At 33.9% G+C, this 57,671-nt stretch carries 45 protein-coding genes and 1 riboswitch (2 of these 46 running past the window's edge); of the genes, 22 read left to right on the forward strand and 23 right to left on the reverse strand.

Features of this window, described 5'->3' with window-relative positions; genetic code table 11:
• The 5 genes from ITJ86_RS07790 to ITJ86_RS07810 all read left to right on the forward strand — a co-directional run.
• Positions 1-3,169 carry the 3' portion of a SusC/RagA family TonB-linked outer membrane protein gene (locus ITJ86_RS07790; RefSeq protein ID WP_195871074.1) on the forward strand. The gene continues 14 nt to the left of window position 1, outside the view, so 3,169 of the gene's 3,183 nt are visible here — the last part of the coding sequence; its start codon lies off the left edge, out of view; its stop codon occupies positions 3,167-3,169.
• A 10-nt stretch (positions 3,170-3,179) separates the two neighbouring features.
• A complete protein-coding gene (locus ITJ86_RS07795; protein ID WP_195871075.1) occupies positions 3,180-4,604 on the forward strand; it encodes a RagB/SusD family nutrient uptake outer membrane protein in 1,425 nt (474 codons plus the stop codon).
• Between the two features lie 297 nt (positions 4,605-4,901).
• The gene (locus tag ITJ86_RS07800) at positions 4,902-5,615 is read left to right on the forward strand and encodes a FadR/GntR family transcriptional regulator (RefSeq protein ID WP_195871076.1); all 714 of its coding nucleotides are present in this window, start codon (positions 4,902-4,904) and stop codon (positions 5,613-5,615) included.
• A 10-nt stretch (positions 5,616-5,625) separates the two neighbouring features.
• Positions 5,626-6,942 carry an MFS transporter gene (locus ITJ86_RS07805; protein ID WP_195871077.1) on the forward strand — a complete coding sequence of 439 codons (1,317 nt, stop codon included), beginning with the start codon at positions 5,626-5,628 and terminating at the stop codon, positions 6,940-6,942.
• 51 nt (positions 6,943-6,993) lie between these two features.
• Complete coding sequence (locus ITJ86_RS07810) at positions 6,994-7,755, forward strand: SDR family NAD(P)-dependent oxidoreductase (protein WP_195871078.1); 762 nt, start codon at positions 6,994-6,996, stop codon at positions 7,753-7,755.
• A gap of 200 nt (positions 7,756-7,955) precedes the next feature.
• Here the strand turns inward: ITJ86_RS07810 and ITJ86_RS07815 are convergent, their stop codons facing one another.
• Positions 7,956-8,975: a LacI family DNA-binding transcriptional regulator gene (locus ITJ86_RS07815; protein WP_195871079.1), complete on the reverse strand. Its 1,020-nt coding sequence runs from the start codon at positions 8,973-8,975 to the stop codon at positions 7,956-7,958.
• A 146-nt stretch (positions 8,976-9,121) separates the two neighbouring features.
• Here ITJ86_RS07815 and ITJ86_RS07820 point away from each other — a divergent pair, with 146 nt between their 5' ends.
• The 4 genes from ITJ86_RS07820 (at position 9,122) to ITJ86_RS07835 (ending at position 12,516) form a co-directional block, all read left to right on the forward strand.
• Entirely contained in the window at positions 9,122-10,168 is a 1,047-nt protein-coding gene (locus ITJ86_RS07820) for a sugar kinase (RefSeq protein WP_195871080.1), read from the forward strand.
• Positions 10,169-10,263: 95 nt separating this feature from the next.
• Positions 10,264-10,932 (forward strand): bifunctional 4-hydroxy-2-oxoglutarate aldolase/2-dehydro-3-deoxy-phosphogluconate aldolase, encoded by a 669-nt coding sequence (locus ITJ86_RS07825; RefSeq protein ID WP_195871081.1) that lies wholly within the window; start codon positions 10,264-10,266, stop codon positions 10,930-10,932.
• Between the two features lie 3 nt (positions 10,933-10,935).
• Positions 10,936-11,451 carry a LacI family DNA-binding transcriptional regulator gene (locus ITJ86_RS07830; RefSeq protein WP_195871082.1) on the forward strand — a complete coding sequence of 172 codons (516 nt, stop codon included), beginning with the start codon at positions 10,936-10,938 and terminating at the stop codon, positions 11,449-11,451.
• Between the two features lie 246 nt (positions 11,452-11,697).
• Positions 11,698-12,516 (forward strand): DMT family transporter, encoded by an 819-nt coding sequence (locus ITJ86_RS07835; RefSeq protein WP_195871083.1) that lies wholly within the window; start codon positions 11,698-11,700, stop codon positions 12,514-12,516.
• Here the strand turns inward: ITJ86_RS07835 and metF are convergent.
• The 4 genes from metF to ITJ86_RS07855 all read right to left on the reverse strand — a co-directional run bounded on the left by metF (position 12,513) and on the right by ITJ86_RS07855 (position 18,525).
• On the reverse strand, positions 12,513-13,466 hold the full coding sequence (gene metF, locus ITJ86_RS07840; protein ID WP_195871084.1) for a methylenetetrahydrofolate reductase [NAD(P)H]: 954 nt from the start codon (positions 13,464-13,466) through the stop codon (positions 12,513-12,515). The two genes, ITJ86_RS07835 and metF, sit on opposite strands and share 4 nt — an antisense overlap.
• Before the next feature lie 80 nt (positions 13,467-13,546).
• Positions 13,547-16,255 carry a methionine synthase gene (gene metH / locus ITJ86_RS07845; protein WP_195871085.1) on the reverse strand — a complete coding sequence of 903 codons (2,709 nt, stop codon included), beginning with the start codon at positions 16,253-16,255 and terminating at the stop codon, positions 13,547-13,549.
• Positions 16,256-16,281: 26 nt separating this feature from the next.
• Positions 16,282-17,283, reverse strand: a complete 1,002-nt coding sequence (locus ITJ86_RS07850; RefSeq protein ID WP_195871086.1) for a homocysteine S-methyltransferase family protein — start codon at positions 17,281-17,283, stop codon at positions 16,282-16,284.
• A gap of 72 nt (positions 17,284-17,355) precedes the next feature.
• Positions 17,356-18,525 (reverse strand): trans-sulfuration enzyme family protein, encoded by a 1,170-nt coding sequence (locus ITJ86_RS07855; protein ID WP_195871087.1) that lies wholly within the window; start codon positions 18,523-18,525, stop codon positions 17,356-17,358.
• Positions 18,526-18,627: 102 nt separating this feature from the next.
• Positions 18,628-18,751: riboswitch (SAM riboswitch) on the reverse strand.
• Between the two features lie 134 nt (positions 18,752-18,885).
• On the opposite strand from ITJ86_RS07855, the gene ITJ86_RS07860 reads away from it, so the two are divergent.
• From ITJ86_RS07860 to ITJ86_RS07870, 3 genes are all read left to right on the forward strand, one after another.
• Positions 18,886-19,476 carry a HupE/UreJ family protein gene (locus ITJ86_RS07860; protein WP_195871088.1) on the forward strand — a complete coding sequence of 197 codons (591 nt, stop codon included), beginning with the start codon at positions 18,886-18,888 and terminating at the stop codon, positions 19,474-19,476.
• Positions 19,477-19,581: 105 nt separating this feature from the next.
• Positions 19,582-20,034: a deoxycytidylate deaminase gene (locus ITJ86_RS07865; RefSeq protein ID WP_195871089.1), complete on the forward strand. Its 453-nt coding sequence runs from the start codon at positions 19,582-19,584 to the stop codon at positions 20,032-20,034.
• Position 20,035: 1 nt separating this feature from the next.
• Positions 20,036-21,643 carry a S41 family peptidase gene (locus tag ITJ86_RS07870; RefSeq protein ID WP_195871090.1) on the forward strand — a complete coding sequence of 536 codons (1,608 nt, stop codon included), beginning with the start codon at positions 20,036-20,038 and terminating at the stop codon, positions 21,641-21,643.
• On the opposite strand, the gene ITJ86_RS07875 is transcribed toward ITJ86_RS07870, so the two are convergent.
• Genes ITJ86_RS07875 through ITJ86_RS07885 form a run of 3 tightly spaced genes read right to left on the reverse strand, consistent with a single transcriptional unit; the run spans position 21,633 to position 23,036 of the window.
• Complete coding sequence (locus ITJ86_RS07875; RefSeq protein WP_195871091.1) at positions 21,633-22,244, reverse strand: FAD-dependent oxidoreductase; 612 nt, start codon at positions 22,242-22,244, stop codon at positions 21,633-21,635. The genes ITJ86_RS07870 and ITJ86_RS07875 overlap by 11 nt on opposite strands.
• Complete coding sequence (locus tag ITJ86_RS07880; RefSeq protein WP_195871092.1) at positions 22,244-22,444, reverse strand: hypothetical protein; 201 nt, start codon at positions 22,442-22,444, stop codon at positions 22,244-22,246. Before ITJ86_RS07880 ends, ITJ86_RS07875 begins: the two co-directional genes overlap by 1 nt.
• A gap of 10 nt (positions 22,445-22,454) precedes the next feature.
• Positions 22,455-23,036 carry a MarC family protein gene (locus ITJ86_RS07885; RefSeq protein ID WP_195871093.1) on the reverse strand — a complete coding sequence of 194 codons (582 nt, stop codon included), beginning with the start codon at positions 23,034-23,036 and terminating at the stop codon, positions 22,455-22,457.
• A 261-nt stretch (positions 23,037-23,297) separates the two neighbouring features.
• On the opposite strand from ITJ86_RS07885, the gene ITJ86_RS07890 reads away from it, so the two are divergent.
• Entirely contained in the window at positions 23,298-23,864 is a 567-nt protein-coding gene (locus tag ITJ86_RS07890; protein WP_195871094.1) for a DUF3109 family protein, read from the forward strand.
• 19 nt (positions 23,865-23,883) lie between these two features.
• Here ITJ86_RS07890 and ITJ86_RS07895 read toward each other — a convergent pair whose 3' ends face one another.
• Both ITJ86_RS07895 and ITJ86_RS07900 read right to left on the reverse strand, forming a co-directional pair.
• On the reverse strand, positions 23,884-25,815 hold the full coding sequence (locus ITJ86_RS07895; protein WP_195871095.1) for a tetratricopeptide repeat-containing sensor histidine kinase: 1,932 nt from the start codon (positions 25,813-25,815) through the stop codon (positions 23,884-23,886).
• A gap of 3 nt (positions 25,816-25,818) precedes the next feature.
• A complete protein-coding gene (locus ITJ86_RS07900; RefSeq protein ID WP_195871096.1) occupies positions 25,819-26,553 on the reverse strand; it encodes a LytR/AlgR family response regulator transcription factor in 735 nt (244 codons plus the stop codon).
• 808 nt (positions 26,554-27,361) lie between these two features.
• On the opposite strand from ITJ86_RS07900, the gene ITJ86_RS07905 reads away from it, so the two are divergent.
• The 3 genes from ITJ86_RS07905 (at position 27,362) to ITJ86_RS07915 (ending at position 31,750) form a co-directional block, all read left to right on the forward strand.
• On the forward strand, positions 27,362-28,636 hold the full coding sequence (locus ITJ86_RS07905; protein ID WP_195871097.1) for a ribonucleotide-diphosphate reductase subunit beta: 1,275 nt from the start codon (positions 27,362-27,364) through the stop codon (positions 28,634-28,636).
• A gap of 3 nt (positions 28,637-28,639) precedes the next feature.
• Positions 28,640-30,436 (forward strand): ribonucleoside-diphosphate reductase subunit alpha, encoded by a 1,797-nt coding sequence (locus ITJ86_RS07910; RefSeq protein WP_195871098.1) that lies wholly within the window; start codon positions 28,640-28,642, stop codon positions 30,434-30,436.
• A 543-nt stretch (positions 30,437-30,979) separates the two neighbouring features.
• Complete coding sequence (locus ITJ86_RS07915) at positions 30,980-31,750, forward strand: BRO-N domain-containing protein (protein WP_195871099.1); 771 nt, start codon at positions 30,980-30,982, stop codon at positions 31,748-31,750.
• Positions 31,751-31,827: 77 nt separating this feature from the next.
• On the opposite strand, the gene ITJ86_RS07920 is transcribed toward ITJ86_RS07915, so the two are convergent.
• From ITJ86_RS07920 to ITJ86_RS07930, 3 genes are all read right to left on the reverse strand, one after another.
• Positions 31,828-32,544, reverse strand: a complete 717-nt coding sequence (locus ITJ86_RS07920; protein WP_195871100.1) for a DUF6503 family protein — start codon at positions 32,542-32,544, stop codon at positions 31,828-31,830.
• A 109-nt stretch (positions 32,545-32,653) separates the two neighbouring features.
• Positions 32,654-33,505: an OmpA/MotB family protein gene (locus ITJ86_RS07925; protein ID WP_195871101.1), complete on the reverse strand. Its 852-nt coding sequence runs from the start codon at positions 33,503-33,505 to the stop codon at positions 32,654-32,656.
• Positions 33,506-33,770: 265 nt separating this feature from the next.
• Positions 33,771-36,074 (reverse strand): inorganic phosphate transporter, encoded by a 2,304-nt coding sequence (locus tag ITJ86_RS07930; protein ID WP_195871102.1) that lies wholly within the window; start codon positions 36,072-36,074, stop codon positions 33,771-33,773.
• Between the two features lie 391 nt (positions 36,075-36,465).
• On the opposite strand from ITJ86_RS07930, the gene ITJ86_RS07935 reads away from it, so the two are divergent.
• The gene (locus tag ITJ86_RS07935; protein ID WP_195871103.1) at positions 36,466-36,822 is read left to right on the forward strand and encodes a toxin-antitoxin system YwqK family antitoxin; all 357 of its coding nucleotides are present in this window, start codon (positions 36,466-36,468) and stop codon (positions 36,820-36,822) included.
• 74 nt (positions 36,823-36,896) lie between these two features.
• Here ITJ86_RS07935 and ITJ86_RS07940 read toward each other — a convergent pair whose 3' ends face one another.
• Together ITJ86_RS07940 and ITJ86_RS07945 are read right to left on the reverse strand one after the other, a co-directional pair.
• Positions 36,897-39,722 carry a TonB-dependent receptor gene (locus ITJ86_RS07940; RefSeq protein WP_195871104.1) on the reverse strand — a complete coding sequence of 942 codons (2,826 nt, stop codon included), beginning with the start codon at positions 39,720-39,722 and terminating at the stop codon, positions 36,897-36,899.
• A gap of 81 nt (positions 39,723-39,803) precedes the next feature.
• Entirely contained in the window at positions 39,804-41,027 is a 1,224-nt protein-coding gene (locus ITJ86_RS07945) for a hypothetical protein (RefSeq protein ID WP_195871105.1), read from the reverse strand.
• A 234-nt stretch (positions 41,028-41,261) separates the two neighbouring features.
• On the opposite strand from ITJ86_RS07945, the gene ITJ86_RS07950 reads away from it, so the two are divergent.
• Together ITJ86_RS07950 and ITJ86_RS07955 are read left to right on the forward strand one after the other, a co-directional pair.
• Positions 41,262-42,602 carry a deoxyguanosinetriphosphate triphosphohydrolase gene (locus tag ITJ86_RS07950; RefSeq protein ID WP_195871106.1) on the forward strand — a complete coding sequence of 447 codons (1,341 nt, stop codon included), beginning with the start codon at positions 41,262-41,264 and terminating at the stop codon, positions 42,600-42,602.
• 87 nt (positions 42,603-42,689) lie between these two features.
• Positions 42,690-42,860, forward strand: a complete 171-nt coding sequence (locus ITJ86_RS07955; RefSeq protein WP_195871107.1) for a hypothetical protein — start codon at positions 42,690-42,692, stop codon at positions 42,858-42,860.
• On the opposite strand, the gene ITJ86_RS07960 is transcribed toward ITJ86_RS07955, so the two are convergent.
• The gene (locus ITJ86_RS07960; RefSeq protein ID WP_195871179.1) at positions 42,834-44,618 is read right to left on the reverse strand and encodes a 1-deoxy-D-xylulose-5-phosphate synthase; all 1,785 of its coding nucleotides are present in this window, start codon (positions 44,616-44,618) and stop codon (positions 42,834-42,836) included. The two genes, ITJ86_RS07955 and ITJ86_RS07960, sit on opposite strands and share 27 nt — an antisense overlap.
• A 22-nt stretch (positions 44,619-44,640) precedes the next feature.
• Positions 44,641-45,576: an energy transducer TonB gene (locus ITJ86_RS07965; RefSeq protein ID WP_195871108.1), complete on the reverse strand. Its 936-nt coding sequence runs from the start codon at positions 45,574-45,576 to the stop codon at positions 44,641-44,643.
• A 161-nt stretch (positions 45,577-45,737) separates the two neighbouring features.
• Between ITJ86_RS07965 and ITJ86_RS07970 the strand changes: the two genes are divergently transcribed.
• From ITJ86_RS07970 to ITJ86_RS07980, 3 genes are read left to right on the forward strand one after another with little or no spacing between them, the layout of a single operon-like run.
• Complete coding sequence (locus ITJ86_RS07970; RefSeq protein WP_195871109.1) at positions 45,738-48,365, forward strand: T9SS-dependent M36 family metallopeptidase; 2,628 nt, start codon at positions 45,738-45,740, stop codon at positions 48,363-48,365.
• 17 nt (positions 48,366-48,382) lie between these two features.
• The gene (locus ITJ86_RS07975) at positions 48,383-48,832 is read left to right on the forward strand and encodes a nucleoside deaminase (protein WP_195871110.1); all 450 of its coding nucleotides are present in this window, start codon (positions 48,383-48,385) and stop codon (positions 48,830-48,832) included.
• 47 nt (positions 48,833-48,879) lie between these two features.
• Complete coding sequence (locus ITJ86_RS07980; protein ID WP_195871111.1) at positions 48,880-49,344, forward strand: protease complex subunit PrcB family protein; 465 nt, start codon at positions 48,880-48,882, stop codon at positions 49,342-49,344.
• 74 nt (positions 49,345-49,418) lie between these two features.
• Here ITJ86_RS07980 and ITJ86_RS07985 read toward each other — a convergent pair whose 3' ends face one another.
• The 6 genes from ITJ86_RS07985 to ITJ86_RS08010 all read right to left on the reverse strand — a co-directional run.
• Positions 49,419-49,610 (reverse strand): cold-shock protein, encoded by a 192-nt coding sequence (locus ITJ86_RS07985; protein WP_092446448.1) that lies wholly within the window; start codon positions 49,608-49,610, stop codon positions 49,419-49,421.
• A 111-nt stretch (positions 49,611-49,721) separates the two neighbouring features.
• Entirely contained in the window at positions 49,722-49,967 is a 246-nt protein-coding gene (locus ITJ86_RS07990; protein ID WP_195871112.1) for a hypothetical protein, read from the reverse strand.
• A 31-nt stretch (positions 49,968-49,998) separates the two neighbouring features.
• Positions 49,999-51,801, reverse strand: a complete 1,803-nt coding sequence (locus ITJ86_RS07995; RefSeq protein WP_195871113.1) for a chloride channel protein — start codon at positions 51,799-51,801, stop codon at positions 49,999-50,001.
• Between the two features lie 67 nt (positions 51,802-51,868).
• Entirely contained in the window at positions 51,869-53,659 is a 1,791-nt protein-coding gene (locus ITJ86_RS08000) for a chloride channel protein (protein WP_195871114.1), read from the reverse strand.
• Positions 53,660-53,704: 45 nt separating this feature from the next.
• Positions 53,705-55,459 carry an aspartate--tRNA ligase gene (gene aspS / locus ITJ86_RS08005; protein ID WP_195871115.1) on the reverse strand — a complete coding sequence of 585 codons (1,755 nt, stop codon included), beginning with the start codon at positions 55,457-55,459 and terminating at the stop codon, positions 53,705-53,707.
• A 77-nt stretch (positions 55,460-55,536) separates the two neighbouring features.
• Positions 55,537-57,671, reverse strand: the 3' portion of a protein-coding gene (locus ITJ86_RS08010) for an efflux RND transporter permease subunit (protein WP_195871116.1). 1,408 nt of this gene lie beyond the right edge of the window; 2,135 of the gene's 3,543 nt are visible here — the last part of the coding sequence; its start codon lies beyond the right edge, outside the window; it ends in the stop codon at positions 55,537-55,539.

The following is a 57,671-nucleotide window of genomic DNA, read 5'->3' on the forward strand; positions in this document are numbered from 1 at the left end:
TAAACTTACTACAGTCGTTGCGCTTCTCTTTAGTGTAATGATTTTTGCTCAAGATGGCTTCACTGTGTCAGGTGTAGTGACTTCGGCTGCTGATAATATGCCTATTCCTGGCGCTAATATTATCATTGCAGAAACAACCACAGGAGCAACAACAGATTTTGACGGTAATTATCAATTACAAGTCAAGAAGGGAGATGTTTTAAAATTCTCTTACGTAGGATATGTTACTCAAAGTATAATTATCGATTCTCAAACAACAATTAATGTGCAATTAGTTGAAGATACTAGTGCATTAGAAGAGGTTGTTGTTGTTGGGTATGGTACACGTAAAAAATCACACCTTACGGGATCGGTTTCGAGTGTCGGAGGTGAGGATGTTGCAGCTGTTCAGGTTGCTCGTGTAGACGAAGCGTTAGCAGGTAAGTTATCTGGTGTTTTAATTCAGAACCAAGATGGATCACCGGGTGCTGCCCCAAAAATTCAAATAAGAGCAGCTTCATCTATTTCAAGTGCGTCAAATCCATTAATAGTTGTTGATGGCTATCCGATTTCAGGTGGTTTAGAAACTGTAAACCCAAATGATATCGAAAGTTTAGAGGTATTGAAAGATGCGGCATCTGCTGCTATTTATGGTTCTAGAGGTGCAAATGGTGTTATCTTAGTGACCACTAAAAAAGGAAAATCAGGTAAGGCGACTTTTAGCTATAACGCGTACACCAGTGTTTCTAGCAAATACCGTGATAATATTCTTAAATCGTCTAATGAGTGGGGTGCATTTGCAAGATCAGAAATTGCTGCAGGGAATTGGCCTGGTACTGTTAATAGTACTGATCCTGCTTTTTTAGAATACAGATTAAGTGCTTTAGAGAATGCACCAGGAGCGATTAGTCCAGAAGATTGGCTTTTCAGAAGTGGTAGTGCTACAAGTCACGATTTTAGCATGAGTGGAGGTTCAGAAGATGTAAATTATTTTGCTTCAATTGGTTATCAAGATGCGACAGGTGTAATAATCACTGAAGGATTTCAAAGATTGAACGCACGTTTAAACGTAGATGCGAAATTAGGAGAAAAATTTAAAGCAGGAGTAAGCTTTAATGGGTATTCATCTGATAGAGATATTTTAGGTCATGATATGAGAGATTTATTGAGATCAACTCCAAACAGTCCTATCTATCATACTGAAGAATCTATTGCATTTGTTCAAGCCTTAGATGCTCAAGCTCAAAGCTTAGGATTAGATGCATTTGATGTTGGCTATAGAGGTTCGGGTTATGAGGCTAGTAGTATTTATGATTTAGAACCAGGAATGGCATCGCAAGATTGGCATTATGGAAGAAGCAACAATGGTATTGGTGGTTCTGGTGATGCAGGTCCTGCCGCAAAGCTCGACAATACAGAGCGTTGGGAAAAAACATATTTTGGTAATGTAAGCTCTTATTTACAATATGAGATTATAGATGGTTTAAATGTTAAGACTGTTTTAGGTGGTGACCTTAGAGATACTCAGTTTTATGAACACAGATTACTAGGTTTTGATTCTAGAGCAAGAACGTCTCAAACCTATATGGATCAAACAGATCTTAAAGTCTCTTCAGTATTGAGTGAAACGACTTTAAATTACGCAAAAGAAATTGGTAAACATGATATCTCAGCAGTAGCAGGTGTTGAATTTCAAACGACAACTTTGATAGGAACTCGTTTAGATGGAGCTAATGTTCCAGATAGTAATGTTCTTAATTATAACTTGTTTGATCCTGCTGATATAACAGTAACAGAAAGAGATGAGACAAGAGCAAGAGAGAGTGTTTTTGGAAGAGTGAACTACGCTTACGATGATCGTTTCTTACTATCAGCATCTGTGCGTAGAGATGGTGATTCTCGTTTCGGATCTAATGAGCAATACGCCACATTTCCGGCGGTTTCTTTAGGATGGAATGTGCATAATGAATCCTTTTTAGAAAATAATAATACATTAAGCAGATTAAAATTAAGATTTAGCACAGGGTCTTTAGGAACGACTTCGTTTTTAGGATCATATGATGCTTTAAGTCTATTAGATCCTTCTGCAACGATCTATGGAACAGGATTCTTGATACCGTCAAATAGTGCCAATGATAATTTAACGTGGCAAACAAACACAGAGACGAATTATGGTGTTGATTTTGGAGTGTTAAACAACCGATTTACAATAGGTATAGATTATTATACATCAGATATTGAAGATATTTTAATTAATCAAGCTCAGTCTGAAGTATTAGGTAATCCATCTGCAATACTAAATGTTGGTGATGTTAGAAGTTCAGGATGGGAATTTGAATTAGTTGCTAGATTAATCAATAATGATAATTTTTCATGGAGCATGAGTGGTAACTTATCTACAGTTGATACGGAAATTACTAATTTAGGTGGTTTAGATGAATTACCTCAAGTAATTTATGGTATAAGTGGTAGAGGTCCTGTATTTAGAAATTATGTAGGTGGTAGCATTGGTGAAATGTGGGGATTAGAAACTACAGGAGAGGTTGAAATGGAATATGTAGCAGATGGAACAAGATATCCGAATGGTCGGTCTGGAGAGTCTTATGTTGTAGATCAAAATGGCGATGGTATTATTGATGCAACAAGAAGTGTTGCTGACGGTGGTGATTTAGTTAAAATTGGACAAAACACACCCGATTTTTACTGGGGAATGTCGCATAATATGAAATATAAAGATTTCGATATGTCACTTCAATTTCAAGGGTCACATGGTGCAGAAGTTTATAATGTAGATCCACTATACTACGGCTCTCAATGGGGAGGATTGTTAGCGGATAGTTTCGATGCTAATGACGATGGTATTGCTGATCACAATGGCGAATTTTATGTACCAAACAGAAATCAAACAGATGCTACAGTTCAGGATGCTTCTTTTATCGCTTTGAGAAATATAACTATAGGTTATACATTAAAAAATGATCTTACAAGTAAGATTGGCTTAAGCTCTGTTAGAGCATATATTGCTGCAACTAACTTATTATACATATGGGCAGATGATTATACATCATATAACCCAGAGGGTATTGCAACGTCTGGTAGCGATTATTTAGGACCAACAACATATGGTGCTCAATTTGGAGCTAGTCCAATTGTAAGAAGTTTTACTTTAGGTTTAAATGTTAATTTTTAAATAAAAAAAAATGAAAAAAATATATATACTATTAGGTTCATTACTGTTTATTACAGCATGTTCTACGGATTTAGATCAATCGCCCCCTAATATCGCTAGTTCCGATTCATTAACTGATTACGAAGGTGTTTTAAATGCAGCATATTATTACCAATTGGGAAGTGTTACTCCAATGGCAGTAATGGGAGAGTTTAGAGCAGACAACGCTGTAATGGATGAAGCTCCATATACAGAGTTCGATGAATATGATAATGGTCTAACAGCCATGGAAGATCAATTTTTTGGCCCTTTTTATACGGCTTTATATAAGTCTATTTTAAGTACAAATTCTGTTATCGAAAATTCCACGAATGAAACGCATATTGGAGAAGCAAAATTTTTAAGAGCTTTATCTTATTTTAAATTAGTTCAGGTTTTTGGTGATACTACAGTGAACTTATCGTCTTCACCAAGTCTTGAAGATACGTCTATCCTTGTAAGAACGCCTGCAAATGAGGTGTACAATGATGTTATTATACCAGATCTATTGGATGCAATAGCTGCTTTAGATGCTTCTATTGTAGATGGTAGAGCGTCAAAATATGCTGCGCAAGGCTTATTAGGTAAGGTTTATGTTACTATGGGTGATTTTATCAGTGCAGAACCACATTTAGAAGCTGTTGTTAACGGAGCTGCTGGTGCAGGCATTAGTTTAAAAGCTAATTACAATGAGATTTTTGGTGCTGTAAATGAGGTAGAAAATTCAGAAATTATTTTCGCTACTCAAATTTCAAGTTCTATTATAGATGAATATTCACCAGCTACCGATTTTTGGAACTGGTATGTGGGAGATGATCCAAAAGCCGACCTTCCTGTTGATCCCGATTTAATTGCTGCTTTTGAAGCTGTTGCAGGAGAGATTACAAATCCTACTTCAGATCCTTTACGACCAGATGGTGGTGATTTAAGAAGGAGAACTATTATTAAGACTAATGAAGTATTAGGTATTGACCCTGTTACAGAAGAAGAAATCGTTGTTGCAGAAGAAGAAGTTTTAACCATTTCAAAATTTCCGAAAGAAGGTGGCCTAGGTGCTGAGCACGATTGGATAGAATTAAGATTAGCAGATATTATATTATTATATGCAGAGACATTAAATGAAAATGGTGCTCCTGCTTCAACAGTATTGCCATTATTAGACGATATTAGAACAAGGGCTGGCTTAAATAGTTTAACAGGAACACAAACGACACAGGCCGGAGTAAGACAAGCTATTTTAGATGAAAGAAGATTAGAGTTAGCTTTCGAAGGACAGAGATGGTTTGATTTAGTGAGAACAGGAACCGTAGATGCTGAAATGGGATTAACAATTAATAGTGATTACTATTTATTTCCTGTGCCAGTTTCAGAAGTATTGGCTACTCGTGGAGTTATTACTCAGAATTCAGGATATTAATATATAATAGATTTCTTTCTTTGTAGATAATTTGAGTCATTCAAAATTTACAAGTTGGTTTTACAAAGAAAGAAATTAGCTCTAGGAATTAAGTTTTTCTAAAATATAAAGAAGTCAATTATAATTGAGGGATTATTAGGCTTATTTGAGTTAGTCGCTTATTGAATTCTATTGGTATTTAGTTGTATAAGTAGAATTCTTTAAGCACTAATATTTGTCTCATATAAACTGGTATTTGTATATTATTTATATAACTTTAGCGCTTTAAATCTGGTTAACCAATTTTAAGTTTAAGATATGAAATTAGAAGTAGCAACAAAAATAGATAGTATTGAGACGCAAAAAACGATTATTTCTAAAATAGGAGAGCTTATTAATTTAAAAAATCTCGAACCTGGTGATAAGTTACCTTCAGAGCGAATGTTATCTGAAAAATTTGAAGTCACAAGAAGTAACGTTAGAAGAGCTATTCAAAAATTAGAGTTTTACGGATTATTAGAATCTATTCCACAAAGTGGAACTTTTGTAGCTAATATTGGTGTGATCGCCATGAATGGAATGATAGAGGATATTCTAAAATTAGAGGATCCTAATTTTAAATCTTTAGTTGAGACTAGAATATTATTAGAACTAAAAACGGTCAGACTCGCGTCCCTCAGAAGAACGGATGAAGATTTAGAACGCATAAAGGAAGCTTTAGATGCCTATGAAAAAAAGGTATTAAAAGGTGAAGACGCAGTTCAAGAAGATTTGTTATTTCACTTAGCTATAGCTAAAGCTAGTGGAAATAGTTCGCTAAATAATTTTATGTTAATCATTACTCCTGAAATTATTACAAATTTTGAAAAATACCACGTTTGTGATAAAAGTTTATCACATCAAGGTATAGAGGAGCATAATTTAATTTTCGATGCCATTAAGAAACAAGATCCTAAATTGGCAAAACAAAAAATGAAAGATCACTTTAAAGTGTTATATCAATATTGCTATAACATTAAAAAATCACCTTAATTCAATTTAAATGAAAGAAATAGGTAAAAAAATTAAAAGTTTAAGATGGTGGGTTATCGGCTTAATTGCATTAGCTACCGTAATCAATTATATTGATAGACAAGCACTGCCTGTGCTTTGGCCTGACATTGCTGAGGATTTATATCCAGAGAAGTCAACATTTGAACGAAAAGAAATATATGGATTAATTTCAGTAATTTTTATTTTTTCCTATGCTTTTGGCCAAGCTATTTTTGGTAAGATTTTCGATAAATTAGGAACAAGGATAGGGTTCGCACTTTCCATTGGTTTTTGGTCTATAGCCACAGCATTACATGCCTTCGCTAAGGGAGTGGTAAGTCTTAGTATTTTTCGTACGTTATTAGGTGTTTCTGAAGCGGGTAACTGGCCAGGTGCTGCAAAAGCAAACGCTGAATGGTTTCCAACAAAAGAACGAGCATTTGCACAAGGACTTTTTAATTCGGGGGCTGCCATCGGTGGTATTGTTGCCTTTCCTACAATAGGGCTTCTATCGGTTTACTTTCATTGGACATGGATTTTTATATTAATAGGAGCATTAGGGGTATTATGGCTTATTCCTTGGTGGATTCTAGTAAAGTCACCACCTAAAAATCATCCATGGATAACTGATGAAGAACGTGAGTATATTTTAACAGGTCAAAAGAATCAAGATTTAGATAACGATGGTGAATTTGATGAAGGCTATAATCCGGATACGGGTAAAATGCTTAAGCATAAAGAAAGTTGGGGGGTAATTATTGCATCTGCAGCTTTAGACCCAATTTGGTGGCTATTTATCTTCTGGATTCCTATTTACTTAAATGAAGTATATGGAATGGATGTGAAATCTATTGGTTTCTATGCTTGGGTACCTTATGTTGGAGCAATGCTAGGAGCTTGGTTTGGTGGGCTGTTGGCTCAGAATCGCATCAAAGTCGGTTGGTCAGTAAACAAAACACGTAAGTTTGTAATTACACTTGGTTGTGTAATTATGTTACCTATGTTGTTTGCTATGGCAGACCCAGGAGGACCTACAACAGCGGTGTTATTTATGGCGGTAATTTTGTTTGGTTTTCAAACCGCTATTGGAAATGTTCAAACCTTACCAAGTGATTTGTTTGGAAGCAAATCCGTAGGTACACTTTCAGGGTTTGCCGGTACTGCCGCTAAATTAGGAGCAGCTGGATTAACATCACTAGTGCCTTGGTTAACGATGGGTGGTAATTATGCACCAGCATTTATTATTGGCGCAACACTAGCGGTAGTAACTGTGTTAAGTGTCTGGGTATTGATACCAAATATTGCACCACTAAAAAAATCAAAATAAATTCAATTGAATACATTATAAAAACAAGTATAATTTTAAGATTAAAAACAAATGAGTAACAAAGGAAAAGTAGCAGTTGTAACAGGAGCTACAGGAGGAATAGGTTTTGAAGTAGCAAAACGATTAGGTAAAGATGGCTATACTGTATTTTTAAATGGTATTAACGATAAAGCAGGTGAAGAAAGAATTAAAGAACTTGCTGCCGAAGGTATTACAGCAGAGTATTATGGCTTTGATGTTACCAAAGAAGACGACGTAGCGGCGAACATCAAAAAAATTGGTGATAAGCACGGTAAAATTGATGTGCTAGTAAATAACGCAGGTGGTTTAGGTGGTAGATCTAGGTTTGAAGATATGACGACTGAATTTTACAGAAATGTAATGGCGCTTAATCTTGATTCAGTATTTTTTGCGTCAAGAGCAGCAATACCTTACTTAAAGAACGGTGAGCATCCTTCTATAATTAATTATACATCTAACGCGGGTTGGACAGCAGGAGGACCAGGAGCTGGAATCTATGGTACGTCAAAAGCTGGTGTTCATGCAATTACTAGGGCATTGGCAAAAGATTTAGCTGAATATGGCATTAGAGTAAATGCAGTATCACCGGGTACTATTGATACACCTTTCCATGCACAAATCAAGTCAACAAAACCTGAGGTGTTTAAATCTTGGGCAAATAATATTATGCTTGGTAGATTAGGTCAGCCAGAAGATGTAGCTGGTGTTATTTCTTTTTTAGCAAGTAAGGATGCATCGTTTATTACGGCAGAGACCATTCAAATTGGAGGTGGACAAGCATTGGGAATTTAATTTCAATTAAGGTTTAGTTTAAGTTAAACTTTTGATTTGAATTTTAGCTGAGAAAGTGATTAAGCAATGTCTTAATCACTTTTTTTTTGCTCTAATTGTTATCGGTTTGTTCGTTATTTAGAATGAAATTTCCACTATAAGCTTTAGGGTTGAATTGAAACGCGAAGTGGTTTATTAACTTTTAGGGAAGTTCAATTTAATTATTTCGAGGAATCTCTAACAATCAATTCTGCATCTAAGATGATTTTATTCAAACTTTGTTTTACGTCATCTTTAGCCGCATAATCTAGAAATGTGTTTGCTGCAATACGACCAATATCTTTACTATGTTGATCTATACTAGTCATAGACGGGCTTACTAAAGATGTAAAAGGTTCGTTACCAAAACCGACCAACCGTATGTCGTTAGGAACATTTATTCTATTCTCATTTAACACTTGTAATGCACCCAGAGCAGCATAATCACTTGCGGCATAAATTGCATCAGGTCTATCTTTCAATTTTAGAAGTTTTTCCATTTTTAATCTGCCATCCTCAAGCGTAAGAGCACTTTCTACAATAAGACTATCATCAATAGGAAGTTTATTTTTCTTCAAAGCATCAACATATCCTCTAATTCTGTTGTTAAAGATTCGCGTTCGCCTATAGCCTCCAATATGCGCAATGCGCTTACAGCCTTTTTCAACCAAATGTTCAACGATAACATGACTACTGTCATAATCATTAATACCAACGTAATCTACATTAAGATCATTTTCACCACGATCAAATAGTATAAGCGGGATGCCGTTTGATTTTATTTTCTCGTAATGTGATAAATCAACAGTTTCATTTGCCATTGAAGCTATAATGCCATCCACTTGAGTGTATAAAAGCGTATCAATATTCTTACATTCTTTTTCAAAAGATTCATTAGATTGTGTAATGATAATGTTGTAGCCAGCTTTATTAAGAACAGCCTCCATATTTTCGAGAACGGAAGAAAAGAAATTACTATTAGTCCGTGGTACAATAACCCCAACCAAATTGCTTTTCCCTTTTCTTAAAGCGCTGGCCAAATGATTGGGTTGATAATTAAGTTCTTTTGCAACACGTTTAACGGCCTCTTTTGTTCTGTCACTAATGCGGGAATCATCATGCATTGCTTTAGAAACTGCTGCAGGAGAAATATTTAGCTTTACAGCAATGTCTTTTAGTGTTGTTCTTTTTTTATTCGCCAAGTTTTTATATATTTGCTTAATCGATTAAGCAAATATAGCATTTTAACAATAAAAATCAAATCATGTACGTTTTGATTTATTTTTAAACCAATTGCTTAATCGATTAACTAAAAATGATAATTTAACTAAATAAACAAATATTCAGGATGAAAAAAGTGGTCACTTTTGGAGAAATTATGCTAAGATTAGCACCTCAAGGTTTTTTAAGATTTTCGCAAGCTAATAATTTTGACGCCATCTATGGAGGTGGAGAATCTAACGTAGCTGTATCATTGGCAAATTACGGTGTACCAGTTGATTTCGTAACGCGTTTACCTAAAAATGATATTGGTGAATGTGCTATGATGGAAATGCGAAAAAGAGGAGTAGGCGTTGATAAAATTATCTATGGTGGAGACCGTTTAGGAATTTATTTCTTAGAAACAGGTGCCGTAAGTAGAGGTTCTAAAGTAGTTTATGATAGAGCACATTCTGCTATTTCTGAAATTGAACCAGGCATGGTAAATTGGAAAGACGTTTTTAAAGATGTTGCTTGGTTTCATTGGACTGGTATTACTCCTGCAATTTCTCAAGGTGCAGCAGACGCCTGTTTAGAAGCTGTAAAAGTAGCTAGTGAAATGGGTGTTACTATCTCTACAGATCTTAATTATAGAGCTAAACTTTGGACGTTTTGTGATGATGCACATAGAGAAAAAATAATGAGTGAATTAACATCGTATTGTGATGTTGTTTTAGGAAATGAAGAAGATGCTGAAAAACATTTTGGAATTCATCCTGAAGGTTTAGACGTTCATAAACATGGACACGATGTAAAAGCGGAAGCATTTTTATCGGTGTGTAAGCAAATGATGGAAAAATTCCCTAGAGCTAAAAAAGTGATTACAACACTAAGAGGATCTATTTCTGCATCTCATAATACCTGGGCAGGAGTTTTATATGATGGTAAAAAAATGTATGAAACACGTCAGTACCAAATTACAGATATCGTAGATCGTGTTGGTGGAGGTGATTCATTTATGGGTGGATTAATCTACGGATTATTAAAATATCCTGAAGATGATCAAAATGCATTAGATTTTGCCGTTGCAGCATCTTGTTTAAAACACACTATAAAAGGTGATGCTAACTTAGTTACCGTTTCTGAAGTAGAAAAATTAATGGGAGGCGATGCCTCTGGTAGAGTAGCAAGGTAAATTCATGAAAAGTTTACGGTCGTAATACACAGTACCAAAACGTTACTGAAAAAGTAGCTGAATACATACACTACAAAACGAATAAACATATAAAAATGGCAAATTATACAAGAATAGAAGTAGCAAATGTTATGAAACAAACCGGAATGGTTCCATTGTTTTATAACGCGGATATAGAGATAAGTAAAAAAGTAATTAAAGCAACTTACGATGGTGGAGCGCGTTTGTTAGAGTTTACAGCACGTGGAGATTTCGCTCACGAAGTTTTCGGAGAGCTAAACAAATGGGTTCTTAAAGAATTACCAGGAATGATTATGGGAGTTGGTTCTGTAACAGATGCTGCGTCTGCTTCACGTTTTATGGCTTTAGGGGCTAACTTTATCGTAACTCCAGTGTTAAGAGAAGACATCGCCATTGTTTGTAATAGACGTAAAGTAGCTTGGTCTCCAGGATGTGGCTCATTGACTGAAATATGTAGAGCAGAGGAATTGGGTTGTGAGGTTGTTAAGTTGTTTCCAGGTGGAATTTACGGACCAGATTTTGTAAAAGCAATCAAAGGTCCTCAGCCATGGACAAGTGTAATGCCTACAGGTGGTGTGTCTCCAACTAAAGAAAATTTAGAAGGTTGGTTTAAAGCCGGTGTAACTTGCGTAGGCATGGGCTCTAAATTAATTGCAAAAGGTGCAGACGGTAACTATGATTTAGCAAAAATTGAATCGGATACTAGAAATGCATTAAGTATAATTAGTACTTTAAAATCATAACTATTGAAATCGTCAGCTGTAACTATAAAAGAATTGTCTTCTTTATCTGGATATTCGATATCCACAGTGTCTAAAGCCTTAAATAATAAGCTTGAGATTAGTAAAGCTACACGCGAAACAATTAAAACTATAGCAAAGCAACATGACTATGTACCAAATAGTTATGCTGTTTCACTTAGAATGCGAAAAACGGGTTCTATTGCTGTAATTGTTCCTAAGGTTACCGAGGCTTGCTATGGTCAGACGCTTTGTCATTTGCAAAAATCGGCAGAAAAATTTGGTTATAGAATTCTATTTTATCAATCATTTAATTCTACGACTAAAGAGTTAAATTATATTAAAAGTCTTAGCGATGGCTCTATTGATGGAATTATTGTTGTTTCGGCAGAACATAGAGAAAAGTCACAATTTTCAAATCATTCATTTCCTGTTGAGCTACTTCATATTGACTGTAGTCAAACTCTCGAAGATATAAAACAACTTACCTACACGAGTTTAATAAATGTTTTAAAAGGTTAGCTTTTTCTGAGAAACCGTATTTTCAATCTTACATTGTAATAGTGTAATAAAATACAATCTTGTAGCGATACAAAACGATCACATATTTTTCATAATCTTTGGGATCTTTTTTTGAACTTAATCAATTCAAATAACGGATAAGAAGTTATTCAATAGAGTAGTTTTTTTCACGTAAATGGCTACTTTGGACTCAATACATTATTTACTTTTAAAAAATCTTAAATTCTGAAAAGAGCAATACAGTACATGATAATTAGTGCATTAGCATTTACATTTTTAAATGTATTTGTAAAGTCACTTAATAGCTTTAGTGTTTATCAGATTGTATTTTTTAGGTCTATCGGTACGTTGTTTTTTACAATACCATTTTTACTGAAAAATAAAATCTCTTTATTGGGACATAAAAGAGGTTTAATGATAGGAAGGAGTGTTTTTGGTTTAATTTCTATGACGTTATTCTTTTTGTCACTAAAGTATATAGCTATGGGAACTGCCGTTTCTATTCGCTATATAGCACCTATTTTTGCGGCATTTTTTGCATTGTTCATCTTAAAAGAGAAAATAAAACCATTGCAATGGTTATATTTTGCTATTGCATTTGCAGGAGTTTTATTATTAAAAGGTTTTGATTCACAAGAAGAAATAACCGGTATTTTATTAGCCATATCATCCGCTATATTTGCAGGTTTAGTGTATATCATGATTCGTAAAATAGGCACAGCTGATCATCCTGTGGTTATTGTAAACTATTTTATGATCATTTCGGCTGCGATTGGTGGCCTATTATCAATAAAAGGATGGATAAATCCATCTGGAAAAGAATGGCTTATCTTTTTAAGTTTAGGTGTTTTCGGCTATTTTGCACAATTGTATATGACTAAAGCCATGCAGGTTGGTGAAACCAATGAAGTCGCTCCTTTAAAATATTTGGAAGTTATTTTTACCATGATTATTGGCCTAGTTTGGTTTGGAGAAGTCTATTCCTTTTGGTCTTTAATGGGAATTTTACTCATTATTTTAGGTTTAACTTTAAATGTTGTTTCTAAGAGAAAACCTAAATCTTAAAACAAGGCTGAAGCTATAGCTTTTACATTATCACTTTTTCCCATGGAGTAATAATGAAGTACTGGTACACCCGCATTTTGTAATTCTTTAGATTGGTTTATAGCCCAGTCAATTCCAACTTGTCTAACATCCTTATTGCTTTTACAACTGTCTACAGCTTCTATTAACTCTTCTGGTAAATCTATTTTAAAAACTTGCGGTAACAATTGTAAATGACGCTTAACAGCAATAGGTTTTATACCTGGTATAATGGGTACATTAATGCCTTCTGCTTTGGCTGCTTCAACAAATTCAAAATACTTTTGGTTATCAAAAAACATTTGAGTGACAATATAATCTGCACCAGCATCTACTTTTTGCTTTAGACGTTTTAAGTCTGTTTTTAATGAAGGAGCTTCTAAGTGTTTTTCGGGATAACCAGCGACTCCAATACAAAAATCAGATTTGTCATCAGCTTCAAGAACATCGTGTAAATAGTGTCCCTTATTAAGATTTTGAATCTGACTTACTAAATCTTTTGCATATTGATGTCCACCTTCACATGCTTCAAAATATTGTTGATGTTTCATAGCGTCACCACGTAAAGCCATCACATTATTAATGCCTAAATAATGACAATCTACAAGTAAATATTCGGTTTCTTCTTTAGTGAATCCTCCGCATAGTACATGTGGTACCGTATCAACGTCATATTTGTGTTTTATAGCTGCGCATATACCAACGGTTCCTGGTCGCATACGTGTAATTTTTCGGTCTAAAAGCCCATCTTTTTTAATGTATAGATATTCCTCTCTAGACGTTGTAACATCTATAAATGGTGGTTTAAACTCCATTAAAGGATCTATATTATTATATAATTGCTGAATGCTATTTCCTTTTTTCGGTGGAATAATTTCGAAGGAAAATAATGTCTTTCCGTTAGCTTTTTTTATGTGATCTGTAACTTTCATGTTTACTTCCCTCGAAGGTGGGAATCTTTTTAATTAATAATTTATTTATCAATAGATTCCTGTTTTCACAGGAATGACAGTTAATCAGCAATATTTGGACTTAACCATTTTGTTGCCTCTTCATTTGAAATATTTCGACGTTTACTATAGTCTTCTATTTGGTCTTCTTTAATTTTTCCTAAGCCAAAATATCGCGCTTCTGGATTCGCAAAATAATAGCCACTCACACTTGCTGCTGGCCACATCGCTAAACTTTCTGTAAGTTTTACTCCAATGTTTTCTTCAACATTTAACAGCTTCCAAATGGTGGTCTTTTCTAAGTGATCTGGACAAGCAGGATAACCAGGTGCAGGTCTTATTCCTTTATAACTTTCTTTTATAAGTTCTTCATTGGTTAAATGTTCATTTTGATCATAATTCCAATGTTTGGTTCGCACTTCTTTGTGTAAATACTCTGCGAATGCTTCGGCTAATCGGTCTGCTAAGGCTTTTATCATAATCGAATTATAGTCATCATGGTTGGCTTCAAATTGAGCTGCCAATTCTTGAGTTCCAAATCCTGTTGACACACAAAAACAACCCATATAGTCTTGTTTTCCTGTTGCTTTTGGTGCAATAAAATCAGCTAAGGCTATGTTTGGTTTACCTTTTGCTTTTTTAGATTGCTGACGAAGAGTTAGGAATTTGTATGTCTCTTCACCTGTGAGATCTCTCGACTGCGCTCGAGATGACATTTCGATCTCAATATCATCGTCATTAACTGAATTAGCTTCAAACAATCCAAAAATAGCTTTTGCTTTTAAAAGCTTCTCTTTAAAAATACGCTGTAATAAAAGTTGCGCTTCTTTAAATAATATGGTTGCTTGTTCGCCAACCACATCATCAGTTAAAATGGCTGGATATTTTCCGTGTAAATCCCAACTTCTAAAAAATGGTGTCCAATCAATAAATTCTTCGAGTTTGGTGATATCAAAATCTTCTAAAATTTGAATGCCCAATTGATTTGGTTTTACAATCTCAGAGGTATTCCAATTTATTTTGAATTTGTTTTTACGAGCATCAGCTATCGTTAAATATTCTTTTTTCTTGGTGCGTTTTAAGAACTGCTCTCGGAAGGCATCGTACTCTTCACGAATTTGGTTTTTATAAAGCATACTGTCTTTCTTAAGTAAATCGCCAACAACGGTTACAGCTCTAGAGGCATCATTAATATACACAACAGTATTGCTATAATGTGGTGCAATTTTTACAGCAGAATGCGCTCTTGAGGTTGTTGCACCTCCAATAATTAAGGGAATTTCAATGTTTTCTTTTTCAAGGGCTTTAGAAACGTAAACCATTTCATCTAATGAAGGTGTAATTAGTCCACTTAGCCCAATGATATCAACCTTTTCTTTGATAGCGGTTTCCACAATTTTTTCTGGTGGAACCATAACACCAAGGTCAATAATTTCATAATTATTACAGCCTAAAACAACGCTAACAATATTCTTTCCGATATCGTGAACATCCCCTTTTACGGTTGCCATTAAAATACGACCTGCAAATTCTTGTTTTCCATCTTTTTCGGCTTCAATAAAGGGTTGTAGGTAAGCAACAGCTTTTTTCATAACTCGTGCCGATTTTACCACTTGAGGCAAAAACATTTTACCACTACCAAATAAATCTCCAACCACATTCATTCCAATCATAAGATGCCCTTCAATAACTTCAATGGGTTTATCTGAGGCTAAACGTGCTTCTTCAACATCTTCAATAATAAATTTATCTATGCCTTTAACTAAACCGTGCGTGATTCTATCTTGCAATGGATCATTTCGCCATTCGAGAATATTTGCAGATTGTGCGGACGAGTCGCGACTTGTACCAACAAGTGATTCCGCGATTTCCATCAAACGTTCTGTGGCATCGTCGCGTCTATCGAAAAACACATCTTCAACACGTTCTAATAAATCTTTATCTATTTCGTCATAAATCTCGAGCATTGTTGGGTTAACAATTCCTAAATTCATTCCATTTTTAATGGCATGGTATAAAAATGACGAATGCATTGCTTCACGCACAACATTGTTTCCTCTAAATGAAAAAGACACATTACTTACCCCTCCAGAAACGTTAGCATGTGGTAAATTTTCTCTAATCCATTTGGTGGCTTCAAAGAAATCGAGTGCATTTCTGCGGTGTTCATCCATTCCTGTTGCAACCGGAAAAATGTTAGGATCGAAAATAATATCTTGGGCAGGAAACTTTAGTTCATTAACCAAAATGTGATATGAACGTTTACATATTTCAATACGTCTATTGTAATTGTCGGCTTGTCCTTCTTCGTCAAAAGCCATAACCACAACAGCAGCTCCGTAACGTTTAATGAGTTTTGCATGGTGTTTAAATTCGGCTTCACCTTCTTTTAAGCTAATTGAATTAACAACACATTTCCCTTGTGCCACCTGTAAACCAGCTTCGATAATTTCCCATTTAGAACTATCGATCATTATTGGGATTTTAGAAATGTCAGGTTCTGAAGCTATGAGATTTAAAAAGGTAGTCATGGCATAAACACCATCTAGCATACCTTCGTCCATGTTAACATCTAAAATCTGAGCACCTCCATCAACTTGGTCTCTAGCAACTTCTAAAGCTTCATCGTATTTTTCTTCTTTTATTAAACGAAGGAATTTTCGAGAGCCTGTTACGTTGGTACGTTCTCCTATATTTATAAAATTACTTTCTGGTGTTACAACCAAAGGTTCTAAGCCTGAAAGTGTGAGATATTTTTTTATTTGAGTCATGTTAGTATTTTCAAAATGGATTCCGTCTACGCAGGAATAACAGTTTTTCTAGGTTCATACTTCTGCGCCACTTCTGCAATTGCTTCTATATGTGCAGGACTTGTGCCACAACATCCTCCTATTATATTAATGAGATGGTCTTTGAGGTAGCTTTCAATAAATTGCTGCATTTGTTTTGGTGATTCTTCATATTCACCAAAAGCATTTGGTAGTCCTGCGTTAGGATGAGCTGAAGTAAAAAATTCAGTTGCGTTAGATAACCTTTGTAAATAGGGCTTTAATTGTTCTGCTCCAAGTGCGCAGTTAAAGCCAACACTTAAAAGTGGAATATGAGATATAGAAGTTAAAAAAGCTTCAACTGTTTGTCCTGATAAGGTTCTGCCAGAAGCATCAGTAATTGTTCCAGAGACCATAATTGGAATATCGATATGGCGTTCTTCTTTAACTTCTTCAATGGCAAATAAGGCAGCTTTAGCATTTAATGTGTCAAAAATAGTTTCTACTAAAAGCAAATCTACACCACCATCAATTAAGGCTTCTACTTGTTGTTTGTAGGCAATTCGTAATTCATCAAACGTAATAGCTCTATATTCTGGTCGGCTAACGTCTGGCGATAAACTTGCCGTTTTATTTGTTGGCCCTATGCTTCCAGCAATGAATCGAGGCTTTTCAGGATTTTCTTTCGTAAATTTTTCTGCGACTTCTTTGGCTATGCGTGCAGATTCGTAATTAAGCTCGTAAACTAAGTCTTCCATATCGTAATCTGCCATGGCTATTGTGGTGCCCGAAAACGTATTGGTTTCTACAATATCTGCTCCAGATTCAAAATATTTGGCGTGCACTTCGGCAATAGCTTTAGGCTGTGTTAACGACAATAAATCGTTGTTTCCTTTTAAAGGAGATGGATAATCTTTGAAGCGTTCGCCTCTAAAATCTTCTTCCGAGAAATTATATTGTTGCAGCATAGTTCCCATGGCTCCATCGAGAACTAAGATTCGTTTTTGTAATTCTTGTTTTATTTTGCTCATAATGTTTATGTGTTCTCGATACCATTTTATTCTCCCGAAAGCTTTCGGGATCTAAAATCACTCGACCTGACGCTAGTTTTCTAGGGCTTGTTTTAAATCGTTAATAATATCTTCAGGATGTTCTAAACCTACAGAAACGCGTATCAATCCGCCTGTAATTCCTGTTTGTAGTCGCACATCTTCTGGTATTTTAGCATGTGTTGTAGATGCAGGATGTGTTACAATACTTCGTGTATCTCCTAAGTTTGCAGACAGTGATAATAATTGAATTGTATTTAGAAATTTTCTACCAGCTTCTATACCTCCTTTGATTTCAAAAGCGACTACATTTCCTCCTAGTTTCATCTGCTTTTTTGCTAATTCGTATTGTGGATGTGATTTTAAGAATGGATATTTTACAAAATTCACGTTGTGATGAGATTCTAAAAACGTCGCAATTTTTAAGGCATTTTCACAATGTCTATCAACTCTAACCGGTAATGTTTCTAAACTTTTTGAAAGAATCCAGGCATTAAATGGTGATAATGATGGGCCTGTATTTCGAGAAAATAAATATATTTTTTGAATTAATTCTGAGCTACCAACCGTTATACCACCTAAAACTCTGCCTTGTCCGTCTATTAATTTGGTTGCCGAGTGAATGACCAAATCCGCACCAAATTTAATGGGTTGTTGTAGGTAAGGCGTCGCAAAACAATTGTCTATAATAAAAATGAGATTGTGCTTTTTTGCGATGTCTCCCAAACGTTGTAAATCTAAAATATCGACAGCAGGATTTGTTGGGCTTTCTGCATAAATTACTTTAGTATTGGGTTGAATAAGATTTTCGATCTTGTCTAACTCATCAACTTTAAAATAACTATTTGAAATATTCCATTTAGGTAATATGTTATTGAGTAAGGTTTGGGTTGACCCAAAAATACTACGACACGATACAATATGATCTCCTGCATTAAGGATAGCTGCAAATGTTGAAAATACGGCAGACATACCAGATGCAAAGGCATAACCACGTTCTGCACCTTCCATTAAACAGATTTTTTCTACAAATTCTGATGTATTTGGATTAGAGTATCGGCTGTAAATATTACGTTGTTTTTCGTCTGCGAAAGAAGCACGCATATCTTCTGCATCTTCAAAAACATAACTCGATGTTAGATATAATGGATTAGAATGCTCTAAAAATTGTGAGCGTTCCATTTGCGTTCGTATGGCTTGTGTTTCAATATGTTTTGAACTCATTTTTCTACGGTTTAATTAGTACAAAAAAAAACGAAATACGTCTCAGACGTATGTATAGAAAAATGTTATAAAGAGTTGTAATTACAGGTGTGTAATTATGTTGGGTTATCTATCCAATTGTGCGATAAATGAATCGACAATTACGTAGAAGTTAGCACCTTCTTAATAAGTTTAAGGGTTGCTAAGGTTTCAAAGGGTCTAATCCCTCCACCTTTCTTGATAACATTTCAATACGTTGTTTGAACTTTGAAATACAATATTCCGAAAGAAAATAGTATAATACAAATTTTATTCACTTTATTTTAATAGAAACATGTTGCATTTTAATTGTAACTTTGATTTTCTCAAATAAAGTTGATTATGTTAGAAAATTTCTGGTTTAATGTGCAATATGGCATGAACCATGTTTTAGATATCAATGGTTACGACCATGTCTTATTCTTAATGGTATTAGCTGTGCCTTACGTTTTTAAAGATTGGAAGCGTGTGCTTATTTTGGTTACAACATTTACCTTAGGACACACACTATCTTTAATTATGGCGGCTTATGGTATTGTAAGTGTTAATGGAAAATTAGTAGAATTTTTAATTCCAATTACTATTTTAATCGCTGCACTTTACAATGTATTTACAGCAAGTAAGACATCTAAATCTAATAAAATTAGTGTACTGTTTTTAGTAACGTTATTTTTTGGACTTATACACGGTTTGGGTTTTGCAAGAGAATTTAAAATGTTTGCAGGTCAGAACGAAGGTAAATTAGGACTTCTTATAGAATTTGCTTTGGGCATTGAGTTGGCTCAAGTTATCGTTGTATTTGTTGTGCTATTTCTTGGATTTTTAGGTCAGACGATCTTTAGATTTTCACGTCGCGATTGGATGATGGTAATTTCTGCTGTTGTGATAGGGTTAGTGATTCCGATGATTATAGGAAGCGATTTACTTAATTAAGCTAAAAAAGATTGGTAAAACTTTAACGCGATGTAAATGGGTTATAAAATACTATCCGTTTATCTTCGTTACTAACATGATAGCTTTGTATAACACTTATTATTAATGCCAAAGACAAAACAATTACGTTACGATAAAGCCTATTTGCGCATTGCAAAAGAATGGGGAAAATTATCGCATTGTAAACGGAAACAAGTAGGAGCCCTTATTGTAAAGGATAGAATGATCATTTCAGACGGTTACAATGGTACACCAACTGGTTTTGAAAACTATTGTGAAGACGATGAAGGCTATACTAAATGGTATGTGTTACATGCCGAAGCTAATGCGATTTTAAAAGTAGCATCGTCTACACAATCTTGTCAAGGAGCAACGTTATATATTACGCTTTCACCTTGTAAAGAGTGTAGCAAGTTAATTCATCAAGCAGGAATAGTAAGGGTTGTTTACCATCAAGATTATAAAGATTGTTCAGGAATTGATTTTCTAAAAAAAGCAGGTATAGAATTAGAGCTTATTGAAGATCTAAATGAAGATTCTCGTTTTCACGAGAAATAATATGGCAACAAAAAATAAATACATACCACTTATTGTTGGTGTTGCAGTTGCAGCAGGTGTTATTATAGGTGGAAAATTAAGTTTTTCAGATACATCAGATAATCTCTTCAGTACAAATAGTAAAAAAAACAAACTCAATCGGTTAATAGACTATATAGATTACGAGTATGTAGAAGATGTAAATACAGACAGTATTGTAGATGTTACTGTTAATGGTATTTTACACAATTTAGATCCACACTCTACGTATATACCCAAGGAAGATTTAGAGCGAATCACTGAAAATATGAAAGGTGATTTTGTTGGTGTTGGTATTAATTTCTATCCGTATAAAGATAGTATTGCAGTAATTAGACCAACCGAAAATGGTCCAAGCGAACGTGCAGGTATTATGAGTGGTGATCGTATTCTTTTAGCAGATGGAGACACACTTTACGGTCCAAATATATCTAGTGACTTTATTAGTAAAAAACTTAAAGGAGATAAAAACACGTCTGTAAAACTAACGGTTTTTAGAAAAGGCGAAGATGAATTATTAGAGTTCGATGTTAAACGTAAAGCCATTCCTATTAAGAGTATAGAGGCTGCATATATGCTTACAGATGATTTGGGCTATATGAAAATGAATCGTTTTGCAGAATCTACTTTTAACGAGTTTAAGTTAGCACTTAGTGAGTTAAAGGAATTAGGAGCTACTAAATTAGCATTAGATTTGAGAGATAATCCTGGTGGATTTTTAGGAATAGCGGAACAAATTGCAGATGAATTTTTAGAAGATGGTAAGCTTATTCTGTTCACTAAAGATAAAAGAGGAAAGGAAGAGCGCGTCTATGCCACAAAAAGAGGAGAATTTGAAGATGGAGAACTTTATATTCTTATCAATGAAAATTCAGCATCGGCAAGTGAGGTAATCGCAGGTGCACTTCAGGATAATGATAAAAGTATTATTGTAGGTCGACGCTCCTATGGTAAAGGCTTAGTACAACGCGAAATGGCATTAGGAGATGGAAGTGCTGTACGTTTAACCGTATCTAGATATTACACTCCAACAGGGCGTTCTATTCAAAAACCATATACTAATGGTGATAGCGAAAGTTATTTCAATGATTATTACAAACGCTTAAGAACAGGGGAATTAGCACACGAAGAAAGTATAGAAGTAGATGATTCTTTAAAGTTTACCACGCCAAAAGGAAAAGTAGTGTATGGAGGTGGAGGAATCATTCCAGATATATTTGTGCCTGTAGACCGATTATTTGATAATGAAACCATCAATTATTTAAGACGACGAGGGCATTTTGGATATTTCGTGTTTGAAGAATTAGATAAGGATCGCACCATATATCGTGGTGTTTCTAAGTACGATTTTATTAATAATTTTGAAGTCAGTGATGATATTGTTATGAATTTTCAAGATTATGTCAATCAAAGAGAGCGTACCAATATTTCTTTTGTAGCCTATAATGCTGAAATCAGACGACTGATAAAAGCAACATTAGCGCGTCAATTATTTGATGATAATGCGTTTGAAGAAATTATAAACAAAGAAGACATTATGGTGCAAGAAGTTATTCTACTAAGCACTGAGTATCCTAACTTTAAACAGTAACTTTATCGTGGATTTTGGTCTGATTTCCGTCATTCCAAAGGGTTAAAATATCGGTTGCTACATGCGATCCGCTACCACATGCCATAGCAAATTGACTACGCCAACCTGCTAAAGTACCAGCGACATAAAGGTTGTTTTCAATGAGGTGATCCGTGTTTTTTAACCAAATTCTATCCTTCTTTATCGCAGCTCTTGGATGAGGTTCAATGTAAGTTTCTAAACCTGTTATAGTCATAAAACTTGTGTATCCAACTGCTATAACAACGATTTTAGAATTGTATTCGTTTTTATTGGTTGTTATTTTAAAGCCACCTTCTTCTTTTTGAATGGCACTTACTTTTTCATTTTCTATTTGTGCAATATGAGGATAAAGCTCTGCCAATTGATCTATTCCACTGTTTAGAATATCAGAACCTAAAGTACCAGGTTGTAGTCCCAATACATTATTAAATAATGCGTCTTGAAGATGTGATGTTTTTTGGTGTGCAATAATGCCAATGGATTTGTTTTCTGCAAACGGCTTGTTTTTGGCCGAACCTAAAACTAAAGCACAAGATAAACCTGCGGCACCACCTCCAATAATTAAAGCATCAAAAGACATTAGCGCCGATTATTTAATTTTTCAATTTTTTTAGAAATTCTAAATACTTGTAATAAAACAATTGCGCAAAGTGCAGCCAAAATAGTTATTAAAGCTGTTTGACTTTCTCCTTCAAAGAGGGCATCAAAATTTAGTTTTGTCGCATTAAAAATAATTAATGCTACTGCAATAATAGATAAGATGAGTGTAATTACTTTCATGTTAACGAATTTAAACCAATAACGCTTTTATGTTGTGAGCAAATAACTTTACGGCTATGGCTAACAAAATTACGCCAAATATTTTTCTTATAATGTTAATTCCATTAGATCCTAAAACACGCTCAATTTTTGCAGATGTTTTTAGGACAATATATATAACTATGACGTTGCTAATTACAGCGACGATAATATTTTCAATGGCAAATTCTGCACGTAAGGATAATAGCGTGGTTAAGGTTCCTGGTCCTGCCATAAGGGGAAATGCCAATGGAAAAACAGATGCTGTAACAGAACTATTTTCATCATCTTTATAAAGCGTAATGCCTAAAACCATTTCTAGAGCAATAAAAAAGATAACAAATGCGCCAGCAACAGCAAATGAATTAACGTCGATACCAATGAGGCTTAATAAACTTTTTCCGACAAATAGGAAAATTACCATGATCACACCAGCGATTATAGACGCTTTTCCACTTTGTATATGACCAACTTTTTTACGTAGATCTATAATAATTGGAATGTTTCCAATGATATCAATAACCGCAAAAAGGACCATGAACGCTGTAAATATTTCTTTTAAATTAAGATGCATTTTTATAGGGTTTTAAAATCTATTATAAGTTATACAAATTTAGGTCTTAAGTAATTGTTCTTCAACTATATAAAATCAAAATTTGATTGTATTTTTTGAAATTTTTTGCAAAGGTGCGATATTATAACAGATTTACAATAGTAAATGTGAATAAGTTTTAAAATAGGTATTTCTAAAGGGAACTACAACTTAAGTCTGTAAAGTTTAGTTGCACTTGAAACTTAAACTGTTATTTTTGCGACGTATTAGAACTAATTATATATGTTTCAACTCGGAAAAACTATAGTTTCAGAAGACATCATTGAAAAAGATTTTGTCTGTAACCTCTCAGCTTGTAAAGGAGCGTGTTGTATCGATGGAGATGCAGGTGCTCCGTTAGATAAAGAGGAGGTAAAAATTTTAGAAGATATTTACCCAAAAGTGAAACCTTTTTTGCGAAAAGAAGGCATAGAGGCTATTGAGGCACAAGGTACGTCTATAGCGACAGATTTTGGGGATTTAGAAACGCCATTAATTAACGGAGCAGATTGTGCTTATGTCATTTTTGATGATAAGAAAACAGCACTTTGTGGTATCGAAGAAGCTTATAATCAAGGTGAAATTTCATGGAAAAAACCAGTGTCTTGTCATTTATATCCTGTAAGAGTAAAGGAATACTCTGAGTTTTCGGGAGTGAATTACGAGAAATGGGATATTTGTGATGATGCTTGTTCTTTGGGTAAGGAATTGCAAGTGCCAATTTACAAATTTGTAAAGGAGGCGCTTATTAGAAAATTTGGTGAAGATTGGTATGCTGAATTAGAAAAAGTAGCAGAAAATTACAAGTAATAAACCTTTCTAATCATTTTTAATGAATAGGTATTTGTAAAATTATCTTGGTGCCAGAAGGACTTTCATTGTCATATAAATCTTCAATTTCTAAAGAATAGGAGTTTTTAAATTGTTCTGAAAAGTTAGCCAAACGTGCTTTGGTTATATCTATCCCAACAGAGTTACGATCTAGCCGTTTTCTGTCATTTATTTTTTTAGAAGCAAGTCTACCAATTCCGTTATCTATAATTTCTACAGTTATATGTTTTGATGAGTTTTTGCTCACATTTAAGTCTATTTTTTTGTTATTCGCTTTAGATGATAAACCATGCCATAACGAATTTTCTAAAAATGGTTGAAGTACAAGCGATGGAATTTTAGTGACTTCGGTATTTATTAATGGATCTACCTTAATTTTAAAATCTATTTCGTTTGAAAACCTTATGTTTTCAATATTTATATATAATTTCATGGTTTCAAGCTCATCATGAAGCGATGTCTCCTTTTCTTTTGAAGCCATTAATATTTTCCGGATTAATTTTGAAAACTTATTTAGGTAATATACCGCATTGGTTTTGTCATTATTAATAATATATAACTTAATGGAATTTAACGAGTTAAAAATAAAATGAGGATTCATTTGGCTTCTCAACATATCTTGCTCTAAGGTTAAAATATGTTTATCTCGTTTTAATGCTTTTGTTCTGTGTATAATATAAAGGGCGATGCCAATACCGCATAGTAAGAATGATGTATAAAGTAAGATTTGTTTATTTCGTTCTAAACGTAAGCGTTGGGCTTCGTTTTCTATAGCTAAAGCTTTTATTTGGTTGGTTTTGTTTTCGTTTTCATAGGCTATTACAATATCATTTACATACTGTAGGTTTTGCTCGGTTAAGATGGTGTTTTCAATTTCAACAGCATCTTGATAATACTTTAAAGCATCTTTAAAATTCTCTTTTGTTTGACTAATCTTAGACAACAACTTGCTGGTTTCGGCAATAGTTGATTTTAAATTATAAGAATTGGCTATGTTAAGTGCTTTTTTTAGGTGTTTCTCAGCATCTTCAATTTGATTGGTTTCAGTTTGTAATTGTCCTAGGTTGAGATATGAAGCAGAAATATAATACTGATCATCAAGGTTTAGAGATTTTTCTAAAGCTTCTAAAATAATAGGTTTTGCATCTTTGTAATTATATTGTTTTAGATATACGCGTCCTATGCTGTTATAGCAAATAACGCGACCTATCTCTGAATCAATACTATTATTGTAGTCTAATGAGAGGTTGTAATTTGAGAGGGCAATATCTAAGTTGCCTTTTGCTTCTTCAGCATAACCTATATTATGATAGTTAATAGCAAGACCCAGTTTGTTGTCTGCCTGTTTTTCAATTTTAAGCGATTTGTTAAATTGTAAAAGTGCTAAATCATATTGTTTTAAGGCGAGGTAAATATTTCCAATACTGTTTTGAGAGATGGCAATACTGTGGGTTATCGACGTCGTTTTATCAATAACAGAATAAGCAATCTTCAAAGCTTCTGTATGATAGTCTAATGCTAGTTTAACAACGTCCATGCGTCTGTATACCACACCAATCATATTGAGGCTTATAATTTTTAGCTCGTCACTTTTTGCCTTTTCTGCATAAGTGTCCGCTTCTTGGTGAAGTTCTAAGGCCTCGTCGTACTGAGAACGGTCTCTTTGTATAACACCTAAAGCATTAAGTGCAAAGCTAGATCCTTCATGCCAAGAAATTTCCTTGGACATGTTGAGCAAACGTGTCATTCTTGTACTATCGCGTTCAAATGGTTTGAGAACAGAATCTAGTATACGAAGTTGTGAAGGTGTATTTTCTTTTACATACTCTAAGGTGTGTTCAAAATTTGTTGGTTGCGCATAACCAAGAAAAACGATAAAGAAAAAGAGAATACAGAGACGTATAGGTTTGTCTGCACAAAAATATCTCATAGACTATAGTTTTTCTAGAAAATCTGACTTTCGCTGTCTCGCTACCGGAATTTTATGATCACTGTCCATAATAACATAACCTTCGTTTTTGATAAATGCTTTTATCTTATTTAGGTTAATAATGTAGGAGTTATGAATCCGAAAGAAATAGTGCTCTGGTAAAATGGCATCAACTTCTTTTAATTTTTTGGTCATAACTATTTTTTTTTCGTTTTGTAAGTATAGTGTACTGTAATTGCCGTCAGATTCTATATAAATAATTTCATCAATATCTAAAAAGAGTAATTTTCCATCTGTGTTAATGGTGATCTTTTTTTTGTCGAATTGCGAATTAAAGTTAATGAGCATGCGCTCTAATTTTGATGAGTTAAATGTGCGTTCATTGTGTTTCTTAATTTTAGAAATACAGTTTCTTAAATCATCTGAGTCTATAGGTTTTAATAAATAGTCAGTAGCTTCAAATTTTAAAGCTTTAATGGCATATTCGTCATAGGCTGTGGTGATTACAACAGCAAAATCAATGCTGCGCAGTTGTTCTAAAAACTGAAATCCTCCAATAGTTGGCATTTGCACGTCTAGAAATAAACAGTCTGGTGTGTGCGAATTTAAATAGGTTAATGCGTCATCAGGATTAGTAAACGACTCCATCACTTCAATCTCGTCACTAAAATTACTGATTTCCCAAATTAAACTTTGGATAGCTTTAGGTTCATCATCTACAATTACGGCTTTTAACATGCTTTAAAATTATTGAATATAAATATAGGAATATATTGATTGCTAAGAGTGTAAAAATGTGTGTATTGCATAGTTTTGTGTATAGAATGCAAAAATTAGTATGACCGTTTATACACTTTTTTTTACCATTCATACAAAACAATGTAAAAAAGTGGATTAATATGGTGATATTTGAATAATTAAAAGAGCCAGAAATTACGGCAAATTAGGGGTTTGCTTTTTGGCTTTTATGCTATTAATGATTTATAATTAGGATCTAAAAATTCTAATCTTTCATTACTGTGTTAATTTATAATAAATGATTTTATAATTATTTATTATTAGTTTTAGTTAGTTATTAGGGAAAAAAGAGCGTTATGTAAACGCTCTTTTTTGTTGCTTTATACTAATGAGATTTAGAGACCTTAATTACCAATAAACTCGGTTGCTAGCCTTAGATTTAACACGATTAAACTTACAAATTTTTTCGTGTTAAAATTACAGTAAAACACTGAAAATCAAAGAGGTGGCGTGTCTTCGGGCGATTGTCTTTTTTTTTTGACTCGAAACTAATTTGTTAAGAACTTGTTGACAATGTTTATAAAATTACCTTTCTTTTTTAATGACAATTGTCAATCTTTGTTGAGTGTAAAATAAAATGGATTTTTCTAGTCTTTAGATTTCAAAAAGCTGAAGAAAATTTTATTTTTTTTAAAATTCGCCCCTTTATTATAAAGGAAAAACATAGAACGTTTTACGGATTCATTAATACTTTTTAGAGTGGTTTAAAATCACTCTAATGACTAAATAGGCTTTAAATTAAAGAGATATGGAGATTACTCAAATTATTAAAAGAGATTATGAAACAAGTCCGTTTGTTTTAAATAAAATTTCTAATGCGATTGAAAAAGCAATGCTTTCTGTTGGAAATGGCTCTAAAGAAGATGCCAACACAATTTCTGTAGATGTGTTGCAGACTTTACTTGATAGAAAAGGAAAAGATCATAACTATTTACCTACTGTAGAAGAAGTACAGGATTTAGTTGAGGAAAAATTAATGCAAAGTGCTTTTCATGATGTAGCAAAAGCCTACATATTATATAGAGACGAACAAGCACGACTTAGAAAAACAAATATTTTTGAGAAGCGTATTAATTTAAAACCTTATGAGTATCCAGAACTTAATGAATATGTAGATGCGATAAGACACTCGTATTGGATTCATTCAGAATTTAACTTTACAAGTGATATTCAGGATTTTAAGACAAGATTGACCATTGTAGAGCAAAATGCGATTAAAAACACAATGCTTGCAATTTCACAGATTGAAGTTGCTGTGAAATCATTTTGGGGAGACATTTACCATAAAATGCCAAAACCAGAAATTGGGTCTGTTGGAGCCACATTTGCAGAAAGTGAAGTGCGCCACCAAGATGCATACTCTCACTTATTAGAGATTTTAGGTCTTAATAACGAGTTTAAAAACTTAAAGAAAAAGCCTGTAATAATGAGACGTGTTCATTATTTAGAAACAGCTTTGAAAAACGCAAAAAGTGAAGATAATAAAGAGTATGCAGAGTCTATTTTACTGTTTTCTCTTTTTATAGAACACGTGTCGCTTTTCTCTCAGTTTTTAATCATTATGGCTTTCAATAAGCATAAAAATATGCTAAAAGGTGTGTCTAATGTGGTTGAAGCAACCTCTAAAGAAGAGCAAATTCATGGTGATTTTGGAATTGATGTCATTAGAATTATTAAAAAAGAAAATCCAACATGGTTTGATGACGAGCATAGTACTTTAGTTAAAGAATTATGTAAAGAAGCTTTTATTTCAGAAAGTAAACTTATTGACTGGATTTTTGAAGCCGGAGAATTAGACTTCTTACCAAAAGATGTGATAAATGAATTTATAAAGAACAGATTTAATAATTCATTAGAGAGTATTGGTATTGAAAAAGTATTTGATATCAACGAAGAATTAGTAGCACAAACCGAATGGTTTGATGACGAAATTATTGGAACAAAGCACGGAGATTTCTTCGTAAAGCGTTCTATCAACTATAGCAAAAGAACAAAAAGTATAACCAGCGACGACCTATTTTAAACTATGAGCAACCACACTAACACAGATCTTGAGAACAAATTGAACACAGAAGCAACAAAGACGTCTCAACACGACGACTTAATCAAAGCGAGAAAAGAAGCTATTAAAGAAGCTAAGGCTGAACCAGAAATAAAATGGTTAACAGAGCATAGTCGTCAGTTTTTAGCCTCTGGTTACCTTACAGGAGATACTACTCCTGAGGAAAGAATTAGAGAAATTGCTAATAACGCAGAAAGAATTTTAGGCATTGAGGGTTATGCAGATAAGTTCTATGGCTATATGGCCGAAGGCTATTACTCATTAGCGTCTCCAGTGTGGTCTAACTTTGGAAAAAGACGTGGCTTACCAATTAGTTGTTTTGGTTCGCACATTTCTGATGATATGGGAGATATCCTTTATACACAATCGGAAGTTGGTATGATGTCTAAATTAGGTGGTGGAACGTCTGGTTATTTTGGTAAATTACGTCATAGAGGTGCGCCTGTAAAAAATAATGGTGAATCTTCTGGGGCTGTACACATTATGCAATTGTTTGAGAAAATGGTTGATGTAGTAAGTCAAGGTTCTGTAAGAAGAGGTCGTTTTTCGCCATATTTACCAATAGATCATGCTGATATTCACGAGTTTTTAGAAATCGGTACGGAAGGTAATCCAATTCAAGAATTAACGCATGGTGTTACTGTAGGTAACGAGTGGATGCAAGAAATGATCGATGGTGATGCTGATAAAAGAGCCATTTGGGCAAAAGTGTTACAACGTAGAGGAGAAATAGGGTATCCTTATATCTTCTTTAGAGATAATGCTAACCATAATGCTCCAGATGTATATAGAGATAATAAGCACGAAATTTACGCGAGTAATTTGTGTTCAGAAATTATGTTACCAACTAACGACAAGTGGTCGTTTGTATGTGTATTGTCATCTATAAACTTATTACATTATGATAAGTGGAAAGATACAGATGCGGTTGAAACTATGGTTTATTTCTTAGATGCCGTTTTGGAAGAATTCATTACTAAATTAGAAGTGTACCGAGATTCTGAAGATAGAGATAATAGGCAAACTTTCATGTTTATGGAAAAAGCTTATAATTTCGCTAAAGAAAATAGAGCTTTAGGTTTAGGTGCTCTAGGATGGCACTCATTATTACAATCTAAAATGGTAGGTTTTGATAGTAAAGAAGCATTTGACTTAAACAGTGAAATCTTTAAAACTATAAAAGATAAGTCGGTTAAGGCGTCTGAAGAATTAGCTAAATTATTTGGTGAGCCAGAAGTATTAAAAGGCTACGGAAGACGTAATACAACCTTAAATGCTGTTGCGCCAACAACCTCTTCGGCATTTATTTTAGGACAAGTATCTCAAGGTATTGAGCCAATTTGGTCTAACAGTTATGTAAAAGATATTGCCAAAATTAAAACGACAATTAAGAACCCTTATTTAGTTGCGCTTTTAGAAGAAAAAGGCATGAACACTAATGAGGTATGGAGAAGTATTAGAGATTACGATGGATCTGTTCAGCATTTAGAAGGACTTACAGAGCATGAAAAAGAGGTGTTTAAAACCTATTCTGAAATTGACCAAATGTCTATTATCTATCAGGCCGCAAACAGACAAAACCATATAGATCAAGCACAGTCGTTAAACATTATGGTACATCCAGATATGCCAGTTAAAGATATTAATAAGCTTTATGTTACGGCTTGGCAATTGGGTGTAAAATCATTGTACTACCAACACAGTATGAATGCTGCACAGAAGTTTAAGCAAAAGAAAGAATGTACCAGTTGTGAAGGGTAAATAAAATTCCTGCGAAAGCAGGAATCTTATAAAATTAAGTGTTAATTAAAGAGCCGCTCGTGTCAGTATGGGCGGTTTTTTAAGGCGTAATTTTGAAGTGTTAAAAAACATTTAGTTTATTAATAATGAGTTTTTTAGGTGTTTTATTTTGGAAACAGACCAAAATGTATTTCTAAATAGGTTGAACTATAAATAATTTGAAAAGTTAAATAAAAAAATATAAAATGAAGAGTTAGATGAAGACATAAAAAAAAGAGACATCGCGAAATATCTCTCTTGGTTTTTTGATTACAATATTCGGGGTCGGATCCAAATAAAAATGTAATTAATAAGAAACGAGATTAACTCATCTCACATTTTGTTCTGCAAAGAAACAAAATTTGAATACTTCTACCAAGTTAAATATTTCCACAAATGAGTTAGTGGCTTAAACTCGTAATGTTTTCAGGCTTTATGAACCTGAATTATTTATGAACCACTTTTTGTTAATAATTGTGTAAACGTTAAATATAGAGTTTATACATAAAATAAATAGTATAAATTATGCAAGTAGAAATATTCAAGTTTGAATCAGAAGAAGAACAAATGTTTAATGAAATTAGAACAGTAGAGATTGAAGGTGAAATTTGGTTTGTAGCAGCTAATGTTACTAACATATTAGGCTATTCAAACGGAAGAGATGCTGTTGATAGTTACTGTAGAAAAAAAGGTGTCGTGAAACACGAGATCCCGACTCAAAACGGAAACCAAATCGTTACATTAATTAAAGAATCAAACGTTTATAGGTTAATATTTGAGTCAAAATTAGAATCGGCTGAAAAATTTCAAGACTGGTTATTTGATGAAGTTATTCCTTCAATCAGAAAAAAAGGATTTTACGGAAAGATTAAAAGAAGTAAATCTCCTAATTTTTACTTAAGATATAAAGACAATCTTCATAAAATAGATAGAAATTACTTTTCTGTTATAAGTGAATTATTCGTAACACTAAATGCTGAATTGGAAAAAGTAGGTTATGAAATTCCAGACAGAGGAGAAACAGGTAAACAAATAATGCCAGATATTTCAGTTGGCATAATGTTTTCAAACTATCTAAAAAAAAATAATTCCGAATTTAATGGCTCTCATAAATATTATGACCATTCATTTCCTGATGAGAGACCAGATGTTGAGGCTAGAATATATCCTGTAGAAGCTTTACCAATATTTAGAAGATTTGTATTTGATAAATGGATACCTGAAAATGCTCAAAAGTATTTCAAAGATCGTGATCCGATAGCATTAGATTATTTGCCAAAACTCTTAGTAGGTTAAAAGGGTTATTATCTGAACTTAAAAAAGCATCTCAGAAATGAGATGCTTTTTTATTTAAATATAGATTAAGAGACCTATTATTCAACCAAAGTATCAGTCCCTAAATATTTATCTGCTTTATTGTAATACCAAGCTCTTACTTTAGGCATTTTAATACCATTTACGTTAGCTTCTTCTGAAAGCAATATGTATTCACCTGAATCTGGTTTTTCTTTACCATGCTCATCTGTTTTAAAGAACTGATAGATTTCCATAGCAAAGGTTTCAGGATTAAAATAGAAATACCATACATCGCTTCCTACTGCTTCGTCATAGGTGACTTTTAAAACTAAGTATTCCTTTCCTTTAAAGGTTTTTCGTTCAACAGTATCACTAAGATTAGTGCCTGGATCTTTCAATTTCATAGGTAAACCATATAAATACGAATAGTAGTTTTTATATAGTGTGGCTCTATCGCAAGTCATGTTTTTTTCTTTAGCAGAAATGCTGTCTAAAACTTGCCCGTTATAACGCATTTTACACTGTCCTTTATCTAAAGTGTAAGTTGTGGTAACAGTGTCTTTAGTAGCTGTAACACTAAAGTATTCTGCAGGTAAATTAATAGATATGACACTGGTGCGTTTGGGAGATTTGGGTGTTGTCATTACTACGGTAAACGTATTATTAAACTGACTCCAATTGTTGTTTGGATCATGGTAATCTATCGCGTTTTTTAAGACCTCTTGTGAGGTTATATCTTGACTATAACCCGAAATAGATATAACGAGTGCCATCAGCATTAAAATAAACTTCATATTAAATATTTTTCTACAAAGTACAATTTAACAAATAAAAAAAAGCATCCAATGCCGAATTGTTCGGGAGGATGCTTTTTTAAATGTACCCATAAATAGGTTAATGGAATTATTTTTCCTCCATAAGAGCAAAGAACTTATCAATGTTTGGCATTAAAATAATACGTGTTCTACGGTTTTTAGCACGATTATCTCTAGAATCGTTTTCAACTAAAGGTTGGTAGCTACTACGTCCAGATGCAATTAATTGTTCTGGTGCCACATTAAATTGTTTTTGTAATTTTCTCACTACAGAGGTTGCACGTAATACACTTAAATCCCAGTTATCTGCAATTTTATCTGTGTTAATACTTCTAGAATCTGTATGGCCTTCTACCATAACATCTAAGCTTGGCTCTGAGTTAATAACGTCAGCTAATTTCTTTAAGATTTTATCAGCTTTGTTTCCAACTCTGTAACTCGCCGTGTTAAATAACATATCATCATCTATAGAAATCATCACTACAGTTTCGTTGATGTCTACAACAATATCGTCGTCTTCATCTAGATCGCTAGTGTCCATAGCTTTGCTAAGGTTGTGCTGTATCGCTAAGTTCATAGAATCTTTTAACGTTTTTGCACCTGCTAATTTTTCTGGATCTACGTTTTGAAGCGTTGCGCGCATTTTTTCTTTACTTTCCCCAGAGGCTACTGTACCATCTTCAGAAACTTGAAATTTTGCTTTGTTATCAATTGTTAAGCCTTCAACATCTTCATTTAAAGATTGAATTTTAGCATTGTATTGGCTAACACGCGCTTCAATTGCTGCGAACTTATTTTCTAAATCTTCTTTTTCTACTCTTGTCTTCGTAAGCTCACTTACGGTTTCACCGTGTTGTTGCTCTAACGCAACGTATTTTTTCTTAGATACACATGAACTTAATACGACAGCGGTTACTAATAGGATTGAAATTTTCTTCATTTTATAATTTTTGGTTATTATAGTTTTAAAGTTATATATACGATTAAAGGTCGACTTTGGATGTTGAACGTCAAAATTATTTAACATTTTTGAGAATTTATTGCGATGTATTTGGCTTCGAATTATGATGACAAATACTTAAGGTTGTAGTCTAACTTATTAAAATTGATGACGTTGATTGGTTGTTCTTAGTTCGTTTTTCTACACAAAAAAAGCTTCAAATCGAATTTAGACTTGAAGCTTTTATTATAATGTTTAAAAAGATTTACGACTCTTCTTCTGTCGTTTGGATCGTTGCAGGCTCTACTGAACTATCATGAGAGTTGTAATATTCTTCTAACAGATTCATCACTGCCGTTAGTAAATCTTTTGTTTCTAGTAATAAACTAAAATATAAAGTTGTGTTCTTTGGGCTAGACTCTTCAGTCCTCGTCCTTGAAACTTGTTTATTAATTTTATCGGTTACCAAATCAAATAATTCTTTCTTTTGCTCAATTATAGTTCCTATTTGTTCAAAAGAATGGGAATCGAAAGCTGCTTTTGTATTATTGAATAACTCTTCGAGTGTTTGATCAATTTCTTTTAATTCCTTAATCTGGCTAAATTTAAGCTTCTTATGATTGTTATGAATATGCTTATGACTTGTTTTAGAGATGTACTCTAAAGATTGTGTCATATCCTGTAAATAACCTAAAATATTAATGTAGAAACTACTAGCACGTAAGCTGGTTTCATCTAGATTTTTAATAAAATAGAAGATATTATCTCTTAGAATATCAACCTCGTTAGAGAGTTTATTGACTTGCTTTTTGTTCTTTTTAAGTAAAGACAGATCTTGTTTTGCTAAGCCTTCAATAGCATTAGTGTAAATTCTATTTCCACGTTTTACAACATTCGAAATGTTTCCTGCACTTTCTATAATTACACCTTGTACTGATCTGCTTCCTGTTTTTGTTAAGCTATCTTCAGCGATGGTTGCTTTAGATTTTCTGTTATGAACAATAGAGCTTCGTATTAATAAACCAATAGCTACAAGTAACAAAATTGGGAACATAACCTCTAAGTTAAGGTTCAATAAATAAGCAACTAATGCTGCCGCAGAAAAGGCACTAAAAGCTGTAAAAAACCATCCTCCAATAACGTTGATAACTCCAGCAACTCTATAAACAGCACTTTCTGCTCCCCAAGCTCTATCGGCTAAAGAGGTACCCATGGCTACCATAAACGTAACATACGTTGTAGATAATGGTAGTTTTTCAGACGTTGCAATTGAAATTAAGACTGCTGCAACCATTAAGTTTACGGCTGCTCTAACCATATCAAAAGCGGGTAAATCTTCAGTTTTAACATGCTTAGGAGCAGTTGGCTCTTCAAATTGCTTATCTATCTTTTGTTGCCAAGAGTCTGGTAAGATATAAGCAGACATTTGAGACATTGCCATAGCACTTCTTACAAAAGAACGTGATAAAAAATTGGGTTGAAATCGCTCTTCTGTTTCTCCTTGGCTAGAGAGATCGAGTGATGTTTTTACAACCGATTTAGCCTTACTAGAAAACCATAAGGTTAATACCATTATCATTCCTGCTGCAAATAATAACCAGTTGTTTGCTGGTACCTTTTCTGCAAGAACTCCCATTGGGAATTGATCTGCCGATAGTCCTGAAGCTACCCACAACTCAAAAGCGTTATAGGCTGCCATTGGGACACCAATAAAATTCACTAAATCATTTCCTGCAAAGGCTAATGCTAAAGCAAAGGTTCCTACGATAATTATTAATTTATAAATATTAATCTTAAAAAATAAAATTAATACATAAGATAGTGCTGACCAGATTACCGAACTTGCAGCCAATATAGATAAGACATTGTTTTCTAAGAATTCCTTCATGGTTAATCCACCAAAAAGGTCATAGTTAGTACTTGCATAAGACGTCCCTTTTAAACCTTTTATAAAAATAAAATAGGTTAAAGCTGTTAATGCTATACCACCAAAAATGGCACCAACCCAAATCGCTTTTTCTTCAAAATTATATGAAAGTAAAAGCCTTGAAAACCATTGAACAATAGCACCTATAGTGAAAGCAACGACGACTGAGAGCAATATTCCTAAAATGATTTTAGTGGCCTCAGATGTATTAATGTATTTTGTAATTTCAAAAAAACCACCACCATCATGACCAATTTTTATCAATGATATAGCGACTGATGCTCCTAATAACTCAAAAACGATTGAAACTGTAGTAGAAGTCGGTAATCCAATAGTATTAAAAAAGTCTAGGAGTAAAATATCTGTAATCATTACTGCCATGAAAATAATCATGATTTCATTAAACATAAACTCCCCAGGATTGAATATCCCTTTTCGGGCGACCTCCATCATTCCACTAGAAAAAATAGCTCCAATAGCAACACCGACACTTGCGATGATTACCACTGTTTTAAAGGAAATAGCCTTAGACCCAATAGCTGAGTTTAAGAAATTAACTGCATCATTACTTACACCTACAACCAAATCAGCAACGGCTAAAATGACTAAAGCAATGATCATTAATAAATAAATATTATCCATAAATTCTTAATTAAAAAGAAACGTGCAAATATCTTTATATGCTTTTAGGTGAATGTTACCTTAATGTTATTATTAAACTGAGGACGCTGCAGTAGGTAGAAAATGAGTTCAGACAATTTTTACGGTAATGCATTAAAATGTGTAAATGTATTAACGCTAAATGCACTAAAGTTTTAACACCATTAAAGCCTCCTTATTTAAACTGAAAATGAGTGGCTTAATTTTAAATGGTACGGACTGGTTTTTCTATGTTAACTATTTTGAAATATGTAAAGGGTTAGAAAACAGTTAAATACATTTCTAATGTTAACTAAATGTTATGTAAATGTTGTTTAAATGTAAATTATATGTTATATTCGTAAGGCAAATACAAATTAAAACCCAAATAGATATGAAAAAGATAGCAATGATATTAGTACTATTTTGTGTAGGGTTTACTTACGCTCAAGATAAAAATCAACCAAAATTAGAGAAGAAAGGTGATGTAACTACAGCGACCTATTATCATGATAACGGTGAAGTAGCACAAAAAGGTACTTTTAATGCCGATGGTAAATTACAAGGCGAATGGACGAGTTATGATTTTGAAGGAAATAAAACAGCTTCTGCAACGTATAACGCAGGAAAAAAAGTTGGTAAATGGTTCTTTTGGGAAGGTGATTCTTTAAAAGAAGTAGATTATAAAAACAATGCTATTGTAAGTGTTGTTGAGTGGTCTAATGATAGAGCGTTAGTTTCTAATAATTAGACTTATAAGGTTTAATAAAAAGAGGTCGTCTATTTAGACGACCTCTTTTTGTTTATACTAAAATATTAGGATATCTACAGATTCATACTATAACCAAGGCTAAAAGTAGTTCCTGGATTTCTTGATGAAAAGTCAGCGCTGATATCTCCATAAGATTCATACTGGCTTAGACGATCATCGTTAAGTATGTTATCTATCTTTAAGCTAATCTTTGAGCGGTTATCTTCACCAAAGCTTTTAGATAGATTAAAGTTTAAACTATTAAAAGGCTGTGTATACACATCTGGGTTTTTACCAAATCCTACAACTTCTAAAGTTTTACCTTGTACGTTATAAAACAATCCGGTTTCAAAACCAGAGTCTGTATTGTTATAATTAAGGCCTACATTTACCAAATATGGTGATTGTCCTTGTAACTCACGTGTGTCATCTATTGTTTCTCCATCTCTAGCAAATTGTTGCCTCGATTCGTATTCTTGACCTTCACCTTTTGCCATTTCAATTTCAGATTTAATTACTGATACATTTACATTAAAGCTTAAATCAGTTAAACTTTCAGAGATGAAGCCAAAGTTTTTACGCCCTTCAAATTCAATACCATAGACTTGTGCTTCTGGTGAGTTTCTAGGTGTAAATTGGTTTGGTGCCACAAATGAATAGGCCACTAATTCAATAGGGTCTTTAAATCGTTTGTAAAATCCACTAACAGCAAACATTTGTGCTTTTTCTCCAAAAAACTCATAGCGTAAATCAAAGTTATTGATATAAGAGGGCTGTAAATCAATATTACCTAAAAATATAAGACCTGTTAATAAATCTGGAATCTGTACCACAGATAATTCTTTAAAGCTAGGTCTGGCTACCGTACGAAAGTAAGACAATCGCAAATTAGAAGCATCATTCACTTCGTAGATAAAGTTAGCCGAAGGAAATAAATCGAGTTCTTCAATGGTTTGTTCATTATCATACATTTCAGAACCAGAATTGTTCTGACCAGTAAATAATGTGGTGAAGTACTCTGCACGTAAACCAACGATGGTTTTTAACTTGTCTATAATTTTAAATTCATTTGATACATAAGCTGCGGCTGTATTTTGAGAAGCGTCGTAGGTGTTAGCGGGCTCAAAATTACCACGAATGTACGAACCAGAATTAGTTTCAGGCGTCCAAATATTACTCGGGTCTAAAATCGCATCTGCATCCCCATTAAAGCTAGAGGTGCTGATATCTCTAAAAGCAACTTCATATTTATAGATACCATAATCTCTTTGTTTATAGCTCGCTAAAGCACCAAACTTTAAAGCGGCTTGGTTATTAAATAGATTGTATTTTTTTGTAAAGTCTAATTTTCCTGTGAGATTCACTTCTTCTAAATCTCTCCATAAACGTTGAGGAAAACCAGCATCAGAACTAATATTAGTAGAGCCATCTGAGTTTAAAATAAACGTCGTTAATCGTACATCTTTATCGTAAACACGGCTAAAACTTGGTGATACTTTCCATTCTGTTATAAAATCGCTATCCACACTATTGTGTTGACCACCAATTAAAAAATTAGTTAAGGAACGTTGCGTATACTCTAAGTTGTCTTTAGCAACTGTAATTGCATTAGAAATTTCAGTCACTTGATCAAATAAGGCCGCTCTGCTTTCTCCACTTTGTAGGTGTAATACATTAAAGTTGTATTTTGAGTTATCTGTTTTAAAAGACAATCCTGCAAGACCACTTAATAAGACATTATTTTCTCCTAAATCACCTCTTTGTCGTCTATCAAATCTTAATTCATTAACATCACGATCTTCATCTTTTTGATACACCCCATTTTCAAAACCTTCATAAAATTTAGTTTCGTTTTTATAATTTATAGAGGCAATTACACCTAAACGATTATCACCTACTTTAAATTGGTTTCCGTAATTAAATCCTAAACTTAAGTTTGGTAAGCTTGTATTACGTTCTGTGGCTAAAGTGCTGTTAAATGAACGGGTAATACTTTCTAAGCTCGAATTATTTGCTGAAGCCGGATTTGGAATTGTTGCTGTTGATGAAATTGGTAATGCTCTAGAACCATCGTCAAAACCTAGGAAATCCGTACCACTACCTTCGTAACTTAAATAATTAGAGTTAAATGTCATATCTGGATTGTAGCTTCCAGAGACAGAAAAACTCATGGTTTTTTTAGAGGGGAAATCTTTAGTAATAATATCAACAACACCACCTGTGAAATCTGCAGGTAAATCAGCTGACCCTGATTTTATGACTATAATGTTTTCTAAAATATTCGTAGGAAAAACATCCATTTGAATGGTGTTCTTGTCGGGGTCAAGACCAGGAATATCCATATGGTTTAAAATAGATTTGGTGTAACGATCACCTAAACCTCTTACATATACATACTTTCCGCCTTGTACAGACACACCTGGGACGCTTTTTATCGCGGAAGCAATATCACCAGCACCTGCTTTTTTTATGCTTTCAATGGAAAGCCCATCTAGTAATACAGTTGAGTTACGTTGCATGTTTAATACAGATTCTTCTGTGTTTCGTCTAGTAGAGGTTGTAATTACGACTTCGCTTAACGCAGAAGACGAAGGGTTTAAAGTTACATTGACTTCGGTAACATTATTAGCTTTAATGATTACATCTGTGATGGCTTTAGTTTCATAGCCAACAAATGAATAGACAATGGTATAGGTACCTTCTTCTAATTCTAATAAGTATTCACCATCAAAATCGGTGGTGGTTCCCGTTGACGTATTTTGAACTACAACATTAGCAAAAGGAAGAACGTCATTAAACTCACCATCGAGTAATTTTCCTGTGACAGTTCCAGTTTGTTGTGCTGATAAAAATGAAAAGGAAAATAAAAGCGCTAAAAATAGAGTTGCTGATTTAAGCATTTGTTAGTTTATTTTAAAAACTAGAAAAATGCCCGAAAAGTAATTTCCGGACATTTAAATAATTATATTTTATTTATTAATTTAGAATGCACTTTGAGATGCTGTATAAGTCCAACCGAATACAGATGTATTTGCACCAACAGTTGCAGTAGATGCACTTTCAATAGTTGTTACGTTATCTGTGAATTTAGCATCGTTTCCTTCTGCACCTTCTACGATGTCAGCAAGTGCAACACCAGCAGGTAAAACAATTTCCCAGTCAGAAAATGTTAATGCATCTGCAGCTAATTCAGTAACAGAATCTTCATCTTTAAAGCGTAATGTGGTATTTTCACCAAAGCCATAAGCTAATACGTTATTTAAGTTGGCAATTAAACCATCTCTACAATCTGTAAAATGTTCATTTGCAGCATCACCGATTAAAGTAATATTTGTCATAGTGTAACCATTAGTAGAGGTTCCTTCAGGGCCATCTAATTCTAACGCACTACCAGATTCGCTAGTTTGAATCACTAAAGCATTATCCATCGTACCAGACCAAGCTTGGTCAGCATCTAGTCCATCATCACCATGAGCCCAAGTAATAAAGTTTTTACCATTTACAGTACCACCAAACCATTCAAAACCATCATCTGCGTTAGCAACTACCTCAAGGTTTTCCATTACAGTACCAGTACCAACACCACCCATAGTGATGCCGTTGATTTCATTGTCAGAACCGATAGTAATTCCACCATGTCTCACAGAAATATATTTATAAGAACCAGAGTTGTCATCAGCGATGTCACCACCATATTGTCCGTAAGGCTCATTTGCAGCGATACCTTCAATTTGCGCAGTACCAACATTACCACTTACAGAGATAGGAGCACGACCTAAGATGATTAAACCACCCCATAATCCAGTATCATTTTGATCTAAGTTTGTTCCTGCAGCTTGTCCAACTTCAATGTTATCTAAGACTGAAGTCATTATAATTGGAGCGCTTGCTGTTCCGTTTGCGATTATTTTACCACCTTGATCTACAACTAAAGCAGAAGCTAATGATTCTAAACCTTGACCACCTTTAATAATAGTACCAGGCTCAATTGTTAAAGTTACACCTTCATTTACAACAACTTTTCCGTCTAATTCGTAAATGTTGTCAGAAGTCCATGTTTCGTTTGCAGTTAAAATACCTGTTTTTACGATGTTTTCGTTTTCATCCCCACCGCCATCATCAGTAGTATTATCATCATCGCTGCTGCAATTAAATGCAACTAAAGAAAATGCAAGTAAGAAAAGTAAATTTTTAATTGTTTTCATTTTGTTTTTTTCATTAAATGTTATGCTGCAAAGAAACTATGATTTGTTTCTTGACAGGTTATCTTAAAATTAAAGGTTTGTAATGAAAAGGTTAGATTACTGTTAGCTTAGTATTAACCCATTTTGTTTTTAGGAAACAATAACATAACATTGAAAAATTCTAATATCTAACTAAACTTTATATAATCAATTGTATAGCAATTTATATATCTTGCATCTTCTAATAGTAGAACTATGAACTGGGAACAATTACTCTCCTTAAAGCGATTTGGGGACACCAATAAAAGATTACGAAAAGAACAAGATGAAACCCGATTGGGCTTTGAGGTCGATTATGACCGTATTATATTTTCTTCAGAATTTAGAGGGCTTCAAGATAAAACACAAGTGGTGCCTTTATCTAAAACCGATTTTGTACATACACGCTTAACCCATAGTTTAGAAGTAAGCGTTGTTGGTCGGTCTTTAGGAAGAAAAGTAGGTGAACTCTTATTGAAAAAACATCCACATCTAGAAAATGTTCATGGATATAGAATGAATGATTTTGGAGCTATTGTTGCTGCTGCTGCTTTGGCTCATGATATTGGGAATCCACCATTCGGACATTCAGGTGAAAAAGCTATTGGCGCTTATTTTAAAGAAGGCAATGGTGCCGAATTTAAAACGTACTTAACCAAATCAGAATACCAAGATTTATGTGATTTTGAAGGCAATGCCAACGGCTTTAAGATTTTAACGGAAAGCAGAGCTGGTAGAGAAGGAGGTTTAAGATTGAGTTATGCCACTTTGGGAGCTTTTACGAAATACCCAAAAGAATCCTTACCCAAAAAACCGTCGAAACATGTTGTAGATAAAAAATATGGGTTTTTTCAAAGTGAAAAACAGATGTTTGAAGATGTTGCTACCGAATTAGGGTTAATAAAACGAAGTGATGCTTACCAAAGCTATGAAAGACACCCTTTAGCATTTTTAGTTGAAGCTGCAGATGACATTTGTTATACCATAATAGATTTTGAAGATGGTATTAACCTAGGATTGATTGAAGAAGAATATGCTTTAGAATATTTAATTAATTTGGTGAGAGGCAGTATAAAAACAGAAAATTACCACGCCTTAAAAACCACTGAGGATCGTGTGAGTTATTTACGAGCCTTAGCGATAGGACGATTAATAAATGAAGCTGCGTCTCTATTTATGCAGCATGAAGAAGCTATTTTAGCTGGTGAATTTGAAACAGCTTTGTTAGAGGTCAGTCAGTATAAAGCACAGATAAAAGATATTATTGATATAAGCGTTAAGAATGTTTACCGCTCTAAAGACGTATTAAATAAGGAAATTGCAGGTTACGAAATTCTTAACCAGCTATTAAAATCCTATGGTAAACTGGCATACAACTATTTTGAAGGTAACATGTCTAGTTATGATAAATTGTTGCTTAATAGTTTGCCTGAAACTGTAAAACTGGGTAATGATTCGTTATATCAAAACCTGTTAGCAGTTTGTCTTTATATTTCAAAATTGTCAGATACCAATGCGATGCTATTGCATAAAAAATTACGCGGTCAGATTTTATAACATATGCATTTTGTCGAATAAATTTGTTTTTTAGCCGAATATTTTATTTATTTACTTCATAATCAGCCCTCAGTAAAAAACCTACTTATGAAAAATAATATACTTGGCGGCTTGGTCATTTTCATGGTCGTAGTGACATGCCTATTGTTGTTAGATGATATTACAAACCCATACGAACAGCAGACCGTTTACGATAATGTTCAGGTTGATCAACGTAAAAACCAAACCGATTTAGCCATCCTTGAGGACGAAGAGTAAGTCCTCAATACTTTTTTTTATAGAAAACGAATCTAAGTGTTGTAAGTGCTGTAATTGGTTTACTGTTCCATGCTCAATAAACTTATCTTCGATACCTAAAGTTGTTATGGACTGTTTGTAATTGTTGGCATTTGCAAATGCTAAGATAACTGATGCAAATCCGCCTACTACAGTGCCATCTTCAATAGTTATAATAGCTTTGTATGTCGAAAAGATGTCGTGCAGTAATACCTCATCTAAAGGTTTTACAAACTGCATGTCATAATAACCAACAGCTTCTTTTTGGTCTAATAAATCAATGGCATCGGCAACGTTTTTTAGGAGTGTTCCAATTGAAAGTATAGCGATGTCAGTACCTTGTTTTATACAAAGTCCTTTTCCTATGTCGATGGTTTCAAAAGGCATTTTCCAATCTAATAGTTGGCCACGACCTCTTGGGTAACGAATGGCCAATGGGAAATCAATGCCCAATTGGGCTGTATACATTATATTCCGAAGCGCAATGGCATTACTTGGTACAAAAATCACCAAATTAGGAACACAATTAAGGTATGCAATATCAAAAACACCATGGTGCGTTGCTCCATCTTCGCCAACCAATCCTGCTCTATCCAAACAAAAAATCACAGGTAAATTTTGTAAAGCGACATCGTGTATCACTTGGTCGTAAGCCCGTTGTAGAAATGTGGAATATATATTACAAAAAGGAATAAGGCCTTGTGTTGCCATTCCTGCTGCCAGTGTTACGGCATGCTGCTCTGCTATACCAACATCAAAAGCACGATTTGGAATCGTTTCCATCATATATTTTAATGAACTTCCAGTAGGCATGGCAGGAGTAATGCCTATAATAGTATCATTTTTTAAAGCTAACTCTACGATGGTTTCGCCAAATACATCTTGAAATTTAGGTGGGATTTTTTCTTTAGATTTTAATGGTAATTCACCTGTTTTAGCATCAAATTTTCCAGGTGCATGGTATTTTACCTGGTCTAACTCAGCTTGTTTTAAACCTTTCCCTTTGGTGGTAATAATGTGTAAAAATTTTGGGCCTTTTACCGTTTTTAATCGTTTTAATTCGGACAGTAATAACGGTAAATCATGACCATCAATTGGTCCTGAATAATTAAAATTTAGAGCTTCAAAAATATTGTCTTGTTTTTCTGTGCCTTTTTTTACGTTGGTTAAATACTGTTTTAAGGCTCCAACACTTGGATCAATTCCTATGGCATTATCATTGAGAATGACCAATAAATTAGCATTAGTTACACCAGCATGGTTTAAACCTTCAAAGGCCATTCCGCTTGCTATAGAAGCATCACCAATTACAGCGATATGGTGTTTGTTCTCACCTTTGAGTTGCGATGCAATTGCCATACCCAAAGCTGCAGAAATAGAGGTCGATGAATGTCCTACTCCAAAGGCGTCATAATGACTTTCACTGCGTTTAGGAAAACCACTAATGCCTTTAAGTTGTCTATTGGAATCAAATATATCTTTACGACCTGTTAGTATTTTATGGCCATAAGCTTGGTGACCAACATCCCAAATAAGTTGATCTTCTGGAGTGTTAAAAACATAATGTAATGCAATAGTTAACTCTACCACGCCAAGACTTGCCCCTAAATGGCCTTCTTTTGTTGCAACGATATTGATAATAAAACTGCGTAACTCTTGGGCAAGTTGCGGTAATTCTTCTGGTTTTAGTTGACGTAAATCCGCTGGAAGATTAATATGTTTTAAAAACTCATTTTTCACGTCGTAAAAATACGAGATTTTATTAGTCTTCAATCAAAATGGTAATAGGTAAAGTGTAAGCCACCGAAACTTTTCCACTATACTGTTCTCCGGGCTTAAACTTAGGTAACAATTTTAAAACACGCCTAGCCTCTTCCTCTAGTTGCAAATGAGGTCCTCTAATTTTAATATTTGAAATAAGACCGTTTTTATCAATAGTAAATTGCGTTAAAATTCGTTGTTTCCCTTTAAGTCCCAAGTCACCTTGACCTAAGTCATAATTATCAGTAACAAATTGTGTTATTCGTTTTGAAAAATAAGCTTTCTTTTCGGATGTAGAGATGGTGTTTGGTGTGTCTAAAAACTCAGGTGCAGTATCAATATTAATAAAGTCTATAGGTTCATCATTTTTTAATTGAGGAGGTTCAATATCTCCCATAATCTCCACCATAAGTCCTGTTACTATAGGTGTTGGAGCTTGTACTATAGGTGTTGGAGCTTGAATTTTTTTAATCAGATCTGGCTTTTTAGGTGGCTTTAAGGTAGTTATAGAATCAAAATCTGTTTTAGGCGTTTCTGTTTCTGGTGTGTGAATGGTGTCTGCTTTTACGGTATCTACAATTTCGACAGCATTTATTTTTTTGCTATTTCCGTTTTGGTCAGAACAATTTAAAAGTGTAGTTCCCATTGCAATCAATAAAGCCAAAAGAAACACCTTATGAAAACTCGTTTGTTGTTGTATGATTTGTTGTGGGATTTTAATTCGAATGTGCTCTAATTGCGATATTTTAAAACGACCACAAAGTTTTTTACCCTCATTTGCAGCTAAATACTCTTGAATTTCGTGTTGAGACATTGTCGTGAAATCAATCACAGACTTTGAGCAAGATTGGCAAAACCGACCTTTTTCATTTGGAGTCATTTGCGACCAATCTTTATGGCATGGTTTTGGAATTGAAATAGAATAGTATGATTTCATAACTAACAGCTTTGTATACGTGCATCAAATTTCTTGCCGAATTTTTGCGTGAGGATGAGTTGGGTTTTTAATATCCTTAATGATTCCTTACTTTTGAGAAAAAGGAAATTACAAGTCTATATTGATTTTCTAGACTTAGTGTTAATTATCACCTAATTACTATGAAAAACAATAGCTTATTTCTGTTTTTACTCTTAAGTGTAGTAGCAACTTCTAGCCTATTAGGCCAAAATGATCTTAAGTTCTCAGAACATGGAGCATTAATAATCAATTATTTAGAAGACAAAAAATCAGATTTTAAATTTGCAAAACAAGATTTAGAACGATTGGTTGTAAACAATACACATTATTCTAAAAGTACAGATATAACTCAACTTTATGTTAACCAAACGTTTGAAGGTATTAGAATTTTCAATGCTATTTCTAGCGTAGCAGTTAAAGACGGTAAAGTTTTTTATTATGCGAATAGATTTTTAAACTCTATTTCTAATAAAGTTAATTCTAATACACCTACTTTTTCTCCTGTTTCAGCAATTCAGAAAGCTGCAACACAATTAGAATTAGGCAATCTGCAAAACATACAGCAATTAGAGCATGATGGAAACAATTATGTATTCTCTGATGCTGGCATTTCAACAGAAGATATTTTAGTTGAATTGGTTTACGTACAACAGGAAGATATTTTAATGCTTGCATGGGACTTTACTATCTATGGAAAAGATAGCAAACATTGGTGGAGTGTTAGAGTGAATGCTCTAAACAATGAAATCATAGAGAAGAATGATTTAATTTTAACATGTACGTTTGAAAATAACCATCAGCATTCTGATCACCAAAGTCAGTTAGATTTTAATAATTTAGTTACATCTCCAAATTCGTTTTTAGTTGATGGTTCTAATTATAATGTTTTTGCACTTCCTTTAGAGAGTCCAAATCATGGCTCAAGACAGATAGTTAATGAGCCTGCTAGTTCAGAGGCATCACCATTTGGTTGGCATGATGATAATGGCATTTTAGGTGCTGATTATACAATAACTAGAGGCAACAACGTTTGGGCTAGAGATGATGTTAGAGGTGATAACTCTGCATTTGGCGTATCTCCAAACGGAACAGCGACACTGAACTTTGACTTTCCTTTAGATTTTAATTTGTCTCCATTAGATAATCAAGATGCTGCAATCACAAATTTATTTTATGTCAATAATATGATGCACGATATTTGGTACCAGCATGGTTTTGATGAAGGTTCCGGAAATTTTCAATCTACTAATTACACTAATTTTGGGGTTGGGGATGATTCTGTTTTCGCAGATGCCCAAGATGGTAGTAGTTTTAACAATGCTAATTTTGGAACACCTCGTGATGGTTTTAGTCCCAAAATGCAAATGTTCTTATGGTCTCCTCCTGGAGTTAGCGTTAGTCCAAGGGTTGTAATTGATGATGGAAGTTTAGAAGGAACATATGAAGGTGTCGGAGCAGGTTTTGGAGAGTTTTTTTCTGTAGTACCTGTGACATCTAGTGTAATCTTGGCAACCGATGGAGCTGCCGATATATATGATGCTTGTGAAGTAATTACTAATTCGGCAACACTCACTGGTAATATTGCGGTTATAAGACGTGGAACATGTCCGTTCGGTGTAAAAGTTTTAGCCGCAGAAAATGCAGGCGCAATTGCTGCGATTGTAGTTAATAATGAGCCTGGTGCTGCTATTGTTATGGGGCCAGGAGATCAAGGAGAATTTGTGTCTATACCTTCACTAATGCTTCCACAGGCGATTGGCGAATCACTTATTACTGCACTTATTAATGGAGAAAATATTACTGCGAGTTTATTAGGACCAGATATTACAGATTTTATTGATAGCGATTTTGATAATGGAATTATAGCACATGAATATGGTCACGGTATTTCTAATCGATTAGCAGGAGGTCCAAGTGCAGCAAACTGTCTTTTTAATGAAGAACAAATGGGAGAAGGTTGGTCTGATTGGTTTGGACTTATGGTAACTATGAAGTCAACAGATGTTTCTGATGATGCCAGAGGAATAGGGACATTTGCAGTAAGCCAGTCTGTTAATGGTGGTGGTATACGTCCAGCACGTTATACTACTGATTTTGCTGAGAATGGATTTACATATGATGCTTCAAATACGCTATCTCAACCACACGGAATAGGTTTTGTCTGGGCAACTGTATTATGGGACTTAACTTGGGCATATATAGATAAATATGGTTTTGATTCAGATTTGTATAACGGAAATGGTGGTAACAATAGAGTTATGAAATTGGTAATTGATGGGTTAAAGTTACAGCCATGTAGTCCTGGTTTTGTAGAAGCTAGAGATGCCATCTTAGCAGCTGATATAGCTACAACAGGTGGAGTAGATCAGTGTATGATTTGGGAGGTATTTGCTGCTCGTGGATTAGGTTTTGGTGCTCAACAAGGAGATACAGACTCTAGAATAGATCAAGTAGAGGATTTTTCATTGCCGTCAAGTAGTGACCCATCATTGGCCAATTGCTCTAGTTTAAGTGTTGATGAATTTTCTAAAGATAGCTTAAATGTTTTTCCAAACCCTACACAAACAGAATTATCAATTTCAACACGTAAGAATTTTGGCGATGTTGCAATTACTTTAGTTGATCTTAATGGTAGAGTAGTGTTAGACATACGAAAAGAATTGTTCAACACTATTACTATAAATACGAGTCAATTGCAGTCAGGATTATATATATTAAAAATCAAAGGTGACAATTTTAGCTACAACGAAAAAGTAATTAAGAACTAGTAGATTTTAAACTATTTATGATAAACCCATTTGACGATACCTATTTTATGAAAAAAGCCCTTCAAGAAGCCGAAATTGCTTTTGAAAAGGGAGAAATTCCTGTTGGAGCAGTTATTGTAGTAGACAATAGAATCATAGCTAGAACACACAATCTCACAGAACTATTAAACGATGTTACAGCACATGCAGAAATGCAAGCCATTACATCAGCGGCAAATTTTTTAGGTGGAAAATATTTGACTAAATGTACATTATATGTCACTCTAGAGCCTTGCCAAATGTGTGCAGGAGCTTTGTATTGGAGTCAGATTTCTAAAATAGTTTTTGGAGCTTCAGATGCACAGCGAGGTTTTAAAACCATGGGAACGCAATTACACCCTAAAACGGAAGTGGTTGGTGGAATTTTAGCTGAGGAAGCTTCAGCACTTATGAAACGCTTTTTTATTGAAAAGCGTAATTTGAATTAAATGTTATAATTAAAAATTAAATGTTATAATTAAAATCGGAAATTGTTATGAAAACACAAGTCTTAATCCTATTCGCATTTGTATTTGTTGTGGGTTGTAAATGCAATAAAGTTGACCAAAAAAATTCAAAAATGGATAATACAGAATCGGTTTTAATTGCCAAGGGTAACCTTCATGGTGCAGGTTCGGAAGGGTTTACCAAGGAAAATAGGGTTATAGATAACCAAAGTGATTGGGATAATTTAATAGCGCAAATGAATTCTGTTAATACGGTTTCAGATCGTTTTACAGAAACCAAAATTGACTTTTCAAACTATACAATTATTGCCATTTTTAATGCTGTAAAGGGTAGTGGAGGTCATAGTATCAACGTGGATGTGACTTCAACATCTACAAACACTGTTGTTAATGTGACGTTTGCAAGTCCATCTGGAAATGCCACTAGTGTAATGACGCAGCCGTATTATATTACAAAAATTGAAAAGAGAGATTTACCAATAATTTTTAAATAAGAAGCACCTTTTAAAATTGAGCAAAAAAAAACGCCCAACCATTGGTTGAGCGTTGAAACTTGTAAGATATATACTTATAATACCTGCACGTTTGCAGCTACTAATCCTTTTCTTCCTTCTTCTTCATCGTACTCTACATTGTCACCTTCGCGTAATTCTACGCCATTAAGGTTTGATACATGTACAAAGATGTCTTTTCCTGTTTCTTCGTTGGTAATAAATCCAAATCCTTTTGAATCATTAAAAAATTTAACTGTTCCAGTCATTATAATATAAATAAAAATTAAAGTACAAAGATAAAAGAAAATTATAGCCTAAGGTTAAGAAATTGTTTTTTTTTGATTTAATCCTTTATTATTAGAATGTTATTCAGCAATCTATTGCTTTGAGTCCTTTTGGTTTTCGCGCATTTTGTCAAGATTTTCTTTTGTAAGCATATAGTCCTTAACGTCTTTATCTTTCCATCTGTAGTAAGAAAACAATGGAAAAACAACTAAGAATAAACCTACAACTCCGAAACCTATTAGTTTTTCAGAATACTCTAAATCTAAAATTAGGCCACATGCGATACTAATAATTGAAGCTAAAAAGGCAATAAAAGTAATGATTTTTATAGGTTTCATTTTGAGTGAATTTATTTAAACTCGAAATTGATTAGGATGTAAAATTAATTAATTCGGTACGATATGCGGTTAATAATTTAGATTTTGAAACAAATCCGTAATAACAACCATTTTTTATAACAGGTAAATTCCAAGCTTCACTATCTTGAAACTTTTTCATCACCACTTTCATCGTGTCTTTTTCATAATAGATAAAATCTGGCGGATTGTGCATAAAAGTTTCAACAGAAGTAGATTCGTATAGCGATTGATCAAACATTATAGTTCTAATGTCGTCTAAAAGAATAATTCCAACTAAACGTTGATAACCATCCACAACGGGAAACAAATTCCGACTCGATTTAGAGACTCCTTGTTTTAGCATGTCCCCTAAAGACATTTCTGGGTGCAGCGGAATAAAATCGTTTTCAATAACCGTATCCAAATGCATCATAGTTAGTACACTTTGATCTTTATCATGAGTTAATAAATCTCCACGTTCTGCTAATTCTTTGGTATAAATGGTGTGTTCCATATAATTCTTAGTAATCATATATGAAATCGCTACGGTTATCATTAATGGTAAAAACAGAATATAACCTCCTGTAATTTCGGCAATTAAAAATATCGCAGTTAACGGAGCATGTATAACTCCTGCGATCAATCCGGCCATTCCAATTAATGTGAAATTAGCCTCTGACACCTGATGTCCAAGACCTATATTATTTATTATTTTGGCCACAACATTTCCTAGTGCACTTCCCATTACCATAGTTGGTACAATAACTCCACCAACTCCACCAGCTGCAAAAGTTGTGGTCATTGCAATGGCTTTAAATATGGTAAAACCTATAAGTAACATAATAACCACCCAAATATTATCGGTGTATTTATCAAAAGGATTAGACCCTAGGGCATGTAGATAGTTTCCTTCAAATAAATCTTTGGTAAAACTTAAACCTTCACCATATAAAGGCGGAATAAAATACAGCATGATACCAATAGCGATACCTCCAACTAAAAGTTTAATGAACCGCGTTTTAAATCGGTCGAAAAACCCATAGATAGCAAAATACATTTTTGTAAAATATATGGATGCAATACCAGTTCCTAACCCTAATATCATGTAGAAGGCTGTGTCTCTTGGGTTGAATTTCTCGGTAAGGTTAAAATTAAAAAGCAATTCATCACCTAAAAAGAAATATGAGGTTAAAACGGATGATATAGAAGCAATTAATAGTGGTAATAAAGACGCAAAGGTAAGGTCTAAACTAAAAACTTCAACAGCTAAAACGATGGCTGCAATGGGGGATTTAAACATAGAAGCCACAGCAGCTGCAGTTGCACAGGCAATAAGTAAGGTGCGTGTTTTTTTATCGACATGTAAAATCCGACTTAAGTTGGAGCTTAATGAAGAGCCAGAGGTTATTGCAGGTCCTAATAATCCAACAGATCCACCAAAACCAACAGTTAGTGGAGCTAATATTAACGGATGATAGATCAGTTTATAAGACAAAAGTCCTTTTTGCCTTAGTAAAGAATAGAGTAGTGAAGGTATGGCACGTTTTATAAAAGGAGGAATAGACGGTGTTATTCCATTTTTAAACATATACTTAGTTAAAACGAATACCAAGAATAATCCAATTACAGGTAAAACAAAATAAAGTTGGTTATGAGAAAAAACAATTCCTTTTTCTAAAATCGATTGAATTGTATAGGTAAAGTTCTTTAGCGTTACAGCAGCAATACCAGTTAATAATCCAACAGCAACACTTAATAAATAAACAAAGTTTTTTTGCGATATATATTTATATCGCAAGAGAAGTAATTGTCTGATAATGTTTTTTGTCGGCATATTTTTTTTAAAAAAACCTGTTTAGCCCTTGTCTTTCAGGGTGCAAAATCTTGTTTATTAGATAAGGTTATGATGTAAAATTAATTAATTCTTGTCGGTAAGCCGTTAATAATTTTGATTTTGAAATAAAACCAATATAGATACCGTTTCTTACTACAGGTAAATTCCAAGCACTACTATCTTGAAACTTTTTCATAATTACAGTCATATTATCTTTTTCAATGTCAATGATTGCAGGTGGTTTTTGCATCACTTCAATCGCAAATATGTCATCGTATAATTTTTGATCAAACATAATTGGTCTAATATCATCCAATAAAATAACGCCTTTTAAAGTATTGTCTTCTTCGTCTATAACCGGAAAAATATTTCGATTAGATTTAATAACCGCTTTTTTTATGATGTCTCCTAATGTCATATTTGTGGTTACATGGATGAAATTAGTTTCAATAACTTTTTTTGTATCCATTAAAATTAAAACAGCTTGATCTTTATCGTGTGTAATTAATTCACCCTTACGAGCTAATTCCATAGTGTAAACGGAATGTGGAACATAGAGTTTTGTAATACTAAATGCGATTGCAGCAGTAATCATTAATGGTATAAATAAATCATAACCACCTGTAAGTTCAGCAATTAAAAAGATAGCTGTTAATGGAGCATGTAAAACTCCTGCTAATAAACCTGCCATACCAACAAGCGTAAAATTACTTTCGGAAACAGGTGTACTAAATAAGCCACAATTGTTAATGATTTTAGCAATGCAATTACCCATAATACTTCCCATAAAAAGGGTAGGTCCAAAAATTCCACCAACACCTCCTGCTCCAAAAGTTAAAGCACTAGCAATTATTTTGAAAAATACGAGTCCAGCTAAAAGAGCAATAACAATCCATATATTAGACACATCTAAATTTAGAAAATTATTAACTAGTGCTTTTTCAGGATTCCCAACAATAAGGCTATTCATAACATCAAAGCCTTCACCATAAAGCGGTGGAATAAAATAAATTAGGATGCCAATTGCAATACCACCAACCAGAAGTTTTTTAATTGGAGAGTTTAGTTGGTCAAAACGTTTTTGAATTCTCTGGTAGACTTCTGTAAAATAAATAGATATAAAGGCAGCACAGACTCCTAAAAACGCATAAAATGGGACATCAGAAATCATAAATTTATCTTCAATCCTAAAAGGCAATAACACATCATTTCCAGAAAAAAAATAGGATGTAATAATTGCAGAAAGGGATGCTAACAATAAAGGCAGCATAGAGGCAATTGTTAAGTCTAAGCTAAAGACTTCAATTGCAAAAATGATCGCGGCAATTGGTGCTTTAAAAATGGAAGACAATGCTCCTGCCGCTGCGCAACAAATTAGCAAGGTTTTCGTTTTTTGGTTCATCCTAAAAAGCCGAGCAATGTTGGAGCCAATTGCAGCTCCTGTTGCAACAGCAGGTCCTTCTAATCCTACTGAACCTCCAAAACCTACCGTTATCGGAGCTGTAAGAATAGAGCCGAACATTTGATAGCGTTTTATGATGCCTTTACGTTTAGAAATAGCGTGTAATGTTGAAGGAATACCATGGCTAACCTTTTCTCTAACCACATATTTTATGATTAAATACGCAAGAGTCAATCCAATTATAGGAAACAAAAAGTAAAATGCTTGGTGGTAATACTGAACTAATCTACCCTCTAATAAAAGTTGAATATAATGCGTTAAATTTTTAAGAACAACAGCACCAATACCAGATGTAAACCCAATTAAAATACTTAATAGATATACAAATTGCTTATGTGAGATGTGTTTAGCTCGCCATATCAATAATCTTTTAAATACAGGACGTTTACTTTGCATAAAATTAATCTATAAAAAATCCTGCAAGAAGCAGGATTTAATATTTTATGATTTTAAATTCAGTTTTAAACTCAACTCTTTTAGTTGCTCATCATCAATTGGTGCAGGTGCATCAATCATAACGTCACGACCTGAATTGTTTTTAGGGAACGCAATAAAATCTCTAATGGTTTCTTGGCCTCCTAAAATGGCTACCAATCGGTCTAAACCAAAAGCTAATCCGCCGTGTGGTGGTGCGCCATATTCAAAAGCATCCATTAAGAAGCCGAATTGAGCTCTAGCATCTTCATCAGAGAATCCTAAATGTTTCAACATTATGGCTTGTGTGGCTTTATCATGAATTCTAATAGATCCACCTCCAATTTCGTTACCATTTAATACTAAATCGTATGCATTGGCTTTAACATCTCCAGGATTGGTATCTAATAATTCTAACTGTCCTGGTTTTGGCGAGGTGAATGGATGGTGCATCGCATGGTAATGACCTGTTTCTTCATCTAGTTCTAATAATGGGAAATCAATTACCCAAAGTGGTGCAAATACTTTTGGGTCTCTTAAGCCCAATCGTGTTGCTAATTCCATACGTAAAGCACTTAATTGTGCTCTTACTTTATTGGTTTCACCGGATAATACACAAACTAAATCACCAGGTTTAGCTCCAGTAACTTCTGCCCATTTTGCTAAATCATCTTGATCATAAAACTTATCTACAGACGATTTAAAACTACCATCGTCATTACAACGTGAATAAATCATGCCTAAAGCACCAACTTGCGGACGCTTTACCCAATCAATTAATTTGTCTATTTCTTTTCTAGTATAACTGTTTCCACCAGGAACTGCAATACCAACCACTAGTTCAGCGTTATTAAAAACACCAAAGTCTTTGTGTTGTGTGACGGCATTAAGTTCACCAAATTCCATTCCGAATCTAATGTCTGGTTTGTCGTTTCCGTACAAACGCATGGCATCATCATAAAGCATTCTTGGGAATTTTTCAATCTCAACACCATTCACTTCTTTCAGTAAATGACGTGTTAAGCCTTCAAAAACATTAAGAATATCTTCTTGTTCTACAAACGCCATTTCACAATCTATTTGTGTGAATTCTGGTTGTCTGTCTGCACGTAAATCTTCGTCTCTAAAACACTTTACAATCTGAAAATATTTATCCATGCCACCAACCATCAATAATTGCTTGAAGGTTTGAGGTGATTGTGGTAAGGCATAAAATTGACCTTCATTCATACGAGAAGGCACTACAAAATCTCTGGCTCCTTCTGGAGTAGATTTAATTAAGTATGGTGTTTCAACTTCAATAAATCCATCGTTAGACAAATAGTTTCTTACAGCTTGCGTAACTTTTGATCTAAAAATTAAGCTGTTTTTTACTGGGTTACGACGTATATCGATGTAACGATATTTCATACGTAAATCATCTCCACCATCTGTTTTATCTTCGATAGTAAAAGGTGGTACTAACGAGCTGTTTAAAATTGTTAATTCTGAAACGACAACTTCAATATCACCTGTTGGAATATTAGGGTTTTTTGAAGCACGTTCTGTAACGTTTCCTTTAACTTGAATAACAAATTCGCGTCCCAATTTTGAAGCCTTTTCCATAATGGCTTTTGGTGTGCGTTCTTCATCAAAATATAACTGTGTAATACCATAACGATCGCGAAGATCTATGTATATCATAAACCCTTTATCGCGAACACCTTGAACCCATCCGGAAAGTGTAACTTCTGTATTGCTGTGTGATGCTCTTAACTCACCACAATTGTGACTTCTGTACATAGATTTTTATTAGAATTGCAAAAGTAAAAAATCCGAAGTAAAGACTTCGGATTTTTCTATTTAAATAATATTTTCAGTTAATTATCAATGGCAGGCTGAGATGAACCTTCAATTTGCGTATGTTGTTCAACCTCAGAAATTCGTAGGGGTTCAGAGGTGAATTTTCGTCTTCCCCACATTTTTAGTTTTACACTTAAGAAGAATAAAATAGGTACTACAATCAGCGTTAAGAATGTTGCTACAAGTAAACCGTAAATAACAGTCCAAGCTAATGGTCCCCAAAATACCACATTATCACCTCCCATATAAATATTGGCATCAAAATCTGCAAAGAGCGTAAAGAAGTTGATATTTAAACCAATAGCTAAAGGAATTAAGCCTAAAATAGTTGTAATTGCTGTTAATAGAACAGGTCTTAAACGCGCTTTTCCGGCTTTAACGATGCTTTCAAAAAGGTCCTCGGTTGTTAAATAATCATTCTCACCAAGATCTAATTCATTTTTCTTTCTGTCAATTAATAGTTGTGCATAATCTAAAAGTACAACACCATTATTCACTACAATTCCGGCTAATGAAATAATACCGACCATAGTCATCATAATTACGAATGCACTTCCTGAAATCACAATACCTCCAAAGACTCCTATAAAACTTAAGAAAATGGCAATCATAATAATGGTTGGCTTCGAGATGGAGTTAAATTGAAATATTAAAATGAAGAATATTAATCCAAGACCCGTGAAAAATGCTCCCATTAAAAAGGCCATTTGTTTATTTTGCTCTTCAATCTGACCTGTATAATCGATATGAATATCATCGGACAAACCTTTGTAACTTTTCATCTCATTTTGTATCTGAGTGACAATAGCACCTGCATCTGTATAGCCAGGTGATAATGCTGAATACACCGTAACGACACGTTTAGTGTCCTTGTGTTTTATAGCACTAAATCCAGAGTTGTTTTTCTGTTTCGCAACTGTAGATAATGGAATTTCCTTAATCTGACCAGTATTATCTCTAAAGGTAATGTTTTGATTAAACAGCGCACTTTTATCGTAACGATTGGCTTCATTAAAACGAACGTATATATCAAAATCGTCACCGTCTTCTTTATAAATTCCGGCTTTAGATCCAAATATTGAATTACGTAACTGATCTCCAATTTGTTTGGCAGAAACACCTAATTCTCCTGCTTTTTTACGATCAATCTCAACTAACATGGTTGGTTTGTCTTTATTGACATCGATTTTGAGCTCATCAATTCCTGCAATATTTTTAGAATTTATAAACGCACGCATTTGTTCGGCAGTTGCAATTAACTCATTATAATCATTTCCATCGATTTCAATATTTATTGGCGAACCTGCAGGTGGTCCATCGGCATTTTTTTCAACGGAAATTAAAACACCTGGATAAATACCAACTAATGCTTCTTGTACTTTTTGACGCAAGAGTTCGCTATCTTCTCCACGACGGAATTTATATTCGCGCATCGATGCTGTAATTTTAGCTTTATGTGGCATTTCTGCACCAGAACCCATATCAGTTTGAGGGTTTCCTGCACCTTCACCAACTTGAGAAACGGCACTTTCTACCAGAAAGTTTCTACCATTATCCATATACTTATTAGCGTTAATAACATCGTAAACACGTTTTTCAATTTGCTTAGTTATGGTATTGGTTTTCTCAATCGCAGTACCTTGTGGATATTCTATATAGACAATAATTTGATTCGGTTTGTTATCTGGAAAAAACTCTACATTCGTTCGTTGTGTGGCTAATGAAATTCCAAAGGCTATAAAAGCAGCAATTAATAATAAAAATGTTCCACCACTTAAAAAATATGGTCGTTTTTTTGAAAGTGCTCTTCGTAATTGACGTTCGTACCAGTTTTCAAGTCTAACCAATGCTTTAGTTTGAAAACTGTTGGCCCATCCTCTGATGAAAAAACGGTATGCCCAAAGCATAATTGCTGTAAAAACCATAATAGTTCCCATACCACGGTAAGGTCCTCCAATAATGAGAATTAATATACCGAAACTGGCAACAATGATAGTGACTTTAATAATTTGTTTTAAAGGCATATCCTTATCTTCAGTGGTCATATAACGCGATACTAATACTGAATTAAAAAATATAGCAACCGCTAAAGATGAGCCTAATACAATGGATAATGTTATTGGTAAAATTTTCATGAACTCTCCCATTATGC

The sequence above is a fragment of the Winogradskyella marina genome (assembly GCF_015645385.1).
Classification (GTDB): Bacteria; Bacteroidota; Bacteroidia; order Flavobacteriales; family Flavobacteriaceae; genus Winogradskyella; species Winogradskyella marina.

Bases quoted from the DNA above. Each gene is read 5' to 3' on its own strand.
- ITJ86_RS07855 (WP_195871087.1), bottom strand. From the start codon at position 18,525: ATGAGTTCAAAACATATTGAAACACAAGCCATACGAACGCAAATGGAA.
- ITJ86_RS07810 (WP_195871078.1), top strand. From the start codon at position 6,994: ATGAGTAACAAAGGAAAAGTAGCAGTTGTAACAGGAGCTACAGGAGGA.
- ITJ86_RS07875 (WP_195871091.1), bottom strand. From the start codon at position 22,244: ATGTCTTTTGATGCTTTAATTATTGGAGGTGGTGCCGCAGGTTTATCT.
- aspS (WP_195871115.1), bottom strand. From the start codon at position 55,459: ATGTACAGAAGTCACAATTGTGGTGAGTTAAGAGCATCACACAGCAAT.
- ITJ86_RS07870 (WP_195871090.1), top strand. From the start codon at position 20,036: ATGGCAACAAAAAATAAATACATACCACTTATTGTTGGTGTTGCAGTT.
- ITJ86_RS07945 (WP_195871105.1), bottom strand. From the start codon at position 41,027: ATGAAAACAATTAAAAATTTACTTTTCTTACTTGCATTTTCTTTAGTT.
- ITJ86_RS07965 (WP_195871108.1), bottom strand. From the start codon at position 45,576: ATGAAATCATACTATTCTATTTCAATTCCAAAACCATGCCATAAAGAT.
- ITJ86_RS07800 (WP_195871076.1), top strand. From the start codon at position 4,902: ATGAAATTAGAAGTAGCAACAAAAATAGATAGTATTGAGACGCAAAAA.
- ITJ86_RS07915 (WP_195871099.1), top strand. From the start codon at position 30,980: ATGCAAGTAGAAATATTCAAGTTTGAATCAGAAGAAGAACAAATGTTT.
- ITJ86_RS07925 (WP_195871101.1), bottom strand. From the start codon at position 33,505: ATGAAGAAAATTTCAATCCTATTAGTAACCGCTGTCGTATTAAGTTCA.
- ITJ86_RS07950 (WP_195871106.1), top strand. From the start codon at position 41,262: ATGAACTGGGAACAATTACTCTCCTTAAAGCGATTTGGGGACACCAAT.
- ITJ86_RS07850 (WP_195871086.1), bottom strand. From the start codon at position 17,283: ATGAGCAAAATAAAACAAGAATTACAAAAACGAATCTTAGTTCTCGAT.
- ITJ86_RS07970 (WP_195871109.1), top strand. From the start codon at position 45,738: ATGAAAAACAATAGCTTATTTCTGTTTTTACTCTTAAGTGTAGTAGCA.
- ITJ86_RS07930 (WP_195871102.1), bottom strand. From the start codon at position 36,074: ATGGATAATATTTATTTATTAATGATCATTGCTTTAGTCATTTTAGCC.
- metH (WP_195871085.1), bottom strand. From the start codon at position 16,255: ATGACTCAAATAAAAAAATATCTCACACTTTCAGGCTTAGAACCTTTG.
- ITJ86_RS07975 (WP_195871110.1), top strand. From the start codon at position 48,383: ATGATAAACCCATTTGACGATACCTATTTTATGAAAAAAGCCCTTCAA.
- ITJ86_RS07820 (WP_195871080.1), top strand. From the start codon at position 9,122: ATGAAAAAAGTGGTCACTTTTGGAGAAATTATGCTAAGATTAGCACCT.
- metF (WP_195871084.1), bottom strand. From the start codon at position 13,466: ATGAAAGTTACAGATCACATAAAAAAAGCTAACGGAAAGACATTATTT.
- ITJ86_RS07825 (WP_195871081.1), top strand. From the start codon at position 10,264: ATGGCAAATTATACAAGAATAGAAGTAGCAAATGTTATGAAACAAACC.
- ITJ86_RS08000 (WP_195871114.1), bottom strand. From the start codon at position 53,659: ATGCAAAGTAAACGTCCTGTATTTAAAAGATTATTGATATGGCGAGCT.
- ITJ86_RS07795 (WP_195871075.1), top strand. From the start codon at position 3,180: ATGAAAAAAATATATATACTATTAGGTTCATTACTGTTTATTACAGCA.
- ITJ86_RS07805 (WP_195871077.1), top strand. From the start codon at position 5,626: ATGAAAGAAATAGGTAAAAAAATTAAAAGTTTAAGATGGTGGGTTATC.
- ITJ86_RS07885 (WP_195871093.1), bottom strand. From the start codon at position 23,036: ATGCATCTTAATTTAAAAGAAATATTTACAGCGTTCATGGTCCTTTTT.
- ITJ86_RS07910 (WP_195871098.1), top strand. From the start codon at position 28,640: ATGAGCAACCACACTAACACAGATCTTGAGAACAAATTGAACACAGAA.
- ITJ86_RS07880 (WP_195871092.1), bottom strand. From the start codon at position 22,444: ATGAAAGTAATTACACTCATCTTATCTATTATTGCAGTAGCATTAATT.
- ITJ86_RS07835 (WP_195871083.1), top strand. From the start codon at position 11,698: ATGATAATTAGTGCATTAGCATTTACATTTTTAAATGTATTTGTAAAG.
- ITJ86_RS07955 (WP_195871107.1), top strand. From the start codon at position 42,690: ATGAAAAATAATATACTTGGCGGCTTGGTCATTTTCATGGTCGTAGTG.
- ITJ86_RS07940 (WP_195871104.1), bottom strand. From the start codon at position 39,722: ATGCTTAAATCAGCAACTCTATTTTTAGCGCTTTTATTTTCCTTTTCA.
- ITJ86_RS07920 (WP_195871100.1), bottom strand. From the start codon at position 32,544: ATGAAGTTTATTTTAATGCTGATGGCACTCGTTATATCTATTTCGGGT.
- ITJ86_RS07990 (WP_195871112.1), bottom strand. From the start codon at position 49,967: ATGAAACCTATAAAAATCATTACTTTTATTGCCTTTTTAGCTTCAATT.
- ITJ86_RS07900 (WP_195871096.1), bottom strand. From the start codon at position 26,553: ATGTTAAAAGCCGTAATTGTAGATGATGAACCTAAAGCTATCCAAAGT.
- ITJ86_RS07865 (WP_195871089.1), top strand. From the start codon at position 19,582: ATGCCAAAGACAAAACAATTACGTTACGATAAAGCCTATTTGCGCATT.
- ITJ86_RS07895 (WP_195871095.1), bottom strand. From the start codon at position 25,815: ATGAGATATTTTTGTGCAGACAAACCTATACGTCTCTGTATTCTCTTT.
- ITJ86_RS07935 (WP_195871103.1), top strand. From the start codon at position 36,466: ATGAAAAAGATAGCAATGATATTAGTACTATTTTGTGTAGGGTTTACT.
- ITJ86_RS07905 (WP_195871097.1), top strand. From the start codon at position 27,362: ATGGAGATTACTCAAATTATTAAAAGAGATTATGAAACAAGTCCGTTT.
- ITJ86_RS07980 (WP_195871111.1), top strand. From the start codon at position 48,880: ATGAAAACACAAGTCTTAATCCTATTCGCATTTGTATTTGTTGTGGGT.
- ITJ86_RS07995 (WP_195871113.1), bottom strand. From the start codon at position 51,801: ATGCCGACAAAAAACATTATCAGACAATTACTTCTCTTGCGATATAAA.
- ITJ86_RS07985 (WP_092446448.1), bottom strand. From the start codon at position 49,610: ATGACTGGAACAGTTAAATTTTTTAATGATTCAAAAGGATTTGGATTT.
- ITJ86_RS07890 (WP_195871094.1), top strand. From the start codon at position 23,298: ATGTTTCAACTCGGAAAAACTATAGTTTCAGAAGACATCATTGAAAAA.
- ITJ86_RS07860 (WP_195871088.1), top strand. From the start codon at position 18,886: ATGTTAGAAAATTTCTGGTTTAATGTGCAATATGGCATGAACCATGTT.